This window comes from Streptomyces sp. NPDC033180, from assembly GCF_055577645.1.
Map to the genome: position 1 here is coordinate 1 of NZ_JBVIPU010000002.1, position 57130 is coordinate 57130.

A 57130-nucleotide genomic window follows, 5' to 3' on the forward strand; every position below is an offset into this window, starting at 1 on the left:
CCCGCGGAGCGGGTACCACATCGCTGCGCGATGTGCAAGCGAACACCCGCGCTGCGCGCGGGTGTTGCGCTCCCGCTCCGCGGGAGCGGAGCGGGACGCTGCGCGTCCCGCTCACCAAGCCCGCTTCGCGGGCTTGGTGACGCTCCGTCCGCTGCGCTTCCGGAGCTGTGGGGCTTCGCCCCACTGGCCCTGGGCTTCGCTTCGCTCCGCCCTGGGTCGGCGGAGCCGCTGCGCTCCCCCGCCTCAAGGGCCCTTCCGGCTGCGCCTCCAGGGCCCAGAGGCCCGCTTGCGCGGGTCTGGCTGGCTACGGGGAGCGGGTGTCGCTCGTTCGTGTCGGGTTCTAGTGTAGTGGCTGCCTCAGATAGATGCAGCATGTATCATTGGCAGAAATCTGGGACACCCGCCAGTCACTCGGGAATCTCCCAATTTCCGAGAGAATGGCCAGATGACCGGTCACCACGAATCTACCGGACCAGATCCCACGCTGAGCAGCGATTCGGTGCGTCGGGTGACGCAGTATCAGACGGCGGGTGTGAACGCCCGGTTGAGACTGTTCGCGCTCCTGGAGCGCCGGGCGCCCGGCGAGCGAGGCGGACGGCCTGGTGGCCGGGGCGCAGTGCGAGGTGGGCGGCTGGGACGAAGGGGTGATGGCGGTGAGCGAGGCCCTGGGGGGCATCGTGGGCCAGGACTGGCCACGGCGCGGCGTCGGCCGGGCGGGGTGGCTGAGCTGGCCGTACATTTCGCGGACGTGAGGCAGCGTGAACGGGCGGACCTGGTGTGGCTGGAGGGGTTCGTCCGGGAGTCCGTGCTGCCGCGCGGCCATCCGTACATCACGGCGCGGCGCCAGGTGCTGGAGGTGCTGGGCGAGGCCGGCGGTCTGTGTACGGCGCGGACGGTGAACAGCGACGAGGACTACATCCTCTGCACGCGCGGTGTCGGGCACTACGACCCGGACGACCAGTCGCCCTTCAAGGACGGAAAGCCCGGCTGGCGTAGGGCGGGTGCGTCGATCTGGAGCGGCTCGGGTGCGGCCTGCATTTCGCACGTGGCCATCGAAGGGCCACAGGAATAGGAATCGGGGAGGGCTTAGAGATGTTTTTGGTTCCGCTCAAGGAACACCAGGTCGACCAGAAATTGTGCTTTCGTAATTGGGTCGGATTTCCTGCAAGATCTTTTGTGCCTCCGGAGGGGGCGCGTGCGATGGGGGTGTCCGCGACCGGGTCCGGTAAGACGATCACCACCGCTGCGTGCGCTCTGGAGTACTTCCCGAGCGGGCGGATTCTGGTGATGGTGCCCACGCTTGACCTGATCGTGCAGAGTGCCCAGTCCTGGCGGCGGGTCGGGCACCGGGCGCCGATGGTCGCGGTCTGCTCGGTGGACAAGGACGAGGTCCTGGAGCGGCTCGGAGTGCGTACCACGACCAACCCGATCCAGCTCGCCCTGTGGGCGGGGTCCGGGCCGGTGGTCGTGTTCGCTACGTACGCCTCTCTCGTGGACCGCGAGGACCCCGCCGATGTCACTGGCCGTGGGACTGTTCCTGGGCCGTTGGAGTCGGCTCTGGCGGGCGGGGAGCGGCTGTACGGGCAGCGGATGGCTCCGTTTGACCTGGCCATTCTGGACGAGGGGCACATGACTGCGGGGGATATGGGGCGGCCGTGGGCGGCGATCCATGACAACAGTCGGATCCCTGTCGACTTCCGGCTCTACCTGACTGCCACCCCGCGGATCCTCGCCGCGCCCCGCCCGCAGCGGGGTCGGGACGGGCGGGAGGTGGTGATCGCGTCGATGGAGGACGACTCCCACACGTACGGCACCCGGATTTTTGATCTTGGGCTGGCGGAGGCGGTGGAACGCTCGATCCTCGCCGGCTTCGAGATCGACGTGCTCGAGATCCGCGACCCGGACCCGGTCCTGGGGCTGTCGGAGGACGCGCTGCGCGGCCGGCGCATGGCCCTGCTCCAGGCAGCATTGCTGGAGCACACCGCGCAGCAGAATCTGCACACCACCATGGTGTTTCACCAGCGGGTGGAAGAGGCCGCGGCGTTCGCCGAGCAAATGCCGCGCACCGCCGCCGAGCTGTACACCGCTGAGGCCTCCGCGGCGGCGCTGGCCGAGGCGGAGGAGCTGCCTGCGTCGTCGATCGACGCTGAGCTGTACGAGCTGGAGGAGGGCCGGCACGTGCCTCCGGACCGGGTGTGGGCGGACTGGCTGTGCGGGGACCATCCCATCGCGCACCGGCGTGCTGTGATCCATCGGTTCGCCAACGGCATCGACGCCCACAACCGGCGGGTGCACCGGGCGTTCCTGTCCTCCGTACGCGCCCTCGGGGTCGGGGTCGATATCGCCGGACTGCGCGGGGTCGAGGCCGTGTGCATCGTCGGCTCGCGCAGCTCCCAGGTGGACGTCGTCCAGAACATCGGACGTGCCCTGCGCCCCAACCCCGACGGCACGACCAAGACCGCGCGGATCATCATCCCCGTCTTCCTCCAACCCGGGGAGGACCCGAAGGACATGGTCGCCTCGGCCAGCTACCAGCCCCTGGTCGACATCCTCCAAGCCCTGCGCTCGCACTCGGAACGCATGGTCGACCAGCTCGCCTCCCGCGCCCTGACCCGCGGTGAGGAACGCCGGCGCACCCACATCCGGCCCGCGACCGGGGCCGGGCCGGAGAACGGGGACGAGACCGAGGAGACCAGCGAGGCGCAGCAGGAGGTCGACCGGGTCACCTCGGTCGTGGTCAACTTCGCCTCCCCCCGCGACGCCGCCGACATCGCCGCTCTGACCCGCTGCCGTGTCATCCGGCCCGAGTCCCTGGTCTGGCTGGAGGGCTACCAGGCCCTGATCCGCTGGCGCACCGAGAACGAGATCACCGGCCTGTACGCCGTCCCCTATGACGTCGAGACCGAGGTCGGCACGACGAAGGACTATCCCCTGGGCCGGTGGGTGCACCAGCAGCGCAAGGCGCTGCGTGCCGGTGAACTCGACCCCCACCGCAAAAACCTCCTGGACGACGCCGGAATGGTGTGGGAACCCGGCGACGAAGCATGGGAGAACAAACTCGCCGCACTCCGGTCCTACCGGCGGGCCACCGGGCACCTCGCACCCCGACAAGACGCGATGTGGGGCGACGGCGAGGGGGACGGCGAGCAGCTGGCCATCGGACAGCTCCTCGCCAACCTCCGCCGCAGGGGCGGCCTCGGCAAGGACCCCGGGCGAGCGGCGCAACGCGCACAGCAACTGGCCGCGATCGACCCGGACTGGAACTGCCCCTGGCCACTCGACTGGCAACGCCACTACCGCGTCCTCTCCGACCTCGTCGACGCCGACGGCCACCTGCCCGACATCCAGCCCGGCGTCCTCTTCGACGGCGACGACATCGGCAAGTGGCTTCAGCGGCAGAAACAGCCGGGCACCTGGGCGCAGCTGTCCACCGAACAACAGGAGCGGCTTGTCGGGCTGGGCGTGACGCCCGCAGAGGCCCCGGCTCCCGCCTCGGCGGGCAAGAGCCCGGCGAAGGGGACGGGCAAAGCGCAGCAGGCATTCCAACGCGGCCTGACCGCCTTCACCCAGTGGATCGCCCGCGAGGGTGCCCAGAAGGCAGTACCGAGGGGACACGTCGAGCCCGTCGTCATCGAAGGCCAGGAGCACCAGCACAAGCTGGGCGTCTGGTACGCCAACCAGAAACAGCGCCGGGACAAGCTCACCCAGGACCAGCGCGCCGCCCTGGCGGAGCTAGGCGCGGAGTGGGCGTAACGACAGGACAGGAGGAAACCGGTTGTGGAGCGCCAGGCGGCCTGCCCCTCCTTGTCCAGATGTGGCCGTCAGCTCTCGGGTTCGCCGATGTAGGTGTTCGGCATAATAATCTGTTCGATGCCAGGGGAGAGACGTAACGATCGCCACTACGCAGCAGGCACTCCAACAAGCCGCCGACCATCACCAGGCTGCAGAGCAGAGGGATGGCGGTGTAGGGCACTGACCGGACCGCCACCCGAACAACCACCAGCACCGAGCCCCCAGACCGACAGGCTGGCAATCACCAGGGCCAGGGCGAGCTCGGCAGGGCTGGCGAGGGCTTGCAGGTTGATGCCGGCGGCGTGGACCCATTGCGGCGAAAGCCGTACCTCAACAGCGTGGCCGATGAGTTTGTGGCACCCGGCCGGTCCAAGCTCGTGGCACCTGAGGAAAGGACACCGCCATGTCGGAGCTTCTCGTCGACTTCATCACCTCCCTCGACGGCCACGCATCAGGAGAGGGGTGGCCCGGGTTCTGGGGCCTCGAGGGCCCGGAGTACCTCGCATGGCTCGGCGAGCAGCCCGAGGCCACCTACCTGATGGGGACGAACACCTACCGCCAGATGTCGGGCTTCGCCGCAGGCGAGGTCCCGAATGGCCAAGACGAGTTCAGGCCCGAAGAAGAGGCGTCTGTCGACGAACTCACGCAAGCGTCCAAGATGGTGTTCTCCTCCTCACTCGAGGAGCCACTGACGTGGGCCAACTCCACGCTCGTTCGCGACGACGCCATCGAGGCGGTCCGAGCCATGAAGTCGAGCGGCTCAGGGCTCCTGAGTACGATCGGCAGCCTCCGCCTGTGCCGGTCCCTGCTACGAGCCGGACTCGTCGACCGCTTCCGCGTCGTGATGTTCCCGGTGATCACCGGGGCCACGGGCGCAGAACGCATCTACGACGGCTATCCGGACGTCGCCCTCGAGATGATCGGGCACCGCACCTTCGACGGCCGCACCCAACTGGTCGAGTACAAGCCCCGCGTGCTCGAACACCCGCCGCTCGGCGCCCCTGCGTGAGGTCACCCCGTCCACGGTCTCCCGGCCCAGGGCCCGTCGAAGGAGCCGACCGGCCGCGCGACCACCCCACGCAGTGGCTCCGGTGTCATCGGGGATGCGCAGCCGGGCACGCCGGTCTGGTGCTGACTCCATCATCCGTATCCGGCCAGAAGAAGGCCGACGAGCTCCAGTGTAGTCAATGCGCAAGCGCGCCTCAGGCCGTGTCTCAACGCGCGCTAGTCTGAGACCTCGGGCCCCGTACAGCGGGAGCCGCCTGTTCCTGCAGATCCGCGAACGCGGCTACCGGGGACGCCGCCAGATGGTTCGTACGTATCTCGCCGCTCCTCGGTCGGGCCCGGCCGAGCCGATCCGCGCAGACACCCCCCTCCACGGAGCATCTCAACAGCGGCTGCCTGCACGTCCTCTGGGTGTGCGGCGAGTTGTGGGCTCCACTGTCCCGCGCTGAACCGCATCCCGCGTACGAAGATGATCGGCGGTGCACCCGCTGCCGTCGCCGGGGGCTTCGGCTCTCTCTGCCTCAACTACACGCTCATGCCGGTCGATCAGTGAGCGGGGGCGGGGCGATGAGGGGCGTGGGTCTGTGGCCAGCCGGTCAGGCAGGCGCAGCCGCCCGAGCCGCGTAGGCACGGACATCCGCGTCCGGGTCCAGGACTGCCGTGGTGAGTGCCGTACGAGCGCCCTCGTGCGCCGGGTGCCGGAGCAGGGCCAGGACAGCGGCCTTGCGGACGTCGGCGTTGGGGTCGCCGAGTGCCTTGGACAGCGCGGGGACGGCGCGGTGCGGGTCGGCCGCGCCCAGGGCTGTGGCCGCACCTGTGCGTACCTGCCAGGACGGAGCGGCCAGCGCGTCCTCGGCCGCGAGGTCGTACGGGGTGGGGCAACCCACGGAGGCCAGAGTGGTGAACGCTGCCGCGCGGACCAGGATGTCCGCGTCGTCCAGCAGGGGGGCCAGCGCCTGCGGAGTGTCCAGGCCGCGGGCCACCGTGACGCGGACCTCGCGGGCCGGGTCGACTCCCGCGCGGGCGACGGCGTCGAGGGCGCCGACCGAGACCAGGGCGCGCACCGATGCGATACGGACCTCGATGTCCGGATCGGCGAGGGCAGGGGCGTAAGCGGCGGCGTCGCCCAGGCGCAGGGCACGCAGGACATCCAGGGCCGTTGACCGGACCAGGGCGTCGCCATGCGCAAGCGCGGTGTGCAGTCCGCTGCCCAACTCCGGCCCGGGGGTAAGGACTTCGATCAGTTCGCGCAGGGATGCGGCAGCGGCACCGCGGACTCCCGGATCCGGGTCCGCGAGCGTCGCGGCCAGCGCCGGGCCCGTACCCGCCGGGACGGTCTCAGTGAGCGCGGCCACCGCAGCGCGGCGCACTGCGGGGTCCGGGTCGGTCAAATAGGGGTGCAGGAGGGGGAGTTCGGGCTCCTCCTCAATGAGGGTGAGCAGTTCCAGGATGCGTGGTGAGTGGGAGGCGGCGGTGGTCGTGTCCCGCGTTTCCGTGCTGCTCGTTCGGGTGGGCGATCCGACCGGGGCCAGGTCGCGCTGCCCGGCCGTGGCCACCTGCTCCGGGTGCACCTCGCCCAGGTGCCGTGACGCGCCACCGACCGGCGTGAATTCCGCGACCGGGACCAGGTACGGCTCCACCGGGCGCGCGGTGAACTCCATCGTTCCGGCCGGGGACTTGTGAAGGTCCAGGTGGTGCAGCCAGACGTCGTCGTCACGCTTCGGGTGGTCCGTACGCTCGTGGTAGAGGCCCCAGCGGGACTCTGTCCTGGCCAGGGAGGAGCGGGTCGCCATCTCCGCGCAGTCCCGGATGAAGTGCACCTCGGCGCAGCGCATCAGCTCGTGCGGTGTCTGCGCGCCCATCTCGTCGATTTCGCCGCGCATCCGCTCGAAGTGGTCCACGGCCAGCGACAGCCGCGCGCCCGACTTCGGCGGTGCTACGTAGTCATTCACGAAGCGCCGCAGTTTGTACTCGACCTGCGGTTGCGGAGGTCCGTCCGGGTTGCGCAGCGGGCGGTAGATCAGTTCGTGGGCGTCTTGCACCTGCTCGGTCGGCAACTCGCCCTCGTACGCGCCGCATCGGGCGGCGTCCGCGCCCGCCAGGTCGCCGAAGACGAACGCGCCGATCATGTAGTTGTGCGGCACGCAGGCCAGGTCCCCCGCGGCATACAGACCGGGCACGGTGGTGCGGGCGTGGTCGTCCACGCGGACGCCCGACGCCGAGTGGCCTCCGCACAGGCCGATCTCGGAGATGTGCATCTCGACGTCGTGGGTGCGGTAGTCGTGGCCGCGGTTCGCGTGGAAGGTGCCCCGTGTCGGCCGCTCCGTGGAGTGCAAAATGTTCTCGAGGGCGCTGATCGACTCTTCCGGCAGATGGCTGAGCTTGAGGTACACAGGCCCGCGGTCCGAGGCGAGTTCGGCCGCGAACTCCGACATCATCTGGCCCGACCAGTAGTCGGAGTCGACGAAGCGCTCGCCGTGCCGGTTGACCTGGTAGCCCCCGAAGGGGTTGGCCACGTAAGCGCAGGCGGGGCCGTTGTAGTCCTTCATCAGCGGGTTGATCTGGAAGCACTCGATGCCGGTGAGTTCGGCACCGGCGTGGTAGGCCATGGAGTAGCCGTCGCCCGCGTTGGTGGGGTTCTCGTACGTGCCGTAGAGGTAGCCGCTCGCAGGCAGGCCGAGGCGGCCGCACGGACCGGTCGCGAGGATCACGGCGCCCGCGCGCACGGTCACGAACTCGCCCGTACGCGTGTTGAATCCGGCCGCTCCGACGGCCCGGCCGTCCGCCGTGAGCACCCGGACCGGCATCACACGGTTCTCGATGCGGATGCGTTCGCGCATCTCGCGGCGGCGCAACTGCCGGTAGAGGGCCTTCTTGACGTCCTTGCCCTCGGGCATGGGCAGGACGTACGAACCGGAGCGGTGCACCTGGCGCACCGCGTACTCGCCGTGCTCGTCCTTCTCGAATTTCACCCCGTACGACTCCAGTCGCTGCACCATCGAGAAACCGCGGGTCGCGGTCTGGCGGACGGTGGACTGGTCGACGATGCCGTCGTTGGCGCGGGTGATCTCGGCTATGTAGTCGTCGGGTTCGGCGCGGCCGGGGATCACGGCGTTGTTGACGCCGTCCATGCCCATGGCGAGGGCGCCGGAGTGGCGGACGTGCGCCTTCTCCAGGAGGAGGACGTCGCGGCCCTGTTCGGCCGCGGTGAGCGCCGCCATCGTGCCGGCCGTGCCGCCGCCGATGACGAGGACGTCGCAGGAGAGCTCCTGGGCGTCGGTGACTGCGGGGATCTGCATGGAAGGAGGGCCTCTCAGGTGCCGAGGGACGTCAGAACGGTGCGGCGCAGCTCGACGGTGGCGGGGGCGTCGTGGGACGTACGGTCGCGGGGGCGCGGCACGTCGAGGACGGCCAGGGGCCTCGAGGTGCGGCCGGTGCCGAGGAGCGCGACGCGGTCGCCGAGGAAGATCGCCTCGTCCACGTCATGAGTGACGAAGACGACGGTCGCACCCGTGCCGCCCAACACCTCGGCCAGGAGCTGCTGCATCCCGGCCCTGGTCTGCGCGTCGAGCGCGCCGAACGGCTCGTCCATGAGGACGGCCCGCGGATCTCCCGCGAGGGCACGGGCGAGCTGGACACGCTGCCGCTGACCTCCCGAGACGCGGTGCGGGAGTTTGACGCCGTGCCCTCCGAGGCCGACACGCTCCAGCCATTCCTCGGCCTGGGCGCGGCGCCCGGAGCGGCTCAACCCCTGGATGGCCAGCGGCAGTTCGACATTGGCGCGCAGAGTGCGCCACGGCAGCAGCGCGTCGTCCTGGAAGATCAGTGCACGTTCGGCGTGGGGTGCGGTGATGGGGGCCCCGTCCTGGGTGATCTGCCCGCCGAGGGGAGGCAGCAGCCCGGCGAGGGTGCGAAGCAGGGTGGACTTTCCGCATCCGGACGGGCCGACGACGGTGAGGACCTCGCCGGGTGCGATGTCCAGATCGAGCCCGTCGAGGACGGCGGCCCCCGCCCGCCCGATCGAAGCGCCGCGCAGGGTGAGCCGGGTTCCTCGGGGCGGGGCGAGGACGGGAGCGAGGATGGTCTCGAGGGGTGTGCTCATGGGCTCACGCCTCCTTGCGTCTCCTTGTGCGGGTGGTCCGGGGCGTGGACGGGGGTACGCATCCCGGCATCATCGGCCGTGGTGATGCGGGGTTCTGCTCGCGGAATCCTCGGCCGGTTCCGGCGTGGCAGCACCGGTGCCTCGAGGCGGGACGCCGTGCGTGGCAGCCACCGCGTCATCCTTCGGCCCAGCACCTCCAAAGCCGTCGACGTCATCCACCCGAGGGCTCCGATCGTCACCATGCCGACGAAGACGCCGGGGTAGTCGACCACCGTGTAGTCCTGCCAGGTGCGGTAGCCCACCCCGTACTCACCGGAGATCATCTCTGCTGAGATCACACAGATCCACGAGACGCCGATGCCGACGGAGAGCCCGCCGAGAATGCCGGGCAGTGCCCCGGGCAGGACCACCGAGCCGAGGACGCGCCACCGGCCGCCGCCCATCGTGAGCACCGCCTCCTCCCAGACCGGGGTCAGGGCGCGGACCGCGTGCCGGGTGGAGACCATGACGGGGAAGAATGCCGCGGTGAAGGTGATGAACACGATGCCCTGCTCGTTACTGGGGAAGAGCAGGATCGCCACGGGTACCAGGGCGATCGCCGGTATGGGCCGCAGTACTTCGAGGACGGGACCGAGCAGGTCGGCGGCCAGGCGGGAACGGGCGATCGCCGTGCCGACGGCCACGCCTGCGACCGCCGCGAGGGCGAAGCCGGCCAGGATGCGGCTGAGGCTGTCCGTAAGGTCCTGCCAGTACTCCTCGCTGCCGATGCGCCGCCCGAACTCCCGCGCGACGTCGATGACCGTGGGGAACTGCTCGAAGCGGAGCCACAGTTCGACGTCGAGCGCGGTCAGGAGCTGCCACAGGCCGAGCGCGGCGGCGAGCGACAGGGCGCGCAGCAGATGATGCCCTGTCATGACGCCTGCCCCTGCGCCTGGTTGTGTGTGAGGGCCTGCTTGTACGAGATGGTGCGCGCCCCCGGATGCGCCTTGGTGTAGGCCGTGGCGGTGGAGGGCGTGACGAAGGGCAGCAGCTTCTTGCCGTCCGCCACCCACACGGCCTTGTCGGCGAACCAGGGCGTCCCGGTCGTGGTGTCGGGGACGTACGCGGCACGCACCTTGCCCTGGTGCGCGGCTGCCTGGCGCAGCATGTCGGCCGGTTCGGCGAAGGACCGGGTCTTGTTCTCGCCCTTCAGCCAGAGCTCGCTGCGCGGGGGCTTGGGGGTGGCGGTCAGGGCGGTGGCGTATCTGTCGCCGTACGCCTTCTTCATGTATCGCTCGTCGACGAAGGCGTCGACATCGACATCGCCCACCAGCTTCGCCGACTTCAGGACGGGCACGTCCTTCTTCAACGCATCCACCAGCGCGGGTTTGATCGTGGTGTCGAAGGTGGCGATGCCGTGCGCGCCGTTGTAGAGGTAGACGACCTCGGGCGGAAGACCGGTCGCCTTCGCCACTGATTCCGCGGCCGCGACAGGCCACTTGTTGAGGTGGTCGGTCGCCTTGGCTTGGGCGCGCAGAAAGTCCTCCAGGACTCCGGGGCGCTTCTTCGCGAAGTCGTCCCGCGCGGTGACCCCATGGAAGGTCGGCAGGTCCAGTTCCGCACCGTCGTACAGTGCTCGGGCCCGGTCTTGGAAGGCGAGCAGGCCGGGCCATGCCACGAACTGCGAGAGAGCGTCAGCGCTGCCCGCCTGGAGCGCCGAGGCACCCACGGCGGGCTGCTGGTTGAGCTTGCGGATGTCGTTCTCCGGGTCGATGCCGGCCTGCCGCAGCGCCCGTACCAGGGTGCCGTCGGCAGCCGATCCGACGCTCGTCGAGACCTTCTTGCCGCGCAGGTCCTTCAGTGCAGAGAGCTTCGAATCGGTGCCGGTGACAATGGTGTTGAGCCCTCCGCGGAGGTTGTATCCGGTGACGGAGACGAGCTTCGTCGGCCGGTTCAACTGGGTGCCACGGGCGGCGTTGATCAAGAGGGGGAAGTCGCCCATCGACCCGATGTCGATCTTCCCGGCAGTCATCTGCGCGGTGATCGGGGCGCCGGTGGCGTAGTCCTGCCATTTGACCTTGTACGTGACGCCCTCGCGCTTGCCGCGCGCGGCGAGTTCGCGCTCGAAGTAGCCGAGCGACCGCAACAGCGTGCCCGCGGTGACGGTGTTGATGGTCTTGGACTGGTAGCCGATGGTCACGGTGACGGTGCCGGAGTCGTCCGCGCTCGCGCCGCCGCAGCTCGTTAGGGGCAGGGCCAGCAGGATGGCCGAGGCAGTGGCAAGCGCCGTGCGTTTGGTGGGAGCTGTGCGTTTCATGGGAGCCGTACGTTTCACGGGAGCTGTGCGCCTCATGGGAGTGGGAGCCTCTCGACCTTCGCCGCCTTCCTTCGCCGCCATCACCGGAGCAGATAGGGCATGTTGACCGTGACCGCGCCCGTGGGGCAGCGGGCGGCGCACGGCCCGCAGTACCAGCACTCATCGACGTGCATGAAGGCCTTGCCGCTGTCCGGGTTGATCGCGAGCGAATCGAGCGGGCACATGTCGACGCAGAGCGTGCAGCCGTCGATGCACTTCGACTCGTCGATGGTCACGGGCACGTCGGCGCGCTGGGGGGCCAGAGGCATGGCTGTCTCCCGGAAAGAGTGGCGGAGTGAGAAATCAGAAGGACCGGCGGGCCGGCCGGCGGGCCCGGTGGCCCGCACGGGCCGGTGGTTCAGAGCGCCCGGTGGAGCAACCCGGTCATGGCAATGCGGTCACCGCGGAAGCGAATGAACTCCAGGTCCACGGGACGCCCGTCGGACAGCGAGGTGAGGCGTTCGAGCATGAGGACGGCGACGCCGCGCGGGGCCTCGAGAACGGCGGCGGAGTGCACGTCGGCGTTGACGGCCTCCAGGGTGATCTCGGCCGTGCCGAGCGGCTGACCGGTCAGGGTCTCGAGCAGCCGGAACACATCTGTGTTCTCCAGATCGCAGCCGATGAGACCGGCGCCGATGTCCATCGGGATGTAGGTGAGATCGAGGGAGAGCGGCAGGCCGTTGAGCCGGCGCAGCCGCTCGATGTAGAGCACGTCGGCGTGCTCTACCAGGCCGAGCCGCTGCGCCACGGGTGCGGGCGCGGGGACGGGACCGACCGTACGGACTTCGTTGGTGACGTCGCCGTGTTCGTGCAGGGTCTCGGCGAGGCCCTGCAGCCGGTCCAGGCCGTGCGGATACTTCTCGGTCACCACGACGGTGCCGACTCCGGGCTGCCGTTCCAGCAGCCCTTCTGTACGGAGCAGATCCAGCGCCTGCCGGACGGTGTTCCGAGAGACGTGGTAGTCGCTGCCGATCGCGCCCTCCAGCGGCAGGACACCGCTGGGAAAGCCTCCCGTGCGCACCTGGTGGCGCAGGAGGTCGGCGAGCTGCCGCGCTTGGTCCGCGCGCAGCCGACGCCGGCGTGCGGCGGCGACCGGCACAGTGTGCTCGCGGATACGTTCGGCTGGCATGCGACGGACCATACCGACGTGGCCGCGGTCGTGGTGTTGCCGGAGTATTGCGCCACTCGACGCCTCACATGCACCGGGCCTGACCTGCGTGTTCTCGCGGCCGTCGGAAAGATCTGCCAGGGCGGCTGCTCCACGCAGGGTGCTGCCACTGGTGCGGTGTCGAGCAGCGGGTCAGGGGGTCACGAGCCAGTGGTCCGGTGTCCAGCGGAAGGTGCGCGAGCCGCCACTCGCGCAAGGACGTGACGGTCGCCGACGGCTGACCTGCCGGGTGCGTGTTCCGAGGCGATCGACACGGCGAACTGCGGGCCGCAGCGCGTCGACATCCTGGGCGCCGACATCACCCTCCAGCGGCTTCAGCGCCAAGCCGTCGACGAGATCACCGCCGTGCTGGCCGTCTCCGGACAAGACGCTCACCCAGCACAAGGACCATGGCGCCACCTCCCGACGAGGGGCACACCGCCCCCAGAGCCCGCGCCGCGGCCACACCGGATAAGGAGCCGGACAGCCTTGCTGCCCCCGCTCCTTGTCCAGCGGCGAATCCCAGTGCTGCAGACCAGCGCTCACACGCCACCACGGGCGAGGAGCTGGGCGTGTTTCCCCCTCTCTGGCGGCCTCACCGGCCCTCACTGAAGTCCTGTATCCGTGGTTTCGAATAGAGGCGGCCGCGGGCAACCGCAGCGGCCTCGCTGCCGCGATCTCCCGCCTCGACCAGATCAACCACTCACTCAGTCTCCCGATGGAAATCGAGACCGAACAACTCACACACCAACTCCTCAACCAGAACAGCCCCGCTGTAGGTTCCGCAGATACGCGAGCAATTCCGCGTGATCACGAGCACTGTTCGAGCATTTCCGCGTGATCATGGGCAGCGGTAACGTTCCGTAGTTGTCACTTGACGTCTGTTAGCGATCTTCCGGATTGGGCTGTGCGTCCCCGTCGCACCGTCTCAGTATGGCCGCAGAGCGCCCAAGTAAGGGCCGTAGCAAGCACAACAGCCCTGCTGCGTCGATTCGGTACGTGGACGGGGCGGTTCGCGAAGTCCCCTTTCAACCAGTTGCGGTTGAGGGACCTCGACGAGTCGGACCCGTGGCAGCGGTTCGTTCGGTAACGGCATGGCGCACTACTCGGGCGACTACGCCTCGGCGACGACGGGCAGCCGACGGCATTCCAGCCGCGGGCCCTGGGCCGGTCGGACTGGTACAGCCCTAGCAGCGCAATGCGTGCTGGACCAGCGGGCACGGGAGATGGTGGAGGGCGCGGCCCACCTTCACCACTAACTTTTGCGTTTGGATCAGCGGGCGGACCAGAGATAGCTGCGCATCGTCGGGGGCGCGGCCAGTCGGGGATTCCGGCGCGGCGAGCGCGACATCCTGCGCTCTTGAGTCCGCCATCGCCTGGTGAAGCTGGGTGAGGTCACGGGCGCCTCCTGCTGCGGAAAGGGGCCCTGGGGGTAGCAGGCATCTGAAGCCCTCTGACCACCTGGACGCGCTCGTCGGTATGGCCCTCGATCAGGTCCATCAGCAGCGTCGAGAGCTCGTCGCGTTCCAGCTGCGCGTGTCCGAGGAGCTCAAGGACTTCGGCCTCGGTGTCGGCCCATGACGGCGGCCCGGGCGCAAGTGCCTCCTTGAGACGGCGGGTGACGGAGGCCAACAGTTGGGAGATTCCCTCCGGTTGGCCGTCCGTGCCCGCTGTGTAGGTTCCCTGCCGGAACCAGATGCCGTCCTGGGTGAGGGCGTCGAGGGCTTCCTGAACTTCGGAGGCGAGCCTGTCGGCCGTTTCGCCGAAGGCGACCGCGTCACCTGGCCGCTCCAGTCTGAGGTCCTGGGCCGTGTGGTCAAGAAATTCGTACCAGGCTCGCACTCTCGTCCTGATCCGCACGATACGAGCTGTCGCCGCCTCCGCCTTGACCAGCCGTGCGGCATGGCGCTGTCCGTGAATCTGAGTGACGTAGGCCAGGACGCCTGCGACAAGGGCCCCGCCAACAGCCCCGATGAGCCCGTAGAGTTCTCCGCTCATGGCCGCGTTCCCCTGGTTCCCTCGCCGCCTGGGGCCAGGGGCGCCAAGCCGTTGCAGTGTGACAGCAGCTCGCGCAGTTCACCCATGGTGGTCATGGCGTCGCCCGGCTCCTCGCACAGTGCCCGGTCGATCGCCCTCGCTAGTTCACGCGAAACCTGTGGGTTGTGGGACCGGACCGGTATCGGTGAGCTGTCGAGTACAACCTGCCAGGGGTCGGCGCCGGGTGGGAAGGGCCGAGGGCTGGTGAGCGTAAGCATCCAGTACAGGCAAGCTGCCAACGACCACACGTCGACCTCGGGGCCGCTGTACTTGAAGTCGACGACTTGCCCGCGCGACATGAACTGTGGGCGGCCGACCGTGGTGCCGGTCAGGGTGAACCCGCTCAGACCGGCCTCGTCGAAGGCCTTGGCAAGGCCGAAGTCGCCGACCTTGACATCGAAGATCTCGCCGGAGGCGTCGCTCGGGTTGCGGGCCGCGCTGATCAGGAGGTTCTGCGGCGTGACGTCGCGGTGGACGACGCCTTGGGCGTGTGCATGAGCCAGGCCGTCCATGGCCTGGTCGGCGACGCGCAGAACCTCTTCCGGCGTGAAGGGGCAGTCACGCCGCCGCGCGGCCCACTGGTCGAGGCTGCCACCGGGGCAGAACTCCCCGTACAGGACGAGGGTCTCGTCGATCTCGTCGACGCGGTGGAGGGCTGCGATGTGTGGGTGGCTCAGTCTGCCGGTGACCTCGGCCTCGCGGCGGAAGCGGGCCAGGGAGTGCGGTCCCGGCACGACGCGCGGGAGCATGACCTTCAACGCGAAGTCCCGCCCGGTCGCCGTGTCGCGGGCCAGGAACACGCTGCCCATGGCTCCCTTCCCCAACTCGCGCAGGATACGGACACCTCGCTCGGCGAGGGCGGCGCGCACGGAGGGCTCCAGCCAGGCCGCGCTGGTCATGGGGACTCCTCCACTTCGTGCTCGGCGGACCTTGGTGCCAGGTCCCAGTCGCACTCCCAGACACCGAGTGCGCCACCAGAGCTACCAGTCACCAGATGCCGCCCGTTCCTCGTCATGTACACGCCGTCGATTTCCCCGTCCTGCCAGAAGAGTTCACCCACCTGCTCACTCGACTCCCACTTCCACACACGTACGCGGCGGTCGGTGGAGGCGGCGAAGACGTAGCGGCCGTCCGGAGACAGACACATACCGCGCCAGAAAGTCATGGGTGGGGCCTCCAAGCGCCGCACGAGGCCCCCCGATTGCAGCGCGCGTACCTCGATGGGGCTATTCAGGAGCGTTGCCGAGACGACGTGTCGCCCGTCCGGAGTCACTTCGAGGGAGTCGTGCCCTCCGATGGCCGACCGGGCGTGGAAGCGCAGGAATCGCCCCGTGCTCAACTCCCATATTCGCACCGCGTGTTCCTCCGGCCCGGTCGACAGGACACACTGGCCGTCCGGGGTCACCCTCAGCGCCGTCACCGGCGCCCTGTGCCCTCTCAGGACCCGCACGCAACGGCCGCTTGCAACGTCCCACACGAGGATCCTGCGGTCTTGGCCCCCGGACAGGAGGAGGCGACCGTCGGGACTGAAGCACAGTGCGGACACCGCGTCTGTGTGTCCTACGCGCTTGTGCAGGCACTCTCCGCTCGAGCGCTCACCGCTGTCGTGCTCTCCGCCTGCGAGACGCCAGAAGCGCAAGGATCCATCCACCCCTGCCGTGGCGGCGAACCGGCTGTCGGGGCTCACGGCGCCGACGGTGACCGCCGCGTCATGGCCCTCGAGGGCTGTGTGCCGCTCGCCCGTGGCGACGTCGGACAGCCACACCCGCCCGCCGTCGCCCGCCCTTTCGCCAGCAGGCATGGCCGCCAGTACGTGGGATGCGCCCGACACGTCGCACATCGCCAGCGGAAGCGTGTCGGGGCCGCCCAGGGTGTGGCTGAGCCAGCCTCCGCGGAAGGCGGTGCGGGCGGAGACCAGGGCCAGCCGGCCCCATAACTCCAGTACTCTGCTGTCCCGTTCGTGCCCCTCCTGGTCGCGGGCCCGCTCCAGCAGTCGGTGCGCGCGGTCCCACTCCCTGGCGGCGAGGGCTTGCCCGGCTTGGGCGAGATGGTCGTCGACATGCGCCCTGACCGCGTACTGCACCGCGACCGACCGCGGCCGGGAGATCTGCAGAGGGCTCTCGGGCCCCGCGGCGAGATGCCTCGCCCGCAGTTCCCCGTCACGCACATGGATCACGTATCGGCCATCGGCGCTCAAAGCGGCTGGGAGGTGGAACGCGGTGCCGGTGGTGCCGATGGTCAAGGTGAAGAGGCAGCGGCCTGATTCCAGATCCCACGCGCGGGCCGCACCGTCGCTGCAGTGCGTCAGCACCCAGCGCGAGGCGCTGTGCGCCGGAGCCGTCCGGGGCACCTCCACGTGATGCACCGTTGTGGGGTGAGCGGCCAGTTCCCGCACCGGAGTGCCGGACGGCAGCTCCCACAGGCGGACCGCTCCGCCGCCGTGCCCCGTGACCAGTCGCCCGTCCGAGGTGACGCACAGAGAGGCGCACTTTTCCGCCGGGAAATCGAGGAGTGCGGCACGGCGGCCGGTCGCCAGTTCCCACACGCCCACCTGAGTACTTCCGGCCGAAACGACCACCCAGTGGCCGTCCGGTGTGACGTGCAGTGCGTCCACCGGACCGGCGTCGTCGGCGGAGGGGCCGGCCAGAGTCCGTATGCACCGCCGGTCGTGCAGATCCCAGACCTGGACCTCGCCCTTCTCGCAGGCGACCAGCGCGTGCCGCCCGTCCGGGGTGAGTGCGACCGCCCGTACTCTGTCACGAGCCTTGATGAGTGCGGGATTTCGGCCGCGGCCCACCTCCCAGAACCGGACGGGGCCGTCGCGGTGGAGCACTTCGGCCGCGGCGGCCCGGCGGGAGTGCTGGGCTGTCGCGACGAGGTGCGTCCGTACTCGGCGGTCGTGCACGACACGGGCGAAGCGCCCGGTCATCAGATCGCACTCCCACAGGCCGTCGTCGGCTGCGATGACGGCCTGGCTGCCGTCCCCCACGGGAAACACCGGGGGGCCGCCCCAAGCACCGCCGTGCATGTCGGGGCCAGTGCACTCCCACAGGACCACACCCGTGACGACGTCACGCAGAGTGAAATGTGTGACTGGGCCAAGATTGTCGATGGCGAGAACGCGGGAGGTGTGTGGTACCGCGACCACCTGCAGAGCTGGCTCGAAGTCGTCGACCGGCTTGCACGCTTCCGGCGCGGTGTTGTCCGCTTCGGCGTCCGCACCACTGTCGCCTCGCTCCCGACCGACCAGCCGCAGCAGCGGATCGATGCGCAGCGGGTCCCCGTCCGCCGCGCGCGCGGCTCGCAGCGTGTGCAGGACTGCCCCGTCCGTCGCCACCCCCTCGCGCCACCTCAACACGCCATTGTTGTACGTCGCTTCGGGGTGGTATGGATCGGCGGCGAGCGCTTGGGCCAGCAGCTGTTCGGCGTCGGCGGCACGGCCGAGGTCGAACATCGACAAGGCGCGGTTGTTGAGCTCGTCTGCACGCATCTGCCCCGGCACGGGTCGCAGGCGGGGGTATGCGGCCCCCGACACTTCCCGATAGATCGCGATCAGCGTTTCGGCGCACTCTCCCATGCTCACGGGTCTCTCCCGAGGCGGCCGACGCAGACACCGGGCGAGGAGGTCGCCCAGCGCGTCGGGGATCGCCAGAGCAGGCTCGGGCCGCCAGCGGCCGCCTTCACGAACCTCGCGCCTCTCGGCATCCCCCTCGCGGTGGGCACGCCGCCGCAGGGCGTCGAGTGCCGCGCCGGCGGCAGCACCCGTGTACCAGGTCACCTCTCCGGAGAGCATCTCGAGCACTGTCGCGGCGAAGCTCCACATGTCGCTGGCAGGACCGAGCCGTTGCCCCGCGAGCTGTTCCGGCGAGGCGTAGGGGCGGGTCATGCCACGCACGGTCACCGACAAGTCGGCAGCCTCCGCACACCCCCCTCCCGCGCTGTCCGGCGGACGGCTCGCCCCTGCTCGGGCGAACGCCCGCGCCAGTCCGAAGTCCGTCAGTTTCACGCTGCCTTGCGCATCGAGAAGGACATTGCCCGGTTTGACGTCCTGGTGGACCAGGCTCCGCGCGTGCGCATGGGCGAGCCCCCACGCCATCTGGACAGCGATGTCGAGCACCCGCAGCAGCGCGATGTCGCACCCGCCCGCGTACAACCGCCCGTCGTCGAGCCAGGCTCGCAGGCTGCCCCCTTCCACGTACTCGGTGAAGACCAGCGGTACCCCGCTGACGACGCGGACGTAGTGACAGAAGCACAGATGCGGATGCAGCCCGATCGACATCCATGTCTCGGCCTCTTCGACGAAGCGCTCCACACCGTTGGCCTGGGCGAGGAGTTCGGGGCGGGGCCGCTTGGCGGCGAGGTCGAGGCCCCACTGCTTGTGCCGCACACGGTAGACGAGGCCCATGCCCCCGGCCCTGTGTACATGAGTCACCTCGTACTGCTCCAGGATAGTCTCGCCGACATCCCAGGCAGCAGCCTCGGGCTCAGCTGACATTCCGCTCCGCCAGTGTGCATGCGAGGGGCAGGCCAGGAGGGATGAACAAGTCCTCTTCAGGCGGGCTCGGCCAGCACTCAGGGCCGGAGTGCTGGCCGAAGAGCATTGCCAAGGGATAGGCGAGCCTGTGAAGTTCAGGATCGGCGGCCCACTGAGAACTTCCGGGCCCCGGGCGCAGCAGGGAGTTCACGAGCGCCACGGAGCGCATCAGGCAGGCGCCTTCCCGTGCTTGCAGTCTACCCACTCCCTGCTCTGCCAGACGGGTCCTGGTCAGCCTGATCACCTGCTTAGCCTGACCAAGGCGACCCGGCCGTTCCTGGGCGAGGCAGGTCTCCTCCTCGTCGGCGAACAGGAAGTCCAGGAGAGCCTGCTCCTCGGGCATCAGCGGCCGAGGGTCGCCGACGTCGGGGTTGCGCGTCGCCACGATGGCGTGCTCATAGAAGCCCTGCCCGCCCAAGTGGAACCACACGTGGCCGCGTAATGCGAGCCAGGCCAGTTCGGCGGCGAAGACCTTGCCGACCCGCGACTCCGTGCCGTCGGTAATGCCGGTGGTCCCGGGCAGGACAAAGACCGCGTCCCCGAGCTGCAGAGGGCTGAAGTGACCCAAGAGATAGGTCAGTTCATCACGCAGCCGCTGCGTTCTGCTCTCGGGTGGGCTGCGCAGCTCGGTCAGTGTCCGGCTCATCTCCGCTCGCCAGCTCAGATAGTGCTCGATCAGCATTCCGGTGGGGTACGCCGGCGACTCGCCGTCCGCCAGGCGTATATGGGTCAGCGCGGCGGCACCCGCGAGGAACTGCTTGCTGCTCTCGATGGCACGGTCTGCCACCGCGCGCCGCCGGGCCCGCTCACCGAGCGTGCGCGCCCGGCTCACCGCAAGTTCGCAGTCGGTGTGCAGGGTCGCGTCCACTAAATAGAAGGCTTCCATATGCGCTTGGCCCCGCAGGATCGAGCCGTGCAGGAGACGCCGCGACCCGCGGCGCAGGGGTGTGGTCAGCGTACGCAACACCGGTGGCTGCCCTCCGGTCCTTGGATGCGTCGTTCCGCCCGGTCCATACTGTGCTGCTGCCTCTTGCCGACGAACACGCATCCCATACCCTCTGCGGTTGCAGCGCACACGCCACTGCGGCTCGGCCTCCGGTCGGCACCAGAACGCCAGCAGCCCCTCATGATGGGCAGCGGTAACGCGCAGTAGCTGTCAGTTGTTGACTGTTAGTGATCTTCCGGTTTGGGCGGTGCGCCCTCTTCGCACTGTTCCAGTACGGCCGCAGAGCGCCCAAGAAAGGGCCGCAAGCACAACACCCCTACGGCGTCGATTCGGTACGCCGACGGGTCGACTCGCGAAGTTCCCTTCAACCTGCTGCGGTTGAGGCGCTTCGACGAGTCGGACCCGTGGCGCCGGGTTCGTTCGGTACACGGGATGGCGCACGCTTCGGGTGACTACGCCTCGGCGACGACGGGCGGCCAGGTCATCTACGAGAGTCGCCTGGAGCTCGCACGCCTGCTACTCGCCGACTTCGACCAGTCGGTGTGCGGCATCTACGCCCAGTCCTTGCGCATGGTGGCGTGGGTCGACGGCAAGGTACGCAGTCACGTTCCGGACTTCCTTCTCGTGATGCGGTCGGGGACAGTGCGCGTCGTCAACGTCAAACCGGCGTCGCGTCTGCAGGACCCCAAGGTCGCGCAGGCCCTGGCCTGGCCGAGGCATCTGGTCGAGCGGCACGGCTGGAAGTACGAGATCTGGTCGGGCGCCGAGCCGACGTTGCTGGAGAACATCAGGTTCCTTGCCGCCTATCGGCACCCTGGCGTCGTGCCCGCCGACCAAGTCGATCGGACCTGGCAGGAAGTCGTCGACGGTGAGGAAATGGCGCTCGCCGAGCGACGGCCGGCCGGGGACCGGAAGCCCGAGGAAGCTCATCCGGCGCTGATGGCGCTGTTGTGGGACGGAAGGTTGACCACCAACCTTGCGGCTCGGCCGCTGTCGGGAGAGTGCGTCCTGCGGAGGCGTGCGTGAACCAGTGGACGACGACGCTGCGACCGGACCTACCGATCGCCTTCGACGGTGAGCAGTTCACCGTCGCGGAGATCGAAGGACGCCGGGTGCTCCTGCGCCAGTCCGCGGTGGCGGGAGCGCCGAAGCTGCGGCAGGTCGACATCTCCGCCCCTGTCAGCCGCGATGCGCGCCGTCGTGATGACGCCGTTCGCCCTCGAACGCCTACGAATCATCACGCAAATCCCAGGCCACGAAACCGTTGTTGCCGCCGCCCGAGCCTTCTACAACGGACGAAGCGGCGCGCTCCGACAACGCATGACAGGCATCGAAAGAGCCGCCGGCTTCACCGTCATCGACCGCACCAGCAGACCTCACGCACCCACCGAACAAGGACAAGAGTTCCTCCACGAAGCAGCCGGAATCCTCCGCACCGCTGATGCAGTACGGGAACCTGGATAAGCCTCCACCACTGCGTCAACGCCTGCCAGCACAGTTACCTCACGCAGAGTGTGTGACCTCAGCATCCGCAGACCGCCGATTGCTCAACAACCACCAACAAAGGCCCTGTTCACCGGACCCGGATTCGCACGTTTCCGCAGGAGCCAGTGCTCACAGAGCGGCGGAACCTACACCAACTGACCGAGCAGAGGCGTCATCGGCTTCTTCGTCGCGTGGCCATCCCATGACTGATGAAAAGGACGATGCCGAGAGTGCCGAGGCCCACCCCGACGTAACCGACGAGTTCGCCCCGGGCTTCGTTCTTCTTCTCCTCGGCGTAGCTGACGCTTCCGCCGCCGCTGAAGCTTGAGCACCACTGACCTGGTCTCATCGGTCTGCCGTCGCACTCGACGGCGTTGCCGTTCAAAATCGCCTCGGCGTTGATGAAGAACATGGCGGCCCCGACCACGACCAGAACGTAGGCCAGGACCGTGAGCCATCGACGAGTCGCCATCCCCCAACCTCTCAGGCGTATAGGGACTGCCACGAACCGCAGGGCTGACGATCGTCATGCATCCGAGGTTCAGAAACAAGCTCGAGAGTGGTCACGACAGGTGGGGACCCGGCCTGGATTCGTTACTTCAGGCCGGGTCGCGATGCGCCGGCTGTCAGTTCTTCAGGGCGGCGAACATGCCGGGGTCGTAGGACCCCCCTTGCATGCGCGTGATCACCCCGATCCGGTTGGCGGCATTGATCATGGCGACCAGGGAAACGAGCGCCGCGATCTGGTCATCGTCGTAGTGCTTGCGAATCTGGGCCCAGGTCTCGTCGGACACGCCCTGGTGGGCGTCGGCGAGCCGGGTGCCTTCTTCTGCGAGCGCCAACGCGGCCCGCTCGGCGTCGGTGAACACCGTGGATTCGCGCCAGGCGGCAATCAGGTTGATCCGGGTCGCGGTCTCGCCGGCGGACGCGGCCTCCTTGGTGTGGACGTCGACGCACCAGCCGCAGCCGTTGATCTGGCTGACGCGCAGTTCCACCAGCTCTTGGAGGGACTTGGGCAGCGTTCCCTCCTGGATCGCCAGGTTGACGTTGTAGATCCGCTTGCTGACCTTGGCACCGAGCTGGTTGGTCATCAGGTTGATACGGGGTTCCATTGTTTCGTCCTCACTTGTCGGAGCTGCCTGCCGTGCGGCTTGGTTCGCGCGGCGTCGTGACGACATGGAGATGCCGGAGCGCCGATTCCTGTGACAGCTCGGTGAGGTGACGCAGACCACTGATTCCTGGTGTCACACAGCGGTGAGCGGCGGCATCTGGTGGGTGACACGGTCCGGCATCTGGTGGGCGACACGGTCAAGGGGACAACCGACCCTTGACCTCAACTGCACTTCGGATTGCAGGGTTGAGCCGTCCGGCCGACCGATCACAGACGACAGACGAGGTCGGCCCTCAGCGTGAGGAGAACTCCATGTCCAGCGAGAAGAGTGTTCTGGTCATCGGCGGTACCGGGAACCAGGGTGGTGCCACCGCAAGGGCGCTGCTCTCCCGAGGATGGGATGTGCGTGCCCTGGTCCGCGATCCGGACAAGCCCGGGGCCCGGGAACTGCGGGAGCAGGGGGCGGTTCTCGTCCCGGGCGACATGGACGACGAGGCGTCCCTGCACAGGGCCATGACCGGTGTCCATGGCGTGTTCAGTGTGCAGGCGCTGGCGTACGAGCCGGCAACTCTGGCCGCGGAGGTCCGTCAAGGCAAGACGGTGGCGGATGTCGCCAAGTCGGCCGGGGTCGGGCACTTTGTGTACAGCTCCGTGGGCGGTGCCGAACGGCGCACCGGGATCGATCACTTCGAGAGCAAAGCCACCGTCGAACGGCACATCGTCGCTCTCGGGCTGCCCGCCACCATCCTGCGGCCGGCGTTTTTCATGAACAATCTGCTGCATTACGCCGACGCTCAGGGCGAGCGGCTGCTGGCACTGCCGGTCAGGCCGGACAAGCCGATGCAGATGATCGCTGCTGATGACATCGGGGTGTTCGCCGCTATTGCCCTCGGCGACCCCCAGGCCTACGTCGGCCGCCAGATCGAGCTGGCCGGCGACGAGCTCACCTTCCCCGAAGTCGCCCAGATCTACGAGCGCGTGACCGGTGTCCCAACCCGCCTCGAGGTGCAGCCCATCGAAGAGCGCATGTTCGAATGGTTCGCGGAGGAGGGCTACCAGGCGGACATCCCCACCCTGCGTGGTCTGCATCCGAAGCTCATGACCATCGAAGAGTTCCTCGTCCGGCAACTCCAGACCGCCACCGCGTGAGCCTCTGCGAGGAATCCTCCATGGAGCACATCGACAGCCGCACGGACCCCGCGACCGCGGCGTTCGTCGCCCACCGCAACCTGCTGTTCACCGTCGCCTACGAGATGCTCGGCTCGGCCGCCGACGCCGAGGACGCCTTACAGGACACCTGGCTGCGCTGGGCGGGCGTCGACCTCGACACGGTGCGAGACCCCCGCGCCTTTCTGGTGCGGATCACCACACGCGAAGCGCTGATGCGGCTGCGTACGCTGCGTCGGCGCAAGGAGTCCTACGTCGGTCCCTGGCTGCCCGAGCCGCTGCTGACCGCGCCGGATGTTGCCGAAGACATTGAGCTGGCCGACAGCGTCTCGATGGCGATGATGCTGGTGCTGGAGACGCTCGCGCCGACCGAGCGGGCGGTCTTCGTGCTGCGCGAGGTCTTCGACCTCGGTTACGACGAAATCGCAGACGCCGTCGGCAAAAGCCCCGCCGCCGTACGCCAGATCGCCCACCGCGCCCGGTCCCACGTCGCCGCGCGCCGACCGCGCGGAGCCGTTGCCCCGAACGAGGCCCGTGCCGCGCTCGAAGCCTTCCAGCAGGCGATCGAAACGGGCGACATGCAAGGCCTGCTCGACATCCTCGCACCGGACGTCGTCTTGCTGACCGACGGCGGCGGAGTCGTGCAAGCTGCCTTGAAGCCCGTCGTGGGTATCGGCCAGGTAGCCCCCGTGCTGAGCCGGCTCGCTGCTGCGGCATCGATGCGGCCGACGCACGTCAACGGGCATCCCGCGTTGATCGTCCGGTTGGACGGCGAGGCCGACACCGTCCTCGCGGTGCGCATCGACGACGGTCTGATCACTAGGCTCTACGCCGTGCGCAACCCCGAGAAGCTCTCACGGATCGCCCGTGAGACGGAGGTGAGCCGCTGAACGGGTTCCAACGCTCGCAAGGGCTGTGAGCCTTGATCGCAATCGCAATCGCAGTCGTGGCCGACGTACCCGCAGTCGCGCGACCTTGCCGTCGGCCACCCCAAAGGCGTAGAGGGACAGGGCAGTTCAAAGACGATCGCTCAGGGCACGGTGGTGACGATCTTGCCGCGTGCGTGGCCGGCGGCGCTGACGTCACGGGCCGCGGCGGTCTCCTTCAGCGGGAACGTGGCGTACAGGGGGATGGTGAAGCGGTGAGGCGGCCCTGATCGGCCAGGTCCGCCGCCAACGGCAGTCCTGCCCAGCCCGGTGACTCTCCTGCCTCGGAGCGGGAGAACCGCACTCCGTGCCGAGCAGCGGCGAAGTCCGCGATGGTCACCACGCGGTGCGGGTCGCCGACGATGGCCACCAGTTCGGCAAGGGAGGCGGCGAAGACGCCGATCTGGCAGTTCTCGGTGCGGCCGGCGGTGCCGGAGTACTGGCGCTGGACGCCGGCCGAGGTGATTCCCTTCTTCACGAAGCCGGTGTCGTCGATGGTCAGCACGCCGTCGTCCGCGCCGAGGTGCTCGGCGACGTTGGCATGCAGGTCGTCCCGGACCTCGCCGGCATCCCAGGGGCTCCGGGAGAGGAGGTGCTGCGTCCGTCGGGGGTGGCGTGACCGGCGTATTCGGCGAGCTGCCAGCCGTTCTCGCGGCCACCCGGACCGAGCAGCCCACGGACGTAGTCCCGCATCCGGCGCCGGGGCTCCGCGCGGGCGAAACGGCCCCCGATCCGCAAGAGCAGCTCGCCAAGTCCCTCTTCCCACGGATTTGTTGGTGCATCGTTCATGCGGGCGGACTGCCCGGTACGTTGCCACTACAAGCAGCAGCGCGGCCACGCGTTCGTGGGACGGCTCGGCAAAGACCGTCCCACCTCCATGCCAACCCGCTACGCTCTCCACGCTCAAGCCGTTGACCAGCGACTCAAGCCGTTGACCAGCGCTAATGCAGAAGTCCGGCTGGAGTATTAGCACTCCAGCCGTAGATCGTGATCTTGCCGTTCGGGGGTTGACGCGGGCACGAGTACGGCCACCTCTGATCATCGGTGTGTGAAGACGGAGGACCGTGCGGTGGCTGCAGGTCGCGTCAGGCGGACTGATCGCGGAACAGCGCGTCGAACTGGGCCTTACCTTCCTTGCGCAGCCAGGTGTCGAAGTCCATCAGAGCCGGGTGCAGGCTTCGCAGCTTTGGAATTTCAGCCTGCCAGCCGCCCCTGTGATGGGCGAAGTCGTAGCCGGCGCGGGCGTCCGGATCCAGCCCTGTGAGAGCCACTCGCGGGATCGCCCGGTAGGTGATGGCAACTCCGGTAGTGCGACTGATCGCGGCGACGATCTGCGGGAGCGTCATTTCATCACCGGCAATCTCGAGTGCCTGCCCGATGTACTGGTCAGGGTTGGTGAATGCCAAGGCCGCGAAGGCGCCGATATCCGCACCGGCGATGAGTTGGACGGGCACCTCCGGCTTGATCACATCGGTCAGTACGCCATCACGCACCCCCATGGTCGGGTCCGAGTGGTTTTCCATGAACCGGACGGGACGCAGGATGGTCGCGGGCAGGCCCAGGGCGCCGATGCGCCCCTCGATCTGCCATTTACTTTCCCAGCGGCGGATGCCGGGTGTGCGCTCGGCGCCGGCGACCGAGGCGTAGACGAGGTGCCGGACATCGGCATCGCTTGCCGCTTCGATCACATTCATACCCAACTGGATCTCATCTTCGACAGCGAAGCCGGGCGGGGTACCGGGATAGCCAGCAGTGGGTTGAACGCTGAAGACCCCGTGCACGCCCCGCATCGCCGCGTCGAGGGAAGCACGGTCGCCCATGTCGCCCGAGACGACCTCGGCGCCAGCCCGTACCAGCGCTTGGGCCCCGGGCCCGGCCAGGTCGCGGACGAGGGCTCGCACCTGCCAGCCGGCCGCCAGCAGCTGCCGCGCGGTGGCGCCGCCTTGCAGGCCGGTGGCCCCGGTCACCAGCACTGTGGGATTCGTTGTCGTCATTTCTACCTCCGGAACGAGCGCAGGACGTTGCCAGGCCCGGGAGCGAGAGCTGCGTCAACGCCAACTGGGGAGTTTCCCCAGTTATGACTTGGTAATATATGGGGAGACTCCCCAGTTCGCAAACAGAAGGCGCCATGCCCACACCTCCACCCCAGCCCGAGCTCCGAGCCGACGCACGGCGCAACTACGAACGACTGGTCAGCGCCGCTCGCGAAGTCTTCGCTGTGCGGGGAGTCGACGTCCCCATGGACGACATCGCCCGCCACGCCGGCGTCGGGAACGCGACTCTCTACCGCCGATTCCCGACCCGGGAGGCGCTGCTGCAGGCCGTCCACCACGACCAGATCGAGGCCCTGTACTCACGGTCGCAAGAACTGCTCGCCGCACAATCCCCGGACGAAGGGCTGGAGACCTGGCTACGGGAACTTGTCATGCAGGGGAGCACGTCACGCAGCCTGGCGACGGCACTGATGACTGCCCTGCGCCATGAGGGCTCCGACGTTTCCTGGTGCCGGGAGACGATGCACTCCGCTGCGACGGCCCTGCTCGACCGGGCCCAGCAGGCCGGTACGGTCCGCACCGACGTCACAGTGGGCCAGGTACTCAAGCTCGTCAACGCCGTCGCCTTCGTCACCGAATGCGAACCCGGCGGCGAACAGCAGGCCGATCAACTTCTGGCCGTGGTGATGGACGGCCTGCGGCACCGGCAGCGTCTCGGCACTCCAGACGCAGAGAAACTGGGTGCCGTCGAAGTGCCGTAGCAGCCCACGCCCCTGGGGTGAGGCGGGTGAATCGCTGGTACTGATGAAAGTCCACGCCCAACGCCAGGAGACGTAACCTTCCTGCAGAGCCCGGGTGACGTCGCGTGTCCTCGTGTACTCCTTGGCGAGTGCGTCCGCGCCTCGCGTAAGCGTGCCCCTGCACGAGGCACGATCCGGCCGGTACAGGGTCGCTCGAACCTGTTTTTCCCTGAGCGGATTGCTCGGCATCCTCTCGCCAAAGCTGTAGGCAGACCGTTCTCGGGGTGCGTGCTCGCCACTGACCGGATTGTTCAGGAGTTCTTCGCCACGCGGGCCGGGCAACCAGCAAAACCTGGCCCGGCGGACGCGAACGGGCAACGGGCAACGGGCAACGGGAAGAACTGTGCCAGCTTGCCTGAACGGCCGCCCGCGCCGCCGTATCTGCTCTGCGCGGGCGTCAGTGATCGCTTTCCGTTCCGAGGGCTCGTTCGGGGTCAGTTTCCCAAAGTCGGACGCTCTGGTCGGCTCCCGTGGTGGCCAGGGTGTGTCCGTCCGGGCTGAACGCAACAAATGGCACCTGGTCAGTGTGGCCTTGCAGCACGGCCGTGGTGCGGCGTGAGTGTGCGTCCCACAGCCGAACGGTGCGGTCAGCGCCGACCGTTGCTATGGTCCGGCCGTCGGGGCTGAAGGCGACGCCGTAGACAGGGCCGCTGTGGCCTTTGAGCGTGGCAGTGGCTCTGCGAGTGGTGCGGTCCCACAGCCGGGCCGTGCCATCGGGTGACGCGGTGGCCACGGTCTTGCCATCGGGGCTGAATTCCGCGTCCCTCAGCTCTCTGCGGTGTCCCTTCAAGATGCCTGCTGCCCGGCGCGATGCCACATCCCACAGGCGCGCGGTGCGATCGGCGCCGGCACTGACCAGCGTGCGCCCATCCGGGCTGAAGTGCACGGCCTGCACCATCGCCTCATGGCCGCGCAGTACGGCGATCGGTTTGCGCGAGGCCACGTCCCACAGGCGCACCATGCGATCAGTACCACCGGTTGCCACGGTGCGCCCGTCAGGGGAGAACGCCACCGCCAACACCATCTCGTTGAGGCGTCCCAGAACGGCTAGCCGGCGCCCGCCCCGGCTCGTCAGCTTCCACAACTCGACAGCCCCATCAGGCCCGCCCACGGCCATGATCTCCCCGTTCGGAGCATAGGCAACGCTGCGCACCGGGCCACCGTGGCTGGGCAGTTCGGCGTGTACGCGGCGGGCCGCCGTACCCCAGCGGGCAACCGCGCCGGTGGAATCGGGTATGGCCAGTTCGCGGCCGCCGGGGCTGAAGGCTGGGGTGAGCGGATAGGCTTTCACGGGCCACTGCTGCGCAACCCGGTGGGTGTCGGCGTTCCATACCCGAGTCACGTGGTTGAGGTCGGCTGCGGCAACGTACCTCCCGTCCGGGCTGACGGCCATCGTTGACACCAATGCGGTGCCCTTACCGAGCGTGGCGGTGATCCGCTTGGCTCCCGGGGACCACACGCGTATACCCGCGTGGTAGTCCAGCGCCAACAGGGATCGCCCGTCCGGTGCGAAGGCAAGCGATCTGACGTTCTGACCGGCCTTCTGCAGATGGGCGCGGGCCCGGAGGTCGGAGGTGCGCCAGAGCGTGATGCCGGCGCCTCGGGAGCTCGCGGCCAGGGTGCGTCCATCGGGGCTGAAGGCCAGGGCGTCGGTCCCTTCACCCGCGGGATCGAGGCTGGCCCTCTCCTTCGCGCTGGCCGCGCTCCACAGCCGGACCCGGCGATCCTCGCCGCTGGTTGCGATCGTCCGACCGTCGGGGCTGAACGCAACGCCCCAGACCGTGCCGGACTGCCTGAGTATGGCCCGGGCGTGACGCTCCTTCACGTTCCACAGGTGCGTGGTCCCGTCCTCGGAACCAGCCGCCAGAGTACGGCCGTCGGGGCTGAATACCACGCTGGTCAGGGCACTGGCAGGGCCAGTGAGGACGGCCTTCGCCCGGCGGGTGCGGACATCCCACAGCCGTGCGGTACCGTCCACGTCGACGCTGGCCAGCATCCGGCCGTCGGGGCTGAAGGCCAGAGCGACCACGGAGCCCGAGTGCCCGATGAGGGTCCCCAGCAGCCAGCCTTTCTCCGGATTCCACAGCTTGACGGTGTGATCCTCCCCCGCTGTCGCCAGGATGCCGGCGGAAGGCGAGAAAGCCGTGCTGGTGATCGTCCGGGTGTGCCCGCCCAGCTGTCCGGCCCGGGCAGCCGTGTAGGTACTCAGCAGACTGCTGCGCGCCTCGGTGGTGGGGGCCTGGCCGTAGGCCTGCCGGGCCAGGGCATGCGCACGCCCGGAGTGTTCCTCCAACAGCCCCAGTGCGGTGGCGGCCATCTCACGAGAAGTGGCAAGGCGGCTCTTCTGTGTTGCCTGGATGCTCTGCTGAACGGCCAGGGCGGTGGCGATCAGGGCCAGGCATAAGAGGGTGGCGAGGGCGGCCATGGTGCGGCGGGTTCGCTGCTCCCTGCGGCGGCCGGCCGCGATCGAGGCGTCGAGGAAGGCGGCCTCCAGCGGGTTGAGGGCGTCGTACCCGGCACCGGTGAACATGCTTTTGGCCTGGACAAGGCGGATACCGCGGTAGAGGACCCCGCTGTCGCGGTCCAAGGTCTGCCAGGTGAGGGCGGCGTGAGTGAGCCGTCGGTGCAGGCGGATGCGGTCGCGTTCTTCATTGATCCATCCCTGCAGCCGGGGCCACGCGGTGATCAGCTTCTCGTGGGCGAGGGAAACCTCATGCTCGTCGAGGGTGAGTAGACGGCGACGGGCCAGAAGATCCAGTACTGCCTCAGTGTCGGCGGTGGTGCCGGACCCGGCGGCCGTGAACTCGGTGCGGGGTGCGGGATGATGAGTGTCCTGCGTGCCGTCGCCGGGGGTGATCATGCGCAGCAGTATTCGCCGTGCCAGGGCGGCCTGCGCCGCAGTGAGCCGGTGGTAGGTGTCCTCTGCGGTGCGGGCGATGGCGCCGTGCAGGCCGCCGGCTGATTCATAGGCCTGCAGCGTGAGCATCCGTCCGCGGCGCCGCCGCCAGGTTTCCAGCAGGGCATGGGACATCAGCGGCAGCCCACCGGGCTCCTCCGCGACCTCCTCGACTATGCGGGCCGTCAGTTCCCTCTCAACGGTGAGCCCACGAGCCGAGGCAGGCCCGACGACAGCTTCCCGGCACTGCCGGCGATCCATCGGCCCCACCAGCAACGTCGCGTCCTTGAGCGCGGCGGCCAGGGCGCTGTGTTCGGCGCAGCGGCCGAAGAAGTCGGCGCGCACAGCCAGCACCACCCGCAACCGGGAGTCGTCAGCTCGTGCAGTGAGCACCAGTTCCAAGAAGGCGTCCCGCTCCTGGGCGTCAGGGCACAGCGTGAAGAGTTCCTCGAACTGATCCACCAGCACCCAGGTGTCGCCGGGCCCCGGGGCCGGCTCCAGACGCTCGCGGTGGTCCAGCGGGTGGACACCGGGAGTGAGGATACGCACCGCCGTCGGCGCCTCCCCTCCCCCATCGCCGCCGGACCGGCGGAGGCAGGGAACGAGCCCAGCTCGCAGCAGCGAGGACTTCCCGCTGCCCGAGGCTCCCACCAGCGCACTGACGCGATGGCGACGGGCCCTGCCCTCCACCTCGGCCGCCAGCTCCTGCCGACCGAAGAACAACTCCGCATCACCCGGCTCGAACCGCGCCAGGCCCCTGTACGGCGAATCCGCCGACTCGTCATCCACAGCCAGAGCGGACTCTTCATCACGCACTGCATGCCAGCGTTGCTCCCACTGCGCCCGGTCCCCACCGCAAGACGTCACATAGGCAAGCGTCAGTGGCAGGGACGGCAGCACGTCCCCCGCCGCCGCACGCGCGAGAGCGGCAACCGAGTACCCCGCCCCATCAGCCATCACCCGGTAGGTCGGACTCCCTGCCTCCCGGCGCAACTTGCGCAACTCGAAGGCCAGCCCCTGCACCGGCCCCGCCGCCGGATCGATCGGCTTCTCACGACGCCCCACGTAGATCCAGCCCCTTCCCCTCGATGTGCCACCGCCCAGCCCAACACACCCGCCACAGCAGCAACAAGGCGCCCGCAGGCCGACTCCCGACGCGGCCATCCATCTTTTGTCTACCAGCACAAACAGGGGCTGTGAGACAACCAGCCGACCACTGAAATCACTAGGGAACGGCCAGAACCGCCACTCCCGAAGAGGGCGGGGTGGTGCCTGTGCTCCCAAGGGGGGAGAGCGCAGGCACCGTCTCTGGCCGGACCTCAGCACACCTGACAACCCAAGGACGGATCACATGAAGCACAAACTCGCCCTCACTCTGGCCACTACGGCCCTCAGCATCGGAAGCCTGGCAGGCGTGTCCGCCCCATCCGCCACAGCCGCGCAACCCAGCCCCACGCCGGCCGCACAGACCGTGGCCGATGTCGACGCGAACAGGGCGCCGCCGTCGTGCGTGAAGATCAAGAAGTACACCACCTACAACGGGTTCCGCTCCTACAAGGTCAAGAACAAGTGTGAGAGGACCAAGAAGGTCAAGGCCATCTTCAAGCGCGCCTACGACAGCTCGTGCACGGCCATCAAGCCCAACAAGTCCTACAAGTTCGTCCCTAACAGCCCCTTCGCGGACTGGGACAAGGTCAAGCGCTGCTGACACCCGTTGCAACCGGCCGGGGCATCGACACCGTCGATGCCCCGGCCGGTCAGCGGCTGCGCCACGACGCGGCGCCGCCTGTGTGCGGATGGGCGGCAACAGCGCTGGCACATCAAGAACGCCAAGAACATCCAGGGCAAGCCATCCAGGCGGTGGGTCTGCATTCAGGTGAACGGTCGTGGTGGAACTCCTACATAGGGCAAGGCGTGCTTCCAACCGAAAGGAGACAATTTCTGGATCAAGGACAAGCGGTCCGACCGAATGAACATCCAGACCATCGCCATGCCCGCCGGCAACGACGCGAATGTCTACAATTGCAAGAACCATCACGGCAAGCGCGCGGGCTGGACCCGCTGCAACTTCTCCAAGCTGATCAAGGAGAACGTACAGCTCAATTTCGTTGTCGCCGCCTTCAAAGGCGACACACGCAAATACACAAGCAGCACCGCGCCCGCAGGAGTTGAACCGATGCTCCGTAGTGTGACCATGACGACGATGGCGGGAGCAGCAACAAGGGCCAGGACGTTCCGTTCCGCGCTCTTGCATGAATGAGAACAGCCCGTCCCCACTCGCCATCGGGCGGGCCGCTCTCGCCGTGGGCTGTCCGACGTGCCACGGCAAGGGGCCGAGGCCGCTTCTGAAAGCTCTTGGTCGGTGTCGCGGAGACTGATGATGGCGGCGGTTCGGCATCCCGGCCTGTACGGATCGGCGTGTGGCGTAGCAGGGTAGGCATCGGCGACGGACGAGAAGGAGGTGGGGGTGCGATGGGGCACGCGCGTAACTCCGCGGTCAACCAGAGCTTGATGCGGATCCCTCGGCGAGCCGAGAGCGCCGACCGGCAGGACCTTGCGACGACGTTCGTGGGGGTGGGTTCGCTGTCGGCGATGCTGCAATCGGCCGACCATCAGGTCCTTTACGGGCGCCGGGGGACCGGAAAGACACACGCACTGCACTACCTGGGCGCCCACGTCGAGCGACGTGGCGACCTCGCGGTCCGTGTCGATCTGCGAACCGTCGGCTCGACCGGAGGGCTCTACGCCGACAGCAGCCTCGACACCACCCACCGCGGGACTCAGCTGCTTGTCGATGCCATCGAGGCGATTCACGAGCAGTTGCTCACCGTGGCCATCGAAAGCGAAGTGGCCGACCAGGCTGCGCTGTTGAGGGCACTGGATGCGCTGGCCGACGCGGCTACAGCGGTCGAGGTCGTCGGCGAGGTGGAGCGGGAAACCACCGTCACAGACTCCACAGAGACCACGCACGACGGCGGCGTGACCGTCTCGTCCGGTTCTCTATCGGGCAACTTCTCGGCTTCTCAACGTGCGGCCATGTCGGCCCAGGGAAGGCTGCTCCGCACCGGAGTCGAGCGGCACCACGTCGTGTTCGGCCCACTCGCCCGCGCCCTACGCGACATCGTCGGCTCTCTCGGTGGCTCACGGCTGTGGCTGCTGTTGGACGAGTGGAGCAGCGTGCCGCTGGACTTGCAACCGTTACTGGCGGACCTGATCCGGCGTGCCGTGCTGCCTGTCCCGGGCTGCACGGTGAAGGTGGCCGCCATCGAGCGCAGGGCGCGGTTCCAGTTACCAGGCGACAACGGCGACTACCTCGGGATCGAGGTGGGCGCAGACGCGGCGACCGCCATCAGCCTCGATGATTTCTTGATCTTCGACAATGCGCCGGCGAAGGCACAGCAGTTCTTCCAAGAGCTGTTCCACAACCACGCATGCACCCACCTGACGCCGGACATGCGCGACCGACTGGACAGCCCCACCGCGTTCACACAAGCGGCGTTCAAGAGGAACGCGTTCACCGAGCTCGTTCGTGCGGCGGAAGGGGTACCGAGAGATGCCATCAACATCGCCGCGCTGGCCGCCCAGCACGCTGGCGAGAGCTCGATCGATGTCCACGACGTCCGTCGAGCCGCCCGCGACTGGTACCTGCGGGACAAGCAGACGGCGATCAGGACCAACCAGCCCGCCTACCGTCTGCTTCGGCTACTGATCGACGAGGTCGTCGGGCAGCGGCGAGCCCGCACGTTCCTGCTCGACCAGTTCGCTGCAGACCATGACCTGGTACACGACCTCTACGAGGCAAGGATGCTGCACGTGCTGCGCCGCGGCATGGTCGACCGAAAGCGTCCGGGAACCCAATACGACGGGTTCGCGATCGACTACGGCTGCTACGTGGCGCTGCTGCTCGACGATGCGGATTTCGAGTTCAAGGGCGGCTGGTATGAGCTGTGGCTCAAGGCGCCCAAGGACCTCGCGCCGGACAACTTCTCGTTCCAACGGTCCGTACTCGATCTCGACGCGCTCGCCGGTCGGTGAGCGCCCCACTCGGCACAACACCACCTGACACCACCACCCCAAGCGGTCGATGGCCCGCTCGACGGTGCTGCGTTTCTTGTAGTGCTCGCTGTCGAATCCGGTGGCCGGCCGCCGCCGGAGCCTCGGTTGGATCGTCTTTGAGGACGAGGCCGCCGTCTCGATGACGCCGCACCGCGCTCACACCTGGGCTCCTCGCGCACGCACGCCGGCCGTGGGGGTCCGCGGTGCCTCTCGTGGCTGCCGGATCTCTCTGACGGCACCTGGCCTGCTGGAAGCCCGGCCACAGCAGCAGACTGATCTGTCGGCCCCGTGTCCAAAGCCATCTCAAGGGTGCCCACCGGGCCTTCGCCTCGAAGGACTACCGAGACCTGCTGGTGCGGGCACACCTCCAGCTCGGCAGCGTCCTGATCGACCGCATAGGCCGGGTCGAGCATTCTCCAGTTCGCACTCGCAGGGGCCTCGCCCACGCTTCCTGCCGTTGCCCCATCGTGCACGCCGAACTCCGTCGGCTGTCCGGTAGCTCCCTCTTGCTCGCGTCGAGGCGCCGTCCATCACCAGCGGCTCGTGCATGCTCCCGTGCCAGTGCTGTAATCGCCTAGCTTCGCCGGTTGCTGCAGCTGCGGGTCAGCGCTGTTCGCCTGTAAAGGGCGAGGCGAGTGCGCAGTCGCTGACCGTGTGTCGGTGCGGGGCTTTGAGGGGAAGGTTTGTGGAAAGAGATGAAGCGTGACGTCGATGACGATCGAGCACGATTTCATCACCCTGGACGAGACGCCGTTCGCTCTGCCGTGGCTGCGCTTCAGCTGTCCATGCGCAGCCTGTCGGCACCCGGCTTCCTTCCAGAAGACCGCAGACCTCAGCACACGCCCGGATGCTCTGCCCGAGGCCACCACGACCGAGCTCGGCCAAGATGGGCAATTCCTGCACATCGCCTGGCGGGAAGAGCCGGTGCACCACAGCTGGTACCGGGTGGAATGGCTGCTCAAGCATGCCTGGAACCGCGCTTCTGGGGGCGAGTTCACCAGCGAGGTCCGTTGGGACGCCGCGACTCTGGGCTTCCCCGACGTGCCGTGGCACGAGGCGGCCGACTGCCACGCCGGGGTCGGCTCCTGGACCGACGCTCTGTTCGCCCAGGGCTTCGCCCTGCTGCGGGGTACCACCGTGCCGGAACTGGAGCGCCTGCTTGCGGAGTTCGAGCCTATCCATCACACGGAGTATGGGCGCTACGCCGACGTACGCGCTGTCCCCGAAGCCGAGGATCTCTCCGAGATGGCCCTCACCCTGACCGCGCACACGGACTACCCCTACTGGACGGTCGGCCCGCTGCTGGAGTTCTGCTATTTCGTCGAGAACCAGGCAGCGGGCGGGGAGTTCTTCTTCCTGGACGGGTTCAAGGCCGCAGAGGATTTCCGCAGCGAGTTCCCGAAGTGGTTTGCCCAGCTGGCCGATACTCCCGTGGAGTTCGAGCAGCTCTACTCCAGCCACCGCTATCTGTACCGTCTGCGCCGCCCGATCATCACGCTCGGCGCCGACGAGCGCGTGCAGGCACTGCACTTCGGCCACTCCCACGCCTGGACCTGGCAGCTGCCCCCTGACCGCTCAGCTGACTTCTACCGCGCCTACCACACGTTCCTTCGGCACCTCGCCTCCGAACGCTACCGAGTGACCCGGCGGTTCGCCGCAGGCGAATGCCTGGCCTTCCGCAACACCCGGATCCTGCATGGGCGTCACGCCTTCGATCCGCACAGCGGTACCCGCCGCCTGATCACCGCCTACCTTCCGTGGGACCAGTTGGAGGCACGGGTCCGCTTCCACCGCGAAAGCCCGCACTACCTTCCACCGCGCTCGTAACCCTGCCATGTAGCCCTGCCATCGCCTTCGCGGGCGGGCTGGGCACCGATGTTGACCGACGCTGGCCTCGTCACCCCCGTCCGCCCGGCCGCACGGCCGTCGGCTGTCGGCTGTCGGCTGTCGGCTGTCGGCTGTCGGCGCTGGTGCACCCGGGGCGGCACACATCATCCCCATGGTCGACAGCCACGGCTCGGCCGGCACAGGCCCGGCCCCCAGGATGGACGAACTCGGCATGATCCTCGACACGCTTCACCCGCGACACCGGCTAGATGACCTGGTCGAGCACTGGACTTGGTTGAAGGGACCAGAAAGGGCTCCGTGTCCGACAGGCGTGGTGCGACGTGGCCGATCTTCGCCATGCTGCTGAACTTCTTTACGCAGTACGGCCGGATCCCCGGGGCCGGTTCGAGTTGTTGTGGGAGGCGGTGGAGTTCGTCGCCCCGCCGGTGCAGGTACCTGCCGCTGCTTGTCCAAAGGCTCACTCTCCGAGCGCATCGTGGACGGCCTCGGCGAACCGATGCACGATCGAGCGCCGTCCGGAGCCAGCTGTCAGACGCAAGCCACACTCGCGCCAACTGGGGATGATCGACAGTGCTGGGTTGGCCAGGCCGAAGGTGTTTTGTACACCCGCGAGAACTCCGCGCCGGGCGGAAGCTCGCGTCACAGCAGTGGCTGCCGTCACGGCCCAGCCTGGGTTACGTGGATGGTCGAGGAGGACGAGGTAGGGGCCGCCGGGAAGATGGCGCACCTCGGCGGGCAGGCCGTGCAGACATTCAGCGAGGTTGCGCTGGTAGCGGCTGAGGCGAGAGCGCAAAGACGCAGCGCTGTCCACATCGACCCAGGCGGCTTCCTCCAGCCGGGCTGGGACGCCACGTTGGACAGCTCTGGTCTCCAGCAGCTCTTCGACAACGGCCTCCCCTGCATGGGCGATCAGCAGCCCTGCGGCCGTGCGCTGGCTGCCGCCGGCCACCCACTTTGTGAGCGAATGAGCAATCAGCACGTCGACACCGGGCGGCGCACCAGTGGTCACGTCCAGAAGCGGGGATTGCGCGGTGTCAACGAGTACGGTCAGCGGTCGGCTGCGGGAAGACCAGCCCAAGTTTCTTGAGGGTCGAATCGTCGTTGAGCGGGGAAGTTGGTGATCGGTTCGAACAGTACGGCACCCACGTCAGGTCCGTGGAGTGTGCGGCGAGTTCCTCTGCGTTTTCGGCCGTCACGATTCGGCACACGTCAGGGCCGGTCTGCTGGAGCGAGGTGAGGGTCTCTACCCAGCTGTGCGCAGGCACCACAAGCTTCAGCACTCGCCCTTGGCCCGCTCAGCCACACCCAACATGCCCCGGACCAGCACCAACACAAAGACCTGACGAAGCGCTACCAGCCAAGCCAGGTGCTCCGCCGCACTGGTCGCGCCCACGCGGCTGAGCCGCACGTGGACAGCCCTCGCGCCCCGTACGGAGCGCGAGGGCACTGGTCAGGTGGTCAGCACTTCGGCATGTGCACCACGGAGTCGAAGTGGTTCGCTTCCGCCCAGATGGGATTCGTGCCCGCGTCAGCGATCTTGTACCACCCGGTCGTGGACATGCAGATGACCGGGGCCTTCTCGTTCTTCCGTATGCCGTTGCCCACCTTCGGGGAATGGGTGGTGGCCGCCTTGTAGGTCTGGGCATGCTCGAAGGCGCGGACCCAGATCTTTCCCTGCGCCTTGGAGGCCGGGGCCTGGTCGGCCGCGTGCGCCGCCGGCGACAGCATCGCCGCCAGCGCGAACCCCGCGCCGGCCACTGCCGCGCTTCGCGCGAACTTCCTCATGGGTCAAACTCCTTGAAGTGCGAAGGTCATCGGTCTGGACACAGGTGGTTGTTCGCGGGCCGGACGTGTCCCCCGGGCACCGTGATCACCTGCACCCTCCACTTTGATGCCCCGACGGAACTTGAGACTCCATCGCCGGAATGATCAAGGATCCATCGACGGTAGGAGATCGCCGAGACCGTCTCCTCCGTAGGGCCTAGGGCGTGCTGTGAGAGTGCTGGTCAAAGTCACTCAACGATGGCTGCGACCAACACGGTTGCCTCGTGGCGCACGGCCAACTTGTCGCATCCCGTGGCAACTACGCAGTACCGTTTCAGCCGGTTGATCCCACACTCCACTGCGTGGCACTCGAAGTCGTCAGCCTCGGCGAACTTCGGCGGCCGGCCGCCGCACGGGCCGCGGCCGAGTGCTTGCGCGGGCGCTCCGGTCCGCGTCGCTTGCACCCCGGATGTTCTCCAGGACCGGTTCGAACTGGGGCGGGTCACCGCGCTGACCGGAAGTGACCACGATGGACATGGGCTTCTGTCCCTGCTCGACCGCGTAGTGCAGCTTGGTGGTCAGCCCACCGCGCGGGCGTCCGAGCCCCTGGCGTGGTCGGCAGGCTCGGTGGCGAAGCCTCCGAGCGGATCCATCTGGAGATCCGAGATCCCCTTTTTCCGCTGCTCCGGCGGCGTGCTGGTGGGTCCGGCAGACAGCGGAGTCGACGTTGACATCGCAGGTGACCAGATCCTTCGCGTTCGCCAGGTCCGTGTTATCTGTTATCCGGGTACCGAAATCCACCTCCGCGGCGGTGGCCTCCAGCCGCTCGCGCACCGCCGCGGTGAAGGCGGCGGCCATGACGGACGGCCCGCTGCCAGTTCTGCGAGGCGAAGCCGAGGTCCAGCGGTTCCCCCTCGTGCAGGTCCGACAAGTACTCCCGGGTCGCGTTCTGGTGGGCCCGGGCGTGCCCGAGGCCGTCCAGCACCCGGCGGGCCTCGCTGACCGCCTCGAACTCCAGCGTGCCCACCAGGTCGAGCATCGGCGCTCTGTCCCGCCTGTAGAAGCGGGCGCACCGTACCTCGGGGTTGCCACCGTGGTGGGCGGCCGCCGCCTCGATATATCGGCGAAGTCCTCGGTGAACGAACCGGAGGCCAGCACCGCCTTCTGCGCCATGGCCAACGCCGTGGCCCGCTGGGTCGCCACCGTCCGCGCCGCCTTGCTACCGGCCTTCTTCCCCGCCAGGAACGGCACCGGGGCACCGTCCAAGCCACCGGGGGGCGGGGGACGAGCTCGGCGGGGTCGATCCGCTCCAGCACCGTGCGGGAGATGCCCATCATCCCCTCCACCAGCGCCTGCGCCTCTGGCGCCCTGGCAGTTGATCCTCGCCGTTTACCCGAGTGGCTCGTCCAACAGGAGCCGGAAGAGAGTTAGTTGGGGCATGGCGGCGGACGCTCAGAGCGGGCGGGGTGACGGCTGGTACGGGTTCGGCAGTCGTGGGGCCGGATCTTGATGGAGCGTGCGGTTGCACGGGCACGTGCGCGTGGCTGCGCGCTTGTCCGGCTGACCAGCAACAAGCAGCGTGAGGACGCCCACCGCTTCTATGCCTCGCTGGGCTTCACACCCAGCCACGATGGGTTCAAGCTCGCGCGCTAGCGTCTGCGGCCAGCCGTCATGGTGCGGGGTGGAGGCTGCGGAGCCAGATCATCGCTCCGCGCAGGTGGAGCCCGGCGAGGTAGCTCTCGGGCGTCTTGTCAAAGCGAGTCGCCAGTCCTCGCCATGGCTTGATCTTGTTGATGCAACGTTCCACGGTGTTGCGATCTTTGTAGAGCTCGGCGTCGTGGGAGACGGGTCGGCCGCCCGTGCTGCCTCGCTTCCTGCGGTGGGCAGCCTGGTCGCTCTTCTCCGGGATGAGGGCCTTGATGTTCCGTTTGTGCAGGTGAGCGCGGTTGACGCGGGAGCTGTACGCCCTGTCGCCGGCGACCGCGTCGGGCCGGGTGCGCGGACGGCCGACAGGGCCGCGGATTCTCACCTGGCCCGGGACCGGGACGAAGCGGGGGCTGTCGGCGGCTTGGCCCTCGGTCAGGACGAAGGACAACGGACGGCAGCGCGGGTCAGAGGAAAGGTGGACTTTGCTGGTCAGCCCGCCACGCGAGCGCCCGAGCAAGGCTGCCTTCAGCCGGGCCCGGCGTCGGCGGCGAAGGTGTCGCCGTTCCTCCCGGCCCGGATCGGGCACGTCCCCCTCGGCTGCGCCCTGCGGCTTTCGTCCCTTCCCGCAGCCCCCTTTGCTTTCCCGGCCGCCTTCTCCAGGGTTGGCAGGACCTCCTCGCTGACCCGCATGCCCGCCGCGTCGTGGTGGGCGCGGACCACCGTGGAGTCCACGCTGACCAGGGACAGGTCTCCTCGCTGACCCGCGTGCCCGCCGCGTCGTGGTGGGCGCGGACCACCGTGGAGTCCACGCTGATCAGGGACAGGTCTCCTCGCTGACCCGCATGCCCGCCGCGTCGTGGTGGGCGCGGGCCACCGTGGAGTCCACGCTGACCAGGGACAGGTCTCCGGCGGCATCTCCCGCCACTGACTGCCCGAGCGGAACTTCCAGATCACGCCCTCGAACTGCTCCCGCAGATGCACCGGATACGGGCCGGGCCTGCCGATCGGAAGGGACGACCCGATCAACTCCCAATCGCCATCCGTGAGTTCCGTACGCGCGCCATACCGGACTTCTCCCATCCGCTGCACGATCACCGGAAGACCAGCCAGCATCTCGACCCCGACTCAAGACAGGCCCTAGGCCGAGGCAGCGCGCCTGCCCCGGCGCAGGCGCTGTTCGGTGACATCTGCGACGGGCGCGGCCAAGAGCAGGGATTTGGTGTAGGGGTGGGCGGGGGTCCGGGTGATGTGGTCGGCGTCGCCGGTCTCGACGATCTCGCCGTGGCGGATGACGGCGACACGGTGGCTCATGCAGCGCACGACTGCGAGGTCGTGGGTAACGAAGAGATAGGCGACATCGGTGGTGTCCTGGATCTCCAGAAGGAGGTCGAGGATGGTGCGCTGGGTGGTCAGGTCGAGCGCGGAGACGGGTTCGTCACAGACGATCAAGCGAGGGTCCAGGGCCAACGCCCGGGCGATGGCGACGCGTTGGCGCTGCCCGCCGGAGAACTCGCGCGGCAGGCGCGTGCTGGTGTCGGCAGGCAGGTGGACGCGTTCGAGGAGGCTGCTGATGCGGTCGCGGGCCTGCTTGGATCCGACGCCCTGAGCGATGAGCGGTTCGGCGAGGGTGTCGCCGATGGTGAGGGACGGGTTGAGAGAGGTGTAGGGGTCCTGGAAGACGACCTGGAGGTCACGGCTGAGGGCGCGACGCCGTGACCGTCCGGCTGTGTCGATGCGCTCGCCGTCGAAGGTGATGCTGCCGGCGGAGAGAGGGACGAGGCCGAGGATGGCGCGGCCTATGGTGGTCTTTCCGGACCCGGACTCGCCGACGAGGCCGAGGGTTTCGCCGGGTCGCACGTCGAGGTCGACGCCCCTGAGTACCGCGGTTCCGGTGGCACGCCAGCCCTTTGCGGGGAAGGAGACGTGCACTTTCTGCAGGGACAGGAGTGGCGCGGCCGATGCGGATGTCGTCCGGTCGATACGAGGGGTGTTCACGCGGTGGTGCTCCTTGCCTCGCGTGGCTGCCAGGGGTTGCGGGCGGGTTCGTCGTCCAGGACGGCACCGAGCAGGGTGCGCGTGTACGGGTCGCGCGGAGTGTCGAGAACGCGGGCGGTGGCGCCGGTCTCGACGATGCGGCCACGGTTCATCACGGCGACGCGGTCGCAGAGGTCTGCGACGACGCCGAGGTTGTGGGTCACGAGAAGGACGCCGAGGTCGCGTTCTTGCTGCAGGCGGCGCAGCAGATCGAGGATGTCGGCCTGGACGCGGACGTCGAGGGCGGTGGTGGGTTCGTCGGCGATAAGCAGTTTCGGGTCGCAGGACATGGCGCCGGCGATCAGGACGCGCTGGGCCATGCCGCCGGAGATCTCGTGGGGGTAACGCCGGGCGACCTGCTGGGGGTCTGGGATCTCGACCATGCGCAGCAGGTCGATGGCACGGTCGGCGGCCGCCTTGCGGGACAGTCCGAGGACTGGGCGCATGGGCTCGGTGAGTTGGCTGCCGATGGTGAAGGCCGGGTCGAGGTTGCTCATGGGTTCCTGCGGTACGTAGGCCACTGTCGTGCCGCGCAGCGTTCGGTGGGTCCGTTCGGCGAGGCCGGCCACCTCGTGGCCGCTCACGCGGATGGAGCCCCGGCTGATGTGCCCGCCATCGGGCAGGATGCCGAGGATGGAGAAGGCGGTCTGTGTCTTGCCCGAGCCGGATTCGCCGACCAAGCCGACGATTTCGCCTGGGCGGACATCCAGGTCCACGCCGTGGACGACCTCTTTGGTGGTGCCGTCGAGCTGTGCGTAGGCCACTGCCAGACCGCGGATGGACAGCAGGTCGGCGCGCTCGTCCTGCTCGTCCGCGGTGGGCAAGGTGGGGCCGGATGTTGGAGCGCGTCGGGCGGGGCGGGGGGTGCCCGCAGCGCGGTCCTCAAGAGCGTCGCGCAGGGCCGTGGCCAAAAGGACGAGGGCGCCGCTGGTCAGTCCGAGGGCCAGGCCGGGCCACAGCATGAGCGTCGGCCGGCGTTCGATGTTCTGGAACGCCTCGTTGAGCATGACGCCCCAGGTCGCTTCGGAGCCGCTGCCCACGCCGAGGAATTCCAGGCCCGCCTGCAGGCCGATCGCGATCCCAGCCACGAGGGCGACCTGGATGATGATGGGGCCGCGTACGACGATCAGGACGTGCCGGGCCACGATGCGGGAGTCGGAGAGACCGGAGATGCGTGCGGCGTCGATGTACAGCTCGCGGCGCACGTCGGCGACGATGCCGCGCACCAGGCGGAAGAAGCTGGGGGCCACGAGGACGCCGAGGACGATCATCAGCACCCATACCTCGGGGCCGAGGATCGCCCGCGAGGCAAGCAGGACGACCATGGCGGGCAGGGCCATGACGAGATTGACGACCCAGGCGGCGATCGCGTCGAACTTGCCGCCGTAGTAGCCGGCGAAGAGTCCCGAGGGGATTCCGAGCGCCAGAGCGACGCCGAGCGCGATGAGCGCGCCCGCCAGCGTGTTGCGGCCGCCGTACAGGATGCGCGAGAGGATGTCGCGTCCGGCGGAGTCCATGCCGAGCGGATGGGCGCCGCTCGGTCCGGCGAAGGCGTCCGCCAGCGTGGCGGCGCCCGGCTCCTGGGATGCGAGCAGGGGGGCCAGCAGTGCGGCGAGCACGATGGCGGCCAGGAGCGCCACGGACAGCGCGCCGAGCGGGTTGCGCAGAAGTCGGCGCAGCGCGCCGCCGCGGCGCACGCCGGCTGTCTCGGCCGGTGCCGGATCCACCGGAGGGGTCTGGCTCATGCCACTCTCGCCTTCGGGTTGAGCCAGCCGATCAGGATGTCGACGGCAAGGTTGATCAGGACGACTCCGATGACGGTGAGCATGACCAGGGCCATGATGACCGGGATGTCGCCGCGGGTGGTGTAGGCGACCGTCATGCTGCCGATGCCGGGCAGGCCGAAGATCTGCTCGACCAGTACGGCGCCGCCCAACAGGCCGACGAACTGCATGCCCAGGAGGGACAGTGCGGGTGCGGAGGCGTTGCGCAGGACGTGCTTGAACACGATGCGGCGGGAGGACAGACCGCGCGCTCGCAGGGTGCGGATGTAGTCCTGGCGCAGGACGTCGATGACGGCGCCACGCACTTGCTGGGACACGCCCGCGATGGAGGCCACCGACAGGGAGAGCACGGGCAGCGTGATCGTGGACAGCCAGCCGGTGGGTGACTCGCCGAGGGCGGTGTAGCCGATGGCGGGGAACCAGTTGAGGTTCACCGCGAAGACCAGGACGAGTACGAGGGTCAGCAGGAAGCCGGGCAGGGCGTAGCCGAGTACGGCGATGACCTGCACGAGCCGGTCCACTGCGCCACGCCGTACCCCTGCCCACACGCCCAGCAGGAACGAGACGAGTGCGGTGACCAGGGTGACGCCGAGCATGAGGCTGAGGGTGACCGGCAGTCGGTTGGCCACGGCCTGGGTCACGTCCTCACTCGTGAACCACGACGTGCCGAGGTCCCCTCGCACCGCGTGGGAGAGCCAGTCGACGTACTGGGCGGGTACGGACCGGTCCAAGCCCAGGGAGGCGTTCTTGGCGTCAACCGCGGTCTGGTCGGCCGCCTGTCCGAGGAGCTGCCTGCCCACGTCGAGGTCGGGGATCGACAACAGCACATACGACAGTAGGGAGATGACCAGGAGCAGGACGGCTCCTGCCGCGATTCTGCGGGCGATGAAGGTCAGCATGTTGGTGTCCAGGTCCGGCGGCCGATTGGCCGGAAGAGTCGCGTGCGAGGACCGGCCGCCCGTGCAGAGGGCGGGCGTCCTCGGTGGCGGAGGGGCAGGAGGCCCGCCGTTGCCGGCGGACGGGCCGCTAGCGTCCGAGAGCGGTCAGCACCGCCTGCGCCACGCTTTCGTGCCCGGCCGTGTTGGGGTGGAACCCGGCAGCGCTGTCGGTTGCCTCGGGTTCGACCCAGCGTTCCTCGGCCGGTTTGCACGCGTCGTGTCCCACTGAGGGGCCGTAGGCGTCGATGTAGGTGGCGTCGTAGACGTTGGCCTGCTGGGCGAGCATCGAGTTGAGCTGTTTCGCCTTGTCCCTGAACCAGGGGAAGTCGCCCGTGGCGAAGGGGATCAGGTCGCGGCAGGCGCCGCCGTCGTCGGGCACGATCGCCGGGTAGCCGACGAGCAGAACCTCAGCCTGGGGGGATCGGGCGTGGATCTCGTTCAGCACGGCGTCGATCCGGGGCGCGATGGTGTTGATCCGGCGGCGGATCTCGTCCTGCCCCAGGAGGGTGTAACTGGCCTTGCAGGGCGCTCCGTCGGCATCGACCTTGCCGAGCAGGACGCATCGGGTGACGATGCCGCTCAGCCCGAGGTCGTTGCCGCCGATCCCGAGCGTGACGAGGCTGGTGTCGGGGCGCAGCGCGTCCAGCTGCGGCGGTGCGGATTCTTGCCGCTCGGTCAGGTGACGGGTCTCCGCGCCTGCGCAGGTGACGTCCGTGAAGGTGTCGGCGTTGACGGCCTGGGCCACCAGTGATGCGTAATTGTGGTTCGAGCGGCCGCAGTTGAGGTCGACCTCGTCGGGGATTCCCAGTCCGGAGCTGTAGGAGTCCCCCAGTGCGACGTAGTGGGCGCCCTGCTCGGCCTCCCCTGCAGCGCGGTCCTCTGTCCCGCCCGGTCGGGCGGCAGCAGGGTGGGCGAGCCCTACGGAGACCGCCGCCGCGACGGCCGCGGTCAGGGCGATTCGCAGGGCGGGCGACCGGCGACCGGCACGGAAGGGCGCCGGACGGAGCTGAGCAGGCGGGTCGTGCAGCGTCATGCCGTACCTCTTCTTCATGTATGGCCTGGGGGACGCGCGTCGCCCGGAGGCCGACACCCGACGCGAAAACCATAAAGTGTTTGGTTTCTGACCGTCAATGCATCACACCGGGTCTTCAACGGGCACACACGGAGACTGGAGAGGGGCTCCTTGACACCAAAAACCGATCACTCTACGTTTTTGGCTCTCCTGGCGCACGCCGCCGTGTCACCGAGCAGAGCGGGACAGAATGACCGATCAGCATGCTGCCGAAGGTGCCCTTTCACTCGCCCAGAAAGCGTCGCTGACCAGTGGTGACGGCGACTTCACCACGCAGGAGGCACCCGGCGTCCCGGCCGTGCGGATGTCCGACGGACCACACGGGCTCCGGCTGCCCAGGGAGCGGGGTGACGGAGGTCAGACGGACCTGCGCAGCGCCGCGCCGGCGACGTGTTTCCCGCCGGCGGTGGCGCTGGGCAGCAGCTGGGACCCCGCGCTCGCCGAGCGCGTCGCATCCGCCATCGCCGCCGAGGCACGGGCGTTCGGCATCCATGTCGTGCTCGGCCCGGGAATCAACATCAAGCGGTCGCCGCTGTGCGGCCGGAACTTCGAGTACTTCTCCGAAGACCCGTTGCTGTCCGCCGAGTTGGGAGGCGCGATGGTGCGCGGCCTGCAGCAGTCGGGCGTGGGTGCGGCCTTGAAGCACTACGCGGCGAACAACCAGGAGACCGACCGTATGCGGGTCACTGCCGACATCGACGAGCGGCCGCTGCGCGAGATCTACTTGCGCGCCTTCGAACGCGTCGTGCGGCGCGAGCGCCCCTGGTCGGTCATGGCGTCGTACAACGCCGTGAACGGTGTGCCCCTGTGCGAGAACGAGCGGCTCCTGACCACCGTCCTGCGCGACGAGTGGGGCTTCGACGGGGTGGTGATGTCCGACTGGGGCGCCGTCCGCGACCGGGTCGCCGCCTTGCGCGCCGGGCTCGACCTGCAGATGCCCGGCGCCGACGGGCGCCCCGACCACGAGGTCCGTGCCGGTGTCGAAGAGGGCGCCTTGGACACGGCGTGTCTTGACGAAGCGGTGCGACGACTGGAGCTGTTCGCCCGGCGAGCCACCGCGGCCGACGCGAACCCGTCGGTGCCCGCCGACGCCGAGCTCCTCGATGCTCATCACGCACTGGCCCGCGAGGCGGCCGAGCGTTCCATCGTGTTGCTCAAGAACGAGGGCGAACTGCTGCCCCTGGACCCCTCCGTCGGCAGCATCGCCGTCATCGGCGAGCTCGCTCGCACACCACGGTTCCAGGGAGCAGGCAGCTCTCAGGTCTCCCCCACCCGTGTGGACACCCCACTGGAGGAACTGCAGGGCCTCGCCCGCGGAGCCACCGTCGAGTTCACACCCGGCTACCTCCTTCCGGACTCGTCGGCACCCGAGGTGCCGGACGAGGAACTGACGCGCCAGGCACTCCAACTCGCCGCGCACAGCGACACAGTGGTGCTCTTCCTGGGGCTCGCCGCCCAGGACGAGTCCGAAGGCTTCGACCGCGACCACATCGACCTGCCACCCCAGCAGACCGCCCTCCTGAAACAGCTCACCGCCGCCCACCCGCGGGTCGTCGTCGTCCTGTCCAACGGGGGTGTGGTGCGCACCGCCCCCTGGCACGAGCAGGTCCCCGCCCTGATCGAGGGGTGGCTGCTGGGCCAGGCAGCGGGGAGCGCGCTGGCCCGGGTGCTGTTCGGCGAGGCCGCCCCCAGCGGCCGACTCGCTGAAACGCTTCCGGTCCGGCTCGAGGACTCGCCCTCCCATCTGTCGTTCCCCGGCGAGGAAGGTCACGTCCGCTATGGCGAGGGGGTGTTCGTCGGCTACCGGGGACATGACGCGCGCCGCAGCGACGTCGCCTTCCCCTTCGGACACGGCCTGGCCTACACCACGTTCGCCTACGACGACCTCTGCGTGGTCCGGAGCAAGGAAGGGACCGCACTGGAGGTCACGGTGAGCGTCACCAACTCCGGCCGCCGGGCCGGGCGGGAAGTCGTCCAGGTCTACGTGGGCGGCCCGACCGGCTCCGCCGTCTCCCGGCCGCCACGGGAGCTGCGCGGCTTCGCCGATGTCGAGCTGGCCCCGGGCGAGCGGCGGACGGTCGCCGTGACCGTGGAGCGTGCGGATCTGGCGTACTACAGCGAGCGCGAGGGCGGCTGGCGCGTCGAGAACGGTACCTACCGCGTCGATGTGGGAGCTTCGTCGCGGGACATCCGGCGGTCGATGCCCGTCGACATCGAGGGTGACCCGTCGCGCCTGCGGCTCAACGGCCGCAACACGTTGGCCGAGTGGTTCGCCCATCCGATCGGGGGGCCGCTGCTTCAGGAGGCGTTCGCCCGCCGGAGCGGCCCGGACACGGGCGGCGCCTTGACCGATCCCGCGCTGCGGCGGTTCCTGGCAGGTGTTCCGCTGGACGTGATCTCCGAGTTTCCGCAGAGCCCCGTCTCCCCCGACGACGTGCCGAAGCTGGCCGCGCAGGCTCAGGAGGCGCAGGCAGACTGACACCGCGCGGGACCGGCCGGGGGACTGAGATGACGGACCTCGAGGCCGCGGTGGAGGGATTCACCGCGGCCCGGGTGCAACGGCCTGCGCGCGACCTGGCTCATGCCCCCAGCGCCCAGCGCACCCGGGAGCGGCTCCGTCGGCAGTCCATCGTGCCCCAGCGCTCCTCCACCGGCGAACCGGCCACCCTCACCACGCCGTTCGGCACCGTGCCCAGGGGATACCGGCCGGAGGTGACAAGACAGCGCGCCGGCCAGGTGCTGTGGAGCAGGCAACAAGCCACTCCACAGCACCTTTCGCGTACGTCAGGCAGGTGGGTCGGGAGTCAGCAGCGACACGAGATCGTCGATCGGCTGCTGCATGTCGACCGAGTGGTCCGTCAGCCACTGCAGCTGAATGCCGTCGATCGCCGCGATGGCGAGGGCCGCCAGCCGTGCCGGCGGAACGCTCGACCGCAGCGCACCCTCATCCATCCTCTTCCGCAGGTGTTCCGCCAGCTGCTCACGCATGGACGGGTAGCGGTCCGCGAAGTACGCATGCGCCGGATGCTTCGGATCGCTGCCCGCGGCTGCCATGGAGACGAACAGTTCCACCAGCCCCGGGGTGTTGGCCGCCTCCTGGATGACCGCCTGGTACCGGTCGGGCTGCGGGCGGTGCTCGTGGCGCAGACGGGCGGATTCGTCCCGCATACGCAAGACCTGCGTGAGCAGGTCCTCCTTGGATTCGAAGTAGTGCATCAGACCGGGAAGGCTGAGACTGCACTTGGCCGCGACCTTGCGCAGAGAGGTACCGCGGTACCCCTCGGCTGCGAAGATCTCCAGAGCGGCCTGAAGGATCTCCTTGCGTTTGGCCTCGCCCTTTTCGTAGGGACCCCGTTTCGCCATACGGGCCACCCTAACGTTCGGCGCGCACGGCGTCGTGCGCGTCCGGACCCGGAATCCGGCCACTGCGGGACAGCGAGCCCAGCCACCGTGCCGACGGTTTGGGGGTGCGGGCGAAGGTGACAGGGTCGACCTCGATGAGGCCGAACGTAGGCCGGTAGGTGCCCCATTCGTAGTTGTCCAGCGCGCTCCAGTGGAAGTAGCCCCGCACGTCCGCGCCCCGCTCCATCTCACCGGCCAGACTCGCCAGCGCCTGCCGGGTGTAGGCAATACGCTCCGCGTCGTCCGCGGTGGCGATGCCGTTCTCCGTGACGAACAGCGGCATCCGCGGCCCCACCGTCTTGACCGTGTGGGCGATCGCCTGGCCCAGCGCATCGGGGTAGACCTCCCAGCCGGTCAGCGTCGTCCGCGCGCCGTCCGGGACGGGCAGCGGGCCCCCTTCGCCGATCAGGTGGCGGGTATACGCCTGCACGCCGAGCCAGTCGTCACCCCGCGACGCCTCCAGGAAGACGTCCTCGCGCGGCCTGGCGTACGCCGCCGCGACCTCCTGCGCACCCGGCTCGGCCTGGTACACCTGGTTGGCGATCGTCCACCCGGCCCGAAGCCCCGCCTGCCGAAGGATCGACACCGCTTCACTGTGCGCCTCGATCAGCGCCGCGGTGACCGCCTCGTCCGGCTCCACCGTCGCCGGATCGAACGCCGCTCCCCCGGCCTCGCGTCCCTCGGTCCGTGCCGGCCAGCCGTGCTCCGCGGCGAGCCGGCGCAGCGAGTGCATCAGCGCCACCATGTTCGGCTCGTTGATGGTCGCTACGTGGCTCACGCCCGTGCCCACGACATCGAGCACCGTCCGCGTGTACGACGCGAACAGTTCTGGCGCATCCGAAGCAAGCCAGCCACCGCGCTCACTGAACCAGCGCGGCGAGGTGAAGTGATGCAGCGTCACCAACGGAGTCAGACCGCGATCGACCGCGCCCCGCACCATCGCCCGGTAGTGCTCCAGCGCCGCACGCGAGATACGGCCCGGCTCGGGCTCGATCCGCGCCCATTCGATGCTGAACCGGTAGGCGTTGAAACCGAGTTCACGGAGCAGGTCCATGTCCTGCGGCCAGCGGTGGAAACTGTCCGCCGCGTCCCCGCTCGGCTCCGCCACGATCGACTGCGGGCGGTGCTCCCACGCCCACCAGTCGCTGGCCACGTTGTTGCCCTCGACCTGGTGGGCGGAGGTCGCTGCCCCCATCAAAAAGCCTTCGGGCAGGGCCAGTTCGAGCCCTGACGCGGTCGTCATGCGCATTGCTCCTCTCGCGACGGGGCACCTGTTGACCCCCCACCGCAAAAACGTTCATTGATCGGTTTTCGTGTTAGCGTACATGTGTCGCCGGTCCAGGCGAAAGAGGCAACCGTGGGGGGCGCCGCAGCCTGGACCGGCCCACGCACCAGGGGCGCCCCGCCGCCGCACCTGACGATCCGGCCGCGGGGCCCCTGGACCCGGACCGGCCGGCGGAGGACTCCATGAACGCAGTCATCCCCGCTCCCGCACTGCTTACCAAGACACCTGACGGGTCGCTTCCCGCCATCGGTCCCTGGCACGTCCGGGCCGACCCGCAGCTGCTGACCACGGCCGCCACGGTGCGGGATCTGCTGGCCCCGCACCTCGGCCACCGGCTGCTGCCCCCGGGCGACCCGGGGGACGGCCTCGTCCTGCACCTGACCCATGACAACGCGCCACCCCGTCCGCGGCGCACCCGCGGCGTCTGCCCCACCGGCGAGGCGGCGCCTTTGGACGAGTCGTACGGGCTCACCGTGGACAGGGCGGGGATCACGTGCCGTGCCCACACAGCCGCCGGGGTCTTCCGGGCCGCGATGAGCGCAGCCCAGCTCCTGCTCACCACCGCCCCCGAGGGGGCGCTATGCCACCAAGTGGTGTGCGATGCCCCGCACTTCGCCTGGCGCGGTCTGATGCTCGATCCGGCCCGCACCTTCCTCTCCGGTGACGAGATACGCCGTCTCATCGATGTCGCCGCCCTGTACAAGCTCAACGTCCTGCACCTGCACCTGACGGACAACGAGGGCTGGCGTCTGGAGATCCCGTCCCTGCCGGCACTGACGCGATCGGCCGAGGGGGCAGTCCGTACCCACTACACCGCCGCCGAGTACGAAGCGCTGCAGGAGTACGCAGCCCAGCGGCACATCACCCTCGTACCGGAGATCGACCTGCCGGGCCACTGCGCCGCCCTGCGCCAGGCACTGCCCGATCTGCCGGTAGCGCCCGCCCCCGATGGTCTTCCGGCGAAGGTGTCCTTCACTCCACCGCTGGACCTGACCGAACCTCGCACCCACACAGCCGTCTCGGCCGTGCTCGCGGACGTCTGTGCGCTCACCCGCGGCCCGTATGTCCACATCGGCGGGGACGAGGTGCTGGGTCTGACCGCGGAGGGGTTCGCCTCTTCGGTGCGTCAAGCCCGCGCTCTGGTGGGCAAGTTCGGCAAGGTGCCGCTCGCCTGGCAGGATGCGTCACGGGCGGGGGTCGAAGCCGGGGACATCCTCCAGCACTGGGTGGACACGCAGATGATGGAGCTCCCGGAGACTGCCGAGGACCTTGCCGCCCGCCCGCGCTTGCAAGCCGCGGGATTCACCCTGGATTTCGCACACGCGCTGAAGCGGTTCTTCGCTCCTTCCGACTACGACGTGGCCCGCATCGTGGCCGCCGGAGGGCGCGTCCTGCTGTCTCCGCAGTCGCACCTCTATCTCGACCGGCCCTACTCCGGCGACGTCACCCCGCCCGACTGCCCCTCCGACGAGGCCGCCCTCGGCTTCCCGTCCTACCGCCCGCAGAGCATCCGGCACGCGGCCGGGTGGGATCCGTCGAGCCACCCCGTCCCCGAGGAACAGATCGCGGGGGTGGAAGCCACGCTGTTCGCCGAGCGGCTGCGCGGCATCGACGACGTGACCGCGTTGCTGCTGCCGCGTCTGCCCGGCGTGGCCGAGGCGGCCTGGACCGGCAAGGCTCCCGACTGGGCGGAGTACCGCCACCGTCTCGGCCTGCACGCCGGCTGGTGGCGCGAGAGGAACCTTCGGCACTTCCCGGCCACCGACGTGCCCTGGCAGTGACCTGAACGGCACAGAGCCCCGGCTCGGACGAGCCGGGGCTCTGTCACGTCGGCGTCAGGACGCCGGCGTGTAGCTGTAGATCGAGGGAACCCCCATGCCGGACTGCGGCACCACCTTGACGTCACTGCCCGACACCAACTGGAACGCCGTCCGGTAGAAGGGCGCGAACCAACCCTCCTCGACGAGGTGCCGGTTGAGGTCCCGGGCCGCGGCGGCCGACTGCGCCTCCGTACCCGCCCGCACCTGCGCCAGCAGCTTCTTCACCGTGGGGTCACTCGAACCGAACATGTTGAACGCACCGGGGGTCACCAGGTCCTGAGCCGTCACCCAGTCGATCGAGGACTGACCGATGTTCATCACCATGGCCGAGTAGGCCCGATCCCGGGAAATCTTCTGGACCGCGGTGTTGCCGTCCAACTGATCCCACACCACGTTGATGCCCACGGCCTTGAGGTCGGTGGCGATCGAGGAAGCCAACGCGTCGCTGACAATCGCCGACACCCGCGGGAGCTTGAGGGTGAAGCCCTTGGCGTAACCCGCCTGAGCCAGCAGCTTCTTCGCTTTCGCCGCGTCGTGCGTGTAGTACGTGTCCAGGCTCTTGTCGTACGCCTTGGTCTGCGGGCCGAAGACTTGGTCCGTGGCCACCCCCCGCCCCTGGCGGATCTTGTCGAGCATGGTCTTTCGGTCCAGGGCGTAGTTGATGGCCTGCCGCACCTTGGCCTCGCGCAGCGCAGGGGTCCGCACGCCGCCGCGGTCGAACAGCAACAGGCCCTGGAAGTCGAAGCTGTAGTTGGTCTTCTTCAGGCGGGTGTCGGAGGCGATCGCCTCTTGCTGGTTGGCCTCCTGTACGGTCGCGCTGTCGATCTGCCCGGTCTTCAGTCCGTTGACGATGGCGGTCTCGTTGTCGAAGACACTGATGGTCAGCGTCTTGTAGGGGAGTTCGTCCCCCCAGTAGTCCGCCTTGCGCTCGAAGACATACTTGTTTCCGGCCGCGGTCCTGCTCCTGTCGAGCGTGTACGGGCCGGTGCCCACGGGGGCCGTCTTGAGGGAGTCGCCCTTGAACTTGGACGGGCTGGCCATGAGCCCTGCCGCATCGCTGAGGTAGAACAGCAGCGCCGGGTCCGGTGAGCCCAGGTGCAGGGTGATGTGCGTGGCGTCGGTCACCTCGACACTCTTGAGCGATGCGAGGTACTTCGCCGCCCCGCCGCCTCCATCCTTGAAGCGCTCCAGATTCTTCTTGACCGCGGGGGCGTCGAAGACGGCGCCGTCGCTGAACTTCACTCCCTTGCGCAGGGTCAGGGACAACGCGGTCCGGTCCTTGTCATAGGTCCACTTGGTGGCGAGCATCGGCCGGAAGGTGCCGTCCGGATCCCGCTTGATCAGGGTGTCGTACACCGCCTGGAAGTAGGGCAGCGCGCCGCCGATCGCCTGGGAGGGATCCAGACTCTGCGCGCTCGTCATCGTGGCGATGTCGAGCTTGTCCGCGCCGGCTCCTTGTGAACCGCTGCCTCCGCCGCAGCCGGAGAGGAGCAGAGCCGCTGCGGTGGCACCGGCCACCGCAACCCCGAACCGGGTGGCATACGTCTTCATGATCTCTCCGTCTGGAGGGCCGGAACTCAGCGGACCGGCAACAGGTGGGGGCCCACCGCACACGGCAATGCCCGAACAGTGGCACCCCTCGACACCCAAAACCGTAATGTGATCGGTTTCCAGCCGTCAATGCCCTGCTCCAAACGGGTTCCCGTCTCCGGCGACCGACCGTTGACGCGCAAAAGCGTTCATCGTACGGTTTTCACGTGTGGCCGGTCCCACTCGCTTTCACGCCCGCCACCGGAACAAGCTGAGGAGCGCCATGACCGCACGACGGCCCAACTTCCTGTTCTTCATCCCCGACCAGCTGCGGGCCGACTCCTTGGGCGCGTTCGGCAACCCTCACGTACGCACACCCCACCTGGATGCCCTGGCCGCGCGCGGCACCCGCTTCGACAACGCCTACGTGCAACACCCCGTCTGCTCCCCCAGCCGGGCCTCGTTCCTCACCGGCTGGTACCCGCACACCAACGGCCATCGCACGCTGACGCACCTGCTCCAGCCTTGGGAGCCAAACGTGCTGCGCAGCCTGAAGGAGTCGGGATATCACGTCGCATGGCCCGGCATGCGCGGCGACACCTTCGCCCCCGGCGCCACCGAACTGAGCGTCGACGAGTACGGCTACGGCGTCACCCCGAGCACATTCCCCACCCCCTCGCCGCGCGACGCGTGGCCCGGCGGCGACACCTGGGCCCGCCTCTACTACCGGGGGCGCCTTCCCTCCGATGAGCAGCGCGTCGACGCCGATGAAGCCACGATCCGTACCGCCGAGCGCTGGCTGGCCGACGCGCCCGCCGATCGCCCCTGGGCCCTTTTCGTACCGCTGATCGCCCCCCACTGCCCCTTCGAGGTCGAAGAGCCGTGGTTCTCCATGTACGACCGGGACGCCCTGCCCCTGCCGGTTCCGGCCGCCGGCGACGGCTCACGTGAACCCGCCTTCATGCAGGCCATTCGCGAGCGATTCGGCATCGAGGACACCGGCGACGACATGTGGCGCGAGATCACCGCCACCTACTACGGCATGATCTCCCGCATGGACGACCAACTCGGCCGTCTCACCGATGCGTTGCGCAACAGCGGAGCCGACGACAACACCGTCACCTTCTTCTTCGCCGACCACGGTGAATACCTGGGCGACTACGGCCTGATCGAAAAGTGGCCCTCCGCCATGCACCCGTGCATCACCCGCGATCCGCTTGTCATCTCCGGTGGCGGCCTCCCCGCCGGACAGCGCACCGCAGCCATGGTGGAACTCATCGACCTCGTGCCCACCGTGCTGGAACTGGCCCAGGTCCGGTCGCCCCACCGTCACTTCGGCAAGAGCCTTCTGCCGCTGCTGCGCGACCCGAGCACCACGCACCGGCAGTTCGCGTTCACCGAAGGCGGCTTCTCCACCGCCGAGGAACCCCAACTCGAGTCGGCCGGTTTCCCCTATGACCTCAAGGCCGCGCTGCAGCACGAGCAGCCGGAACTCGTGGGCCGCACCATTGCCGTACGCGACCAGGAGTGGGCCTACGTCTGGCGGCTCTACGAACAGCCCGAGCTCTACCACCGCAGCAGTGACCCCCACGAGCGCATCAATCTCGCCGGCCGGACCGAACACGCCGACGTCGAATCCCGGATGGAGCGGGCGATCCTGCACTGGCTCGCCGACACCGCCGACGTCATCCCCGCCCAGGAAGACCCCCGGTACCCCAGCGTCGACCTTCCCGTCCCGGCAGGACAGCCCGGCCCGGACGGCGCCCCCGATCGCGCATCGGACCAACTGGCCCGAGCCCTGGCCCGCTGGAAGGACACCCGATCCGTCTGACTCACCGCGCCAGAGTTCCGTCAGGCGCGAACGAATGGCTGAAGGTGAAGGCGTGCGGAGCGGGGCCATGGTCATAGAGGTGCTGCAGCCTGGAAACCCCGTCCTGCCAGGTGGGAATCCCCCTGACCGAGGGCGTGAACCTGGTCCGGCGTCTTGGGCGTACGGACGTGGAGGCGTGCGGCGTCAGCAGCTCTTCGCGCGTTCACTCAGCCTGAAGAAACCCGCCTCGACCGCCACTGGCCAGGTGAAGGTAGCTGCCTTGCGAGGCCGTGTCGAAGTTGCGGAAAGTCTTCGGTCGTACTGCCGGGATCTGCGCGCGCACTACCGGCGCCATCCCGGCATGGCCACTCTCGCGTTGAGCGAAAACATCGCGATGGCCCGCCACCCGGCGATGCTCCGCAACATGGACGCCCTGATCGGGCTCTTCGAGGACGTGGGGCTGTCGCTGCGGGACGCCTGTCGCGCGTGCATGGAGACGATCCGGCTCGTGGTGGGCTTCGTGGAACTGCAGGACAGGCTGTACGACCGGCCAGCCGCGCACCTGGAACCGGGTGACGTGGGGCAACTGCCGCCGCCGTGGCTGCGCTCCGAAGCAGAGGCGGAACTGCCCCCGGAACTGCCCACCTGAAGCAGCTCGGCGCCATGGAACCCGACACTCTCGACACGCTCTTCGCGTTCTCCCTGGACCTCTTCGTCGCGGGAATCGCCCGGCGCGGGAATCGCTGAACAGTGCTCTGACCGGTCAACTCCCACCACCGCGGCAAGCCACCTGAGCGGCCGGCACCTGCCGCCGACTGCGGTGACGTAAGCGCGGGTCCTTCATTTCTGTCCGAGTCCGGCGAGACGTACGCCGAGGAACGGCTTATGCGCCGTCGCCGCCATCGCGCAGGGAACGAATCATGCTCTGCAGGATCCGGAACGCGCCCGACTGCTCGGTCTCGGTCATGCCGCCCAGCATCCTGACCTCGACGGACCGGACCGCCACGGTCGCCTTCTCCAGGCTCCGTCGGCCGCGCGGCGTGAGCCGCGCCGGAAGAACCTTCCCGACGGCTGCTTCCGCGGGCCTGGTCACGTAGCCCTCGCGCTCCAGCGTCTGGAGCAGCACGTTCATCGACTGCCGCGTCACAAACGCGCCACGCGCGAGCTCGGAGTTCGACAAGCCCGGTCGTTGAGCCAGCAGTTCGAGGCAGGAGTAGTGCGTCACGCTCATCCCGAGGGGTCGCAGCACCTCCTCCATGGCGGCGCGCAGGGCGCTCGAAGCCTCTTTCAGCAGGTAGCCCAGTGATTTGTCCAGGTCGACGCCGGCACCGTTTTGACTCATGTCAGCATTCTGACATACCTTGGCCCGTGTCAGTAATCTGACACGAAGAGAAGGAGCATCATCATGCCCGTCACCGGCCCCGACTTCATCTCGCTCCAGGCGTGCGACCTCCACGCTTCGCAGGCGTTCTACGAGCAGTACCTCGGCCTCGTCCGCTCGCAGGCCGGACCTCCGCACGCCGTCGTCTTCGAGACGAAGCCGATCGCGTTCGCACTGCGCGACGTCATCCCCGGCACGGATCTCGCATCCGTCGCCCAGCCCGGCATCGGCGCCGCGATCTGGCTGCACGCCACCGATGTCCAGGCCATCCACGATGCTCTCGCCGCCGACGGTCACACCATCGTCTCCGCGCCGATCGACGGCCCCTTCGGCCGGACCTTCACCTTCGCCGACCCCGACGGGTACCACGTCACTCTCCACGACCGCTCCTGACAAGCCGAACGCCGCCGACGCCCCCTGACCCCGGGTTAGAAGCCGAGGTCGTCATATGCCGGAGCGCTACCGAGTCGCTCCGTCCCGTG

Annotated in this window: 44 protein-coding genes and 5 pseudogenes; 17 read left to right on the forward strand and 32 right to left on the reverse strand. The window is 68.6% G+C overall.

The annotated features are described in order from the left end of the window. Window positions 1-748 precede the first annotated feature (748 nt). From ACZ5WE_RS06590 to ACZ5WE_RS06600, 3 genes are all read left to right on the forward strand, one after another. Window positions 749-1072 (forward strand): hypothetical protein, encoded by a 324-nt coding sequence (locus tag ACZ5WE_RS06590; protein ID WP_467685132.1) that lies wholly within the window; start codon window positions 749-751, stop codon window positions 1070-1072. Window positions 1073-1092: 20 nt separating this feature from the next. Further along, window positions 1093-3753 carry a helicase associated domain-containing protein gene (locus ACZ5WE_RS06595; RefSeq protein WP_467685130.1) on the forward strand — a complete coding sequence of 887 codons (2661 nt, stop codon included), beginning with the start codon at window positions 1093-1095 and terminating at the stop codon, window positions 3751-3753. A 442-nt stretch (window positions 3754-4195) separates the two neighbouring features. Then, window positions 4196-4801 carry a dihydrofolate reductase family protein gene (locus ACZ5WE_RS06600; RefSeq protein ID WP_467685128.1) on the forward strand — a complete coding sequence of 202 codons (606 nt, stop codon included), beginning with the start codon at window positions 4196-4198 and terminating at the stop codon, window positions 4799-4801. 592 nt (window positions 4802-5393) lie between these two features. Here the strand turns inward: ACZ5WE_RS06600 and ACZ5WE_RS06605 are convergent. The 10 genes from ACZ5WE_RS06605 to ACZ5WE_RS06650 all read right to left on the reverse strand — a co-directional run bounded on the left by ACZ5WE_RS06605 (window position 5394) and on the right by ACZ5WE_RS06650 (window position 19820). Then, the gene (locus ACZ5WE_RS06605) at window positions 5394-8096 is read right to left on the reverse strand and encodes a fumarate reductase/succinate dehydrogenase flavoprotein subunit (protein ID WP_467685126.1); all 2703 of its coding nucleotides are present in this window, start codon (window positions 8094-8096) and stop codon (window positions 5394-5396) included. A 14-nt stretch (window positions 8097-8110) separates the two neighbouring features. Then, window positions 8111-8899 (reverse strand): ABC transporter ATP-binding protein, encoded by a 789-nt coding sequence (locus ACZ5WE_RS06610; protein ID WP_467685124.1) that lies wholly within the window; start codon window positions 8897-8899, stop codon window positions 8111-8113. Further along, on the reverse strand, window positions 8896-9813 hold the full coding sequence (locus ACZ5WE_RS06615; protein ID WP_467685122.1) for an ABC transporter permease: 918 nt from the start codon (window positions 9811-9813) through the stop codon (window positions 8896-8898). Before ACZ5WE_RS06615 ends, ACZ5WE_RS06610 begins: the two co-directional genes overlap by 4 nt. Then, window positions 9810-11195 (reverse strand): ABC transporter substrate-binding protein, encoded by a 1386-nt coding sequence (locus ACZ5WE_RS06620; protein ID WP_467685120.1) that lies wholly within the window; start codon window positions 11193-11195, stop codon window positions 9810-9812. Before ACZ5WE_RS06620 ends, ACZ5WE_RS06615 begins: the two co-directional genes overlap by 4 nt. Before the next feature lie 80 nt (window positions 11196-11275). Continuing rightward, entirely contained in the window at window positions 11276-11503 is a 228-nt protein-coding gene (locus ACZ5WE_RS06625; protein ID WP_365373906.1) for a 4Fe-4S dicluster domain-containing protein, read from the reverse strand. 89 nt (window positions 11504-11592) lie between these two features. Then, window positions 11593-12363, reverse strand: a complete 771-nt coding sequence (locus tag ACZ5WE_RS06630) for a GntR family transcriptional regulator (RefSeq protein ID WP_467685118.1) — start codon at window positions 12361-12363, stop codon at window positions 11593-11595. Between the two features lie 1413 nt (window positions 12364-13776). After that, window positions 13777-14379 carry a hypothetical protein gene (locus ACZ5WE_RS06635; protein WP_467685116.1) on the reverse strand — a complete coding sequence of 201 codons (603 nt, stop codon included), beginning with the start codon at window positions 14377-14379 and terminating at the stop codon, window positions 13777-13779. Next, complete coding sequence (locus tag ACZ5WE_RS06640; protein ID WP_467685114.1) at window positions 14376-15317, reverse strand: serine/threonine-protein kinase; 942 nt, start codon at window positions 15315-15317, stop codon at window positions 14376-14378. Before ACZ5WE_RS06640 ends, ACZ5WE_RS06635 begins: the two co-directional genes overlap by 4 nt. Further along, window positions 15314-18850, reverse strand: a complete 3537-nt coding sequence (locus ACZ5WE_RS06645; protein ID WP_467685112.1) for a protein kinase domain-containing protein — start codon at window positions 18848-18850, stop codon at window positions 15314-15316. The genes ACZ5WE_RS06640 and ACZ5WE_RS06645 overlap by 4 nt, the downstream gene beginning before the upstream one ends. A gap of 52 nt (window positions 18851-18902) precedes the next feature. Continuing rightward, window positions 18903-19820 carry a hypothetical protein gene (locus ACZ5WE_RS06650; protein ID WP_467685110.1) on the reverse strand — a complete coding sequence of 306 codons (918 nt, stop codon included), beginning with the start codon at window positions 19818-19820 and terminating at the stop codon, window positions 18903-18905. 456 nt (window positions 19821-20276) lie between these two features. Between ACZ5WE_RS06650 and ACZ5WE_RS06655 the strand changes: the two genes are divergently transcribed. Next, window positions 20277-20924 carry a TnsA-like heteromeric transposase endonuclease subunit gene (locus tag ACZ5WE_RS06655; RefSeq protein ID WP_467685108.1) on the forward strand — a complete coding sequence of 216 codons (648 nt, stop codon included), beginning with the start codon at window positions 20277-20279 and terminating at the stop codon, window positions 20922-20924. Between the two features lie 29 nt (window positions 20925-20953). On the opposite strand, the gene ACZ5WE_RS06660 is transcribed toward ACZ5WE_RS06655, so the two are convergent. The 4 genes from ACZ5WE_RS06660 to ACZ5WE_RS06675 all read right to left on the reverse strand — a co-directional run bounded on the left by ACZ5WE_RS06660 (window position 20954) and on the right by ACZ5WE_RS06675 (window position 22495). Beyond that, window positions 20954-21136, reverse strand: a complete 183-nt coding sequence (locus ACZ5WE_RS06660) for a hypothetical protein (protein WP_467685106.1) — start codon at window positions 21134-21136, stop codon at window positions 20954-20956. Next, a complete protein-coding gene (locus tag ACZ5WE_RS06665) occupies window positions 21126-21311 on the reverse strand; it encodes a hypothetical protein (protein ID WP_469157279.1) in 186 nt (61 codons plus the stop codon). The genes ACZ5WE_RS06660 and ACZ5WE_RS06665 overlap by 11 nt, the downstream gene beginning before the upstream one ends. Before the next feature lie 244 nt (window positions 21312-21555). After that, on the reverse strand, window positions 21556-21855 hold the full coding sequence (locus ACZ5WE_RS06670) for a hypothetical protein (RefSeq protein ID WP_467685104.1): 300 nt from the start codon (window positions 21853-21855) through the stop codon (window positions 21556-21558). Window positions 21856-22009: 154 nt separating this feature from the next. After that, window positions 22010-22495 (reverse strand): carboxymuconolactone decarboxylase family protein, encoded by a 486-nt coding sequence (locus tag ACZ5WE_RS06675; RefSeq protein WP_467685102.1) that lies wholly within the window; start codon window positions 22493-22495, stop codon window positions 22010-22012. Window positions 22496-22806: 311 nt separating this feature from the next. Between ACZ5WE_RS06675 and ACZ5WE_RS06680 the strand changes: the two genes are divergently transcribed. Continuing rightward, complete coding sequence (locus tag ACZ5WE_RS06680; protein WP_467685100.1) at window positions 22807-23643, forward strand: NmrA/HSCARG family protein; 837 nt, start codon at window positions 22807-22809, stop codon at window positions 23641-23643. A 20-nt stretch (window positions 23644-23663) separates the two neighbouring features. Next, window positions 23664-24551 carry an RNA polymerase sigma-70 factor gene (locus ACZ5WE_RS06685; RefSeq protein ID WP_467685098.1) on the forward strand — a complete coding sequence of 296 codons (888 nt, stop codon included), beginning with the start codon at window positions 23664-23666 and terminating at the stop codon, window positions 24549-24551. Window positions 24552-24691: 140 nt separating this feature from the next. Here the strand turns inward: ACZ5WE_RS06685 and ACZ5WE_RS06690 are convergent. The 3 genes and pseudogenes from ACZ5WE_RS06690 to ACZ5WE_RS06700 all read right to left on the reverse strand — a co-directional run. Continuing rightward, a pseudogene (locus ACZ5WE_RS06690) lies at window positions 24692-24972 on the reverse strand (NADP-dependent oxidoreductase); the annotation flags it as partial. Next, window positions 24973-25376: pseudogene (locus ACZ5WE_RS06695) on the reverse strand (IS701 family transposase); the annotation flags it as partial. It lies immediately after the preceding pseudogene. 296 nt (window positions 25377-25672) lie between these two features. Then, a complete protein-coding gene (locus tag ACZ5WE_RS06700; protein ID WP_467685096.1) occupies window positions 25673-26581 on the reverse strand; it encodes an NmrA/HSCARG family protein in 909 nt (302 codons plus the stop codon). 134 nt (window positions 26582-26715) lie between these two features. On the opposite strand from ACZ5WE_RS06700, the gene ACZ5WE_RS06705 reads away from it, so the two are divergent. Next, on the forward strand, window positions 26716-27342 hold the full coding sequence (locus tag ACZ5WE_RS06705) for a TetR/AcrR family transcriptional regulator (protein ID WP_469157280.1): 627 nt from the start codon (window positions 26716-26718) through the stop codon (window positions 27340-27342). A 436-nt stretch (window positions 27343-27778) separates the two neighbouring features. Here ACZ5WE_RS06705 and ACZ5WE_RS06710 read toward each other — a convergent pair whose 3' ends face one another. After that, on the reverse strand, window positions 27779-31342 hold the full coding sequence (locus ACZ5WE_RS06710) for an nSTAND1 domain-containing NTPase (RefSeq protein WP_467685092.1): 3564 nt from the start codon (window positions 31340-31342) through the stop codon (window positions 27779-27781). 286 nt (window positions 31343-31628) lie between these two features. Between ACZ5WE_RS06710 and ACZ5WE_RS06715 the strand changes: the two genes are divergently transcribed. From ACZ5WE_RS06715 to ACZ5WE_RS06730, 4 genes are all read left to right on the forward strand, one after another. Continuing rightward, a complete protein-coding gene (locus tag ACZ5WE_RS06715; protein ID WP_467685090.1) occupies window positions 31629-31985 on the forward strand; it encodes a hypothetical protein in 357 nt (118 codons plus the stop codon). A gap of 261 nt (window positions 31986-32246) precedes the next feature. Next, a complete protein-coding gene (locus tag ACZ5WE_RS06720) occupies window positions 32247-32537 on the forward strand; it encodes a hypothetical protein (RefSeq protein ID WP_467685088.1) in 291 nt (96 codons plus the stop codon). 212 nt (window positions 32538-32749) lie between these two features. Then, window positions 32750-34312 (forward strand): ORC-CDC6 family AAA ATPase, encoded by a 1563-nt coding sequence (locus tag ACZ5WE_RS06725; protein WP_467685086.1) that lies wholly within the window; start codon window positions 32750-32752, stop codon window positions 34310-34312. A gap of 732 nt (window positions 34313-35044) precedes the next feature. Further along, the gene (locus ACZ5WE_RS06730) at window positions 35045-36160 is read left to right on the forward strand and encodes a TauD/TfdA family dioxygenase (RefSeq protein ID WP_467685206.1); all 1116 of its coding nucleotides are present in this window, start codon (window positions 35045-35047) and stop codon (window positions 36158-36160) included. A gap of 478 nt (window positions 36161-36638) precedes the next feature. Here ACZ5WE_RS06730 and ACZ5WE_RS06735 read toward each other — a convergent pair whose 3' ends face one another. The 4 genes from ACZ5WE_RS06735 to ACZ5WE_RS06750 form a co-directional block, all read right to left on the reverse strand. Then, on the reverse strand, window positions 36639-37190 hold the full coding sequence (locus ACZ5WE_RS06735; RefSeq protein ID WP_467685084.1) for a hypothetical protein: 552 nt from the start codon (window positions 37188-37190) through the stop codon (window positions 36639-36641). A gap of 449 nt (window positions 37191-37639) precedes the next feature. Next, window positions 37640-37966 (reverse strand): hypothetical protein, encoded by a 327-nt coding sequence (locus ACZ5WE_RS06740; RefSeq protein ID WP_467685082.1) that lies wholly within the window; start codon window positions 37964-37966, stop codon window positions 37640-37642. A 557-nt stretch (window positions 37967-38523) separates the two neighbouring features. Next, window positions 38524-38679, reverse strand: a complete 156-nt coding sequence (locus ACZ5WE_RS06745; RefSeq protein WP_467685080.1) for a hypothetical protein — start codon at window positions 38677-38679, stop codon at window positions 38524-38526. 38 nt (window positions 38680-38717) lie between these two features. Beyond that, window positions 38718-38984 carry a hypothetical protein gene (locus ACZ5WE_RS06750; protein ID WP_467685078.1) on the reverse strand — a complete coding sequence of 89 codons (267 nt, stop codon included), beginning with the start codon at window positions 38982-38984 and terminating at the stop codon, window positions 38718-38720. A 458-nt stretch (window positions 38985-39442) separates the two neighbouring features. Between ACZ5WE_RS06750 and ACZ5WE_RS06755 the strand changes: the two are divergent. Then, window positions 39443-39598: pseudogene (locus ACZ5WE_RS06755) on the forward strand (GNAT family N-acetyltransferase); the annotation flags it as partial. A gap of 16 nt (window positions 39599-39614) precedes the next feature. Here ACZ5WE_RS06755 and ACZ5WE_RS06760 read toward each other — a convergent pair. The 5 genes and pseudogenes from ACZ5WE_RS06760 to ACZ5WE_RS06780 all read right to left on the reverse strand — a co-directional run bounded on the left by ACZ5WE_RS06760 (window position 39615) and on the right by ACZ5WE_RS06780 (window position 45381). Beyond that, window positions 39615-40672 (reverse strand): annotated as a pseudogene (locus tag ACZ5WE_RS06760) (IS5 family transposase). A gap of 57 nt (window positions 40673-40729) precedes the next feature. Beyond that, a complete protein-coding gene (locus ACZ5WE_RS06765; RefSeq protein ID WP_467685076.1) occupies window positions 40730-41587 on the reverse strand; it encodes an ABC transporter ATP-binding protein in 858 nt (285 codons plus the stop codon). Next, complete coding sequence (locus ACZ5WE_RS06770) at window positions 41584-43371, reverse strand: dipeptide/oligopeptide/nickel ABC transporter permease/ATP-binding protein (RefSeq protein WP_467685074.1); 1788 nt, start codon at window positions 43369-43371, stop codon at window positions 41584-41586. The genes ACZ5WE_RS06765 and ACZ5WE_RS06770 overlap by 4 nt, the downstream gene beginning before the upstream one ends. Beyond that, on the reverse strand, window positions 43368-44309 hold the full coding sequence (locus ACZ5WE_RS06775; RefSeq protein WP_467685072.1) for an ABC transporter permease: 942 nt from the start codon (window positions 44307-44309) through the stop codon (window positions 43368-43370). Before ACZ5WE_RS06775 ends, ACZ5WE_RS06770 begins: the two co-directional genes overlap by 4 nt. A 127-nt stretch (window positions 44310-44436) precedes the next feature. Continuing rightward, window positions 44437-45381, reverse strand: a complete 945-nt coding sequence (locus ACZ5WE_RS06780; RefSeq protein ID WP_467685070.1) for an SGNH/GDSL hydrolase family protein — start codon at window positions 45379-45381, stop codon at window positions 44437-44439. 229 nt (window positions 45382-45610) lie between these two features. Between ACZ5WE_RS06780 and ACZ5WE_RS06785 the strand changes: the two genes are divergently transcribed. After that, the gene (locus ACZ5WE_RS06785) at window positions 45611-47899 is read left to right on the forward strand and encodes a glycoside hydrolase family 3 C-terminal domain-containing protein (protein ID WP_467685068.1); all 2289 of its coding nucleotides are present in this window, start codon (window positions 45611-45613) and stop codon (window positions 47897-47899) included. 305 nt (window positions 47900-48204) lie between these two features. On the opposite strand, the gene ACZ5WE_RS06790 is transcribed toward ACZ5WE_RS06785, so the two are convergent. Continuing rightward, window positions 48205-48783: a TetR/AcrR family transcriptional regulator gene (locus ACZ5WE_RS06790; protein ID WP_467685066.1), complete on the reverse strand. Its 579-nt coding sequence runs from the start codon at window positions 48781-48783 to the stop codon at window positions 48205-48207. A gap of 10 nt (window positions 48784-48793) precedes the next feature. Further along, on the reverse strand, window positions 48794-50065 hold the full coding sequence (locus tag ACZ5WE_RS06795) for a glycoside hydrolase family 1 protein (RefSeq protein WP_467685064.1): 1272 nt from the start codon (window positions 50063-50065) through the stop codon (window positions 48794-48796). A gap of 224 nt (window positions 50066-50289) precedes the next feature. On the opposite strand from ACZ5WE_RS06795, the gene ACZ5WE_RS06800 reads away from it, so the two are divergent. After that, window positions 50290-51888 (forward strand): family 20 glycosylhydrolase, encoded by a 1599-nt coding sequence (locus ACZ5WE_RS06800; protein ID WP_467685062.1) that lies wholly within the window; start codon window positions 50290-50292, stop codon window positions 51886-51888. Between the two features lie 54 nt (window positions 51889-51942). Here ACZ5WE_RS06800 and ACZ5WE_RS06805 read toward each other — a convergent pair whose 3' ends face one another. After that, window positions 51943-53478, reverse strand: a complete 1536-nt coding sequence (locus ACZ5WE_RS06805) for an ABC transporter substrate-binding protein (RefSeq protein WP_467685060.1) — start codon at window positions 53476-53478, stop codon at window positions 51943-51945. A 262-nt stretch (window positions 53479-53740) separates the two neighbouring features. Here ACZ5WE_RS06805 and ACZ5WE_RS06810 point away from each other — a divergent pair, with 262 nt between their 5' ends. Continuing rightward, a complete protein-coding gene (locus ACZ5WE_RS06810; RefSeq protein WP_467685058.1) occupies window positions 53741-55288 on the forward strand; it encodes a sulfatase-like hydrolase/transferase in 1548 nt (515 codons plus the stop codon). 1 nt (window position 55289) lies between these two features. Here the strand turns inward: ACZ5WE_RS06810 and ACZ5WE_RS06815 are convergent. After that, window positions 55290-55406, reverse strand: a pseudogene (locus ACZ5WE_RS06815) (DUF3291 domain-containing protein); the annotation flags it as partial. On the opposite strand from ACZ5WE_RS06815, the gene ACZ5WE_RS06820 reads away from it, so the two are divergent. Beyond that, on the forward strand, window positions 55356-55916 hold the full coding sequence (locus tag ACZ5WE_RS06820; RefSeq protein ID WP_467685056.1) for a TetR/AcrR family transcriptional regulator C-terminal domain-containing protein: 561 nt from the start codon (window positions 55356-55358) through the stop codon (window positions 55914-55916). The pseudogene ACZ5WE_RS06815 and the gene ACZ5WE_RS06820 sit on opposite strands and share 51 nt — an antisense overlap. A gap of 234 nt (window positions 55917-56150) precedes the next feature. On the opposite strand, the gene ACZ5WE_RS06825 is transcribed toward ACZ5WE_RS06820, so the two are convergent. Continuing rightward, a complete protein-coding gene (locus tag ACZ5WE_RS06825; RefSeq protein ID WP_467685054.1) occupies window positions 56151-56609 on the reverse strand; it encodes a MarR family winged helix-turn-helix transcriptional regulator in 459 nt (152 codons plus the stop codon). Window positions 56610-56672: 63 nt separating this feature from the next. Between ACZ5WE_RS06825 and ACZ5WE_RS06830 the strand changes: the two genes are divergently transcribed. Continuing rightward, window positions 56673-57041, forward strand: a complete 369-nt coding sequence (locus ACZ5WE_RS06830; RefSeq protein ID WP_467685052.1) for a VOC family protein — start codon at window positions 56673-56675, stop codon at window positions 57039-57041. Window positions 57042-57130 lie beyond the last annotated feature (89 nt).

Coding starts and splice junctions, on each gene's coding strand:
- ACZ5WE_RS06595 (WP_467685130.1), top strand. CDS start 1,093: ATGTTTTTGGTTCCGCTCAAGGAACACCAGGTCGACCAGAAATTGTGC.
- ACZ5WE_RS06600 (WP_467685128.1), top strand. CDS start 4,196: ATGTCGGAGCTTCTCGTCGACTTCATCACCTCCCTCGACGGCCACGCA.
- ACZ5WE_RS06605 (WP_467685126.1), bottom strand. CDS start 8,096: ATGCAGATCCCCGCAGTCACCGACGCCCAGGAGCTCTCCTGCGACGTC.
- ACZ5WE_RS06610 (WP_467685124.1), bottom strand. CDS start 8,899: ATGAGCACACCCCTCGAGACCATCCTCGCTCCCGTCCTCGCCCCGCCC.
- ACZ5WE_RS06615 (WP_467685122.1), bottom strand. CDS start 9,813: ATGACAGGGCATCATCTGCTGCGCGCCCTGTCGCTCGCCGCCGCGCTC.
- ACZ5WE_RS06620 (WP_467685120.1), bottom strand. CDS start 11,195: ATGAAACGCACAGCTCCCACCAAACGCACGGCGCTTGCCACTGCCTCG.
- ACZ5WE_RS06625 (WP_365373906.1), bottom strand. CDS start 11,503: ATGCCTCTGGCCCCCCAGCGCGCCGACGTGCCCGTGACCATCGACGAG.
- ACZ5WE_RS06630 (WP_467685118.1), bottom strand. CDS start 12,363: ATGCCAGCCGAACGTATCCGCGAGCACACTGTGCCGGTCGCCGCCGCA.
- ACZ5WE_RS06635 (WP_467685116.1), bottom strand. CDS start 14,379: ATGAGCGGAGAACTCTACGGGCTCATCGGGGCTGTTGGCGGGGCCCTT.
- ACZ5WE_RS06640 (WP_467685114.1), bottom strand. CDS start 15,317: ATGACCAGCGCGGCCTGGCTGGAGCCCTCCGTGCGCGCCGCCCTCGCC.
- ACZ5WE_RS06660 (WP_467685106.1), bottom strand. CDS start 21,136: ATGATTCGTAGGCGTTCGAGGGCGAACGGCGTCATCACGACGGCGCGC.
- ACZ5WE_RS06670 (WP_467685104.1), bottom strand. CDS start 21,855: ATGGCGACTCGTCGATGGCTCACGGTCCTGGCCTACGTTCTGGTCGTG.
- ACZ5WE_RS06675 (WP_467685102.1), bottom strand. CDS start 22,495: ATGGAACCCCGTATCAACCTGATGACCAACCAGCTCGGTGCCAAGGTC.
- ACZ5WE_RS06680 (WP_467685100.1), top strand. CDS start 22,807: ATGTCCAGCGAGAAGAGTGTTCTGGTCATCGGCGGTACCGGGAACCAG.
- ACZ5WE_RS06685 (WP_467685098.1), top strand. CDS start 23,664: ATGGAGCACATCGACAGCCGCACGGACCCCGCGACCGCGGCGTTCGTC.
- ACZ5WE_RS06700 (WP_467685096.1), bottom strand. CDS start 26,581: ATGACGACAACGAATCCCACAGTGCTGGTGACCGGGGCCACCGGCCTG.
- ACZ5WE_RS06705 (WP_469157280.1), top strand. CDS start 26,716: ATGCCCACACCTCCACCCCAGCCCGAGCTCCGAGCCGACGCACGGCGC.
- ACZ5WE_RS06715 (WP_467685090.1), top strand. CDS start 31,629: ATGAAGCACAAACTCGCCCTCACTCTGGCCACTACGGCCCTCAGCATC.
- ACZ5WE_RS06720 (WP_467685088.1), top strand. CDS start 32,247: ATGAACATCCAGACCATCGCCATGCCCGCCGGCAACGACGCGAATGTC.
- ACZ5WE_RS06725 (WP_467685086.1), top strand. CDS start 32,750: ATGGGGCACGCGCGTAACTCCGCGGTCAACCAGAGCTTGATGCGGATC.
- ACZ5WE_RS06730 (WP_467685206.1), top strand. CDS start 35,045: ATGACGATCGAGCACGATTTCATCACCCTGGACGAGACGCCGTTCGCT.
- ACZ5WE_RS06740 (WP_467685082.1), bottom strand. CDS start 37,966: ATGAGGAAGTTCGCGCGAAGCGCGGCAGTGGCCGGCGCGGGGTTCGCG.
- ACZ5WE_RS06745 (WP_467685080.1), bottom strand. CDS start 38,679: ATGTCAACGTCGACTCCGCTGTCTGCCGGACCCACCAGCACGCCGCCG.
- ACZ5WE_RS06750 (WP_467685078.1), bottom strand. CDS start 38,984: ATGCTCGACCTGGTGGGCACGCTGGAGTTCGAGGCGGTCAGCGAGGCC.
- ACZ5WE_RS06770 (WP_467685074.1), bottom strand. CDS start 43,371: ATGAGCCAGACCCCTCCGGTGGATCCGGCACCGGCCGAGACAGCCGGC.
- ACZ5WE_RS06775 (WP_467685072.1), bottom strand. CDS start 44,309: ATGCTGACCTTCATCGCCCGCAGAATCGCGGCAGGAGCCGTCCTGCTC.
- ACZ5WE_RS06780 (WP_467685070.1), bottom strand. CDS start 45,381: ATGACGCTGCACGACCCGCCTGCTCAGCTCCGTCCGGCGCCCTTCCGT.
- ACZ5WE_RS06785 (WP_467685068.1), top strand. CDS start 45,611: ATGACCGATCAGCATGCTGCCGAAGGTGCCCTTTCACTCGCCCAGAAA.
- ACZ5WE_RS06790 (WP_467685066.1), bottom strand. CDS start 48,783: ATGGCGAAACGGGGTCCCTACGAAAAGGGCGAGGCCAAACGCAAGGAG.
- ACZ5WE_RS06795 (WP_467685064.1), bottom strand. CDS start 50,065: ATGACGACCGCGTCAGGGCTCGAACTGGCCCTGCCCGAAGGCTTTTTG.
- ACZ5WE_RS06800 (WP_467685062.1), top strand. CDS start 50,290: ATGAACGCAGTCATCCCCGCTCCCGCACTGCTTACCAAGACACCTGAC.
- ACZ5WE_RS06805 (WP_467685060.1), bottom strand. CDS start 53,478: ATGAAGACGTATGCCACCCGGTTCGGGGTTGCGGTGGCCGGTGCCACC.
- ACZ5WE_RS06810 (WP_467685058.1), top strand. CDS start 53,741: ATGACCGCACGACGGCCCAACTTCCTGTTCTTCATCCCCGACCAGCTG.
- ACZ5WE_RS06820 (WP_467685056.1), top strand. CDS start 55,356: ATGGTCATAGAGGTGCTGCAGCCTGGAAACCCCGTCCTGCCAGGTGGG.
- ACZ5WE_RS06825 (WP_467685054.1), bottom strand. CDS start 56,609: ATGAGTCAAAACGGTGCCGGCGTCGACCTGGACAAATCACTGGGCTAC.
- ACZ5WE_RS06830 (WP_467685052.1), top strand. CDS start 56,673: ATGCCCGTCACCGGCCCCGACTTCATCTCGCTCCAGGCGTGCGACCTC.